59 protein-coding genes, 2 tRNA genes and 1 other RNA gene (1 of these 62 running past the window's edge) are annotated in these 54,740 nt (G+C 72.2%); 40 read left to right on the top strand and 22 right to left on the bottom strand.

The window, feature by feature from the left end:
• From ACZ4WV_RS21235 to ACZ4WV_RS21220, 4 genes are all read right to left on the bottom strand, one after another.
• Positions 1-714, bottom strand: the 5' portion of a protein-coding gene (locus ACZ4WV_RS21235; RefSeq protein ID WP_465748911.1) for a ThiF family adenylyltransferase. It extends 291 nt beyond the left edge of the window; only the first 714 of its 1,005 coding nucleotides appear in the window; it begins with the start codon at positions 712-714; its stop codon lies off the left edge, out of view.
• The gene (locus ACZ4WV_RS21230) at positions 711-1,589 is read right to left on the bottom strand and encodes a hypothetical protein (protein ID WP_465748909.1); all 879 of its coding nucleotides are present in this window, start codon (positions 1,587-1,589) and stop codon (positions 711-713) included. Before ACZ4WV_RS21230 ends, ACZ4WV_RS21235 begins: the two co-directional genes overlap by 4 nt.
• On the bottom strand, positions 1,586-2,797 hold the full coding sequence (locus tag ACZ4WV_RS21225) for an acyl-CoA dehydrogenase family protein (RefSeq protein ID WP_465748907.1): 1,212 nt from the start codon (positions 2,795-2,797) through the stop codon (positions 1,586-1,588). The genes ACZ4WV_RS21230 and ACZ4WV_RS21225 overlap by 4 nt, the downstream gene beginning before the upstream one ends.
• A 69-nt stretch (positions 2,798-2,866) precedes the next feature.
• Entirely contained in the window at positions 2,867-3,187 is a 321-nt protein-coding gene (locus tag ACZ4WV_RS21220) for a hypothetical protein (RefSeq protein ID WP_465748905.1), read from the bottom strand.
• A gap of 136 nt (positions 3,188-3,323) precedes the next feature.
• Between ACZ4WV_RS21220 and ACZ4WV_RS21215 the strand changes: the two genes are divergently transcribed.
• On the top strand, positions 3,324-3,680 hold the full coding sequence (locus ACZ4WV_RS21215) for a winged helix-turn-helix transcriptional regulator (RefSeq protein ID WP_465748903.1): 357 nt from the start codon (positions 3,324-3,326) through the stop codon (positions 3,678-3,680).
• A 927-nt stretch (positions 3,681-4,607) separates the two neighbouring features.
• Here the strand turns inward: ACZ4WV_RS21215 and ACZ4WV_RS21210 are convergent.
• Complete coding sequence (locus ACZ4WV_RS21210) at positions 4,608-4,814, bottom strand: hypothetical protein (protein ID WP_465748901.1); 207 nt, start codon at positions 4,812-4,814, stop codon at positions 4,608-4,610.
• A 53-nt stretch (positions 4,815-4,867) separates the two neighbouring features.
• Positions 4,868-5,644, bottom strand: coding sequence for a DUF72 domain-containing protein (locus tag ACZ4WV_RS21205; RefSeq protein ID WP_465748899.1), 777 nt, complete (start codon positions 5,642-5,644; stop codon positions 4,868-4,870).
• Positions 5,645-6,116: 472 nt separating this feature from the next.
• Here ACZ4WV_RS21205 and ACZ4WV_RS21200 point away from each other — a divergent pair, with 472 nt between their 5' ends.
• Positions 6,117-6,758, top strand: a complete 642-nt coding sequence (locus ACZ4WV_RS21200) for an HAD family hydrolase (RefSeq protein WP_465748898.1) — start codon at positions 6,117-6,119, stop codon at positions 6,756-6,758.
• The gene (locus ACZ4WV_RS21195; RefSeq protein WP_465748896.1) at positions 6,755-7,600 is read left to right on the top strand and encodes a DUF1932 domain-containing protein; all 846 of its coding nucleotides are present in this window, start codon (positions 6,755-6,757) and stop codon (positions 7,598-7,600) included. Before ACZ4WV_RS21200 ends, ACZ4WV_RS21195 begins: the two co-directional genes overlap by 4 nt.
• Before the next feature lie 13 nt (positions 7,601-7,613).
• On the opposite strand, the gene ACZ4WV_RS21190 is transcribed toward ACZ4WV_RS21195, so the two are convergent.
• The 3 genes from ACZ4WV_RS21190 to ACZ4WV_RS21180 all read right to left on the bottom strand — a co-directional run bounded on the left by ACZ4WV_RS21190 (position 7,614) and on the right by ACZ4WV_RS21180 (position 9,793).
• Positions 7,614-8,129, bottom strand: a complete 516-nt coding sequence (locus ACZ4WV_RS21190) for a phosphotransferase-like protein (RefSeq protein WP_465748894.1) — start codon at positions 8,127-8,129, stop codon at positions 7,614-7,616.
• A 50-nt stretch (positions 8,130-8,179) separates the two neighbouring features.
• Positions 8,180-9,181 carry a P-loop nucleotide/nucleoside kinase family protein gene (locus tag ACZ4WV_RS21185; RefSeq protein WP_465748892.1) on the bottom strand — a complete coding sequence of 334 codons (1,002 nt, stop codon included), beginning with the start codon at positions 9,179-9,181 and terminating at the stop codon, positions 8,180-8,182.
• Positions 9,182-9,445: 264 nt separating this feature from the next.
• Complete coding sequence (locus ACZ4WV_RS21180) at positions 9,446-9,793, bottom strand: GntR family transcriptional regulator (protein ID WP_465748890.1); 348 nt, start codon at positions 9,791-9,793, stop codon at positions 9,446-9,448.
• 446 nt (positions 9,794-10,239) lie between these two features.
• Here ACZ4WV_RS21180 and ACZ4WV_RS21175 point away from each other — a divergent pair, with 446 nt between their 5' ends.
• The 18 genes from ACZ4WV_RS21175 (at position 10,240) to ACZ4WV_RS21090 (ending at position 22,555) form a co-directional block, all read left to right on the top strand.
• Entirely contained in the window at positions 10,240-10,527 is a 288-nt protein-coding gene (locus ACZ4WV_RS21175; RefSeq protein ID WP_465748888.1) for a hypothetical protein, read from the top strand.
• Entirely contained in the window at positions 10,524-11,162 is a 639-nt protein-coding gene (locus tag ACZ4WV_RS21170; protein ID WP_465748886.1) for a hypothetical protein, read from the top strand. The genes ACZ4WV_RS21175 and ACZ4WV_RS21170 overlap by 4 nt, the downstream gene beginning before the upstream one ends.
• 121 nt (positions 11,163-11,283) lie before the next feature.
• On the top strand, positions 11,284-12,303 hold the full coding sequence (locus ACZ4WV_RS21165; protein ID WP_465749013.1) for a DUF2637 domain-containing protein: 1,020 nt from the start codon (positions 11,284-11,286) through the stop codon (positions 12,301-12,303).
• Complete coding sequence (locus ACZ4WV_RS21160) at positions 12,300-12,653, top strand: hypothetical protein (RefSeq protein ID WP_465748884.1); 354 nt, start codon at positions 12,300-12,302, stop codon at positions 12,651-12,653. Before ACZ4WV_RS21165 ends, ACZ4WV_RS21160 begins: the two co-directional genes overlap by 4 nt.
• Before the next feature lie 71 nt (positions 12,654-12,724).
• Entirely contained in the window at positions 12,725-13,036 is a 312-nt protein-coding gene (locus tag ACZ4WV_RS21155) for an RRQRL motif-containing zinc-binding protein (RefSeq protein ID WP_465749011.1), read from the top strand.
• 43 nt (positions 13,037-13,079) lie between these two features.
• On the top strand, positions 13,080-13,529 hold the full coding sequence (locus ACZ4WV_RS21150; protein WP_465748882.1) for a hypothetical protein: 450 nt from the start codon (positions 13,080-13,082) through the stop codon (positions 13,527-13,529).
• A 23-nt stretch (positions 13,530-13,552) separates the two neighbouring features.
• Positions 13,553-13,816, top strand: a complete 264-nt coding sequence (locus ACZ4WV_RS21145) for a hypothetical protein (RefSeq protein WP_465748880.1) — start codon at positions 13,553-13,555, stop codon at positions 13,814-13,816.
• Between the two features lie 97 nt (positions 13,817-13,913).
• Entirely contained in the window at positions 13,914-16,109 is a 2,196-nt protein-coding gene (locus tag ACZ4WV_RS21140; protein WP_465748878.1) for a cell division protein FtsK, read from the top strand.
• Between the two features lie 149 nt (positions 16,110-16,258).
• Positions 16,259-16,513: a hypothetical protein gene (locus ACZ4WV_RS21135; RefSeq protein ID WP_465748876.1), complete on the top strand. Its 255-nt coding sequence runs from the start codon at positions 16,259-16,261 to the stop codon at positions 16,511-16,513.
• Positions 16,514-16,551: 38 nt separating this feature from the next.
• Complete coding sequence (locus tag ACZ4WV_RS21130) at positions 16,552-16,740, top strand: hypothetical protein (RefSeq protein WP_465748874.1); 189 nt, start codon at positions 16,552-16,554, stop codon at positions 16,738-16,740.
• A 14-nt stretch (positions 16,741-16,754) separates the two neighbouring features.
• Complete coding sequence (locus tag ACZ4WV_RS21125) at positions 16,755-16,967, top strand: hypothetical protein (protein WP_465748872.1); 213 nt, start codon at positions 16,755-16,757, stop codon at positions 16,965-16,967.
• On the top strand, positions 16,964-17,245 hold the full coding sequence (locus tag ACZ4WV_RS21120; protein WP_465748870.1) for a hypothetical protein: 282 nt from the start codon (positions 16,964-16,966) through the stop codon (positions 17,243-17,245). Before ACZ4WV_RS21125 ends, ACZ4WV_RS21120 begins: the two co-directional genes overlap by 4 nt.
• Positions 17,246-17,260: 15 nt before the next feature.
• Complete coding sequence (locus ACZ4WV_RS21115; protein ID WP_465748868.1) at positions 17,261-17,452, top strand: hypothetical protein; 192 nt, start codon at positions 17,261-17,263, stop codon at positions 17,450-17,452.
• A gap of 87 nt (positions 17,453-17,539) precedes the next feature.
• Positions 17,540-18,178 (top strand): GGDEF domain-containing protein, encoded by a 639-nt coding sequence (locus tag ACZ4WV_RS21110; protein WP_465748867.1) that lies wholly within the window; start codon positions 17,540-17,542, stop codon positions 18,176-18,178.
• 101 nt (positions 18,179-18,279) lie between these two features.
• Positions 18,280-19,134, top strand: coding sequence for a bifunctional DNA primase/polymerase (locus ACZ4WV_RS21105; RefSeq protein ID WP_465748865.1), 855 nt, complete (start codon positions 18,280-18,282; stop codon positions 19,132-19,134).
• 2 nt (positions 19,135-19,136) lie between these two features.
• Entirely contained in the window at positions 19,137-20,612 is a 1,476-nt protein-coding gene (locus ACZ4WV_RS21100; RefSeq protein WP_465748863.1) for an ATP-binding protein, read from the top strand.
• 437 nt (positions 20,613-21,049) lie between these two features.
• Positions 21,050-21,283 (top strand): helix-turn-helix domain-containing protein, encoded by a 234-nt coding sequence (locus ACZ4WV_RS21095; RefSeq protein WP_465748861.1) that lies wholly within the window; start codon positions 21,050-21,052, stop codon positions 21,281-21,283.
• Positions 21,284-21,295: 12 nt separating this feature from the next.
• Positions 21,296-22,555 carry a tyrosine-type recombinase/integrase gene (locus ACZ4WV_RS21090; RefSeq protein WP_465748859.1) on the top strand — a complete coding sequence of 420 codons (1,260 nt, stop codon included), beginning with the start codon at positions 21,296-21,298 and terminating at the stop codon, positions 22,553-22,555.
• 80 nt (positions 22,556-22,635) lie between these two features.
• On the opposite strand, the gene ACZ4WV_RS21085 is transcribed toward ACZ4WV_RS21090, so the two are convergent.
• Positions 22,636-22,720, bottom strand: a tRNA-Ser gene (locus ACZ4WV_RS21085).
• Between the two features lie 108 nt (positions 22,721-22,828).
• Between ACZ4WV_RS21085 and ffs the strand changes: the two genes are divergently transcribed.
• From ffs to ACZ4WV_RS21035, 10 genes are all read left to right on the top strand, one after another.
• Positions 22,829-22,925, top strand: an RNA gene (gene ffs, locus ACZ4WV_RS21080) — signal recognition particle sRNA small type.
• Between the two features lie 78 nt (positions 22,926-23,003).
• Positions 23,004-25,193, top strand: a complete 2,190-nt coding sequence (locus ACZ4WV_RS21075; protein ID WP_465748857.1) for a DNA polymerase III subunit gamma and tau — start codon at positions 23,004-23,006, stop codon at positions 25,191-25,193.
• Between the two features lie 72 nt (positions 25,194-25,265).
• Complete coding sequence (locus tag ACZ4WV_RS21070; RefSeq protein ID WP_465748855.1) at positions 25,266-25,607, top strand: YbaB/EbfC family nucleoid-associated protein; 342 nt, start codon at positions 25,266-25,268, stop codon at positions 25,605-25,607.
• Positions 25,608-25,884: 277 nt separating this feature from the next.
• Positions 25,885-26,484, top strand: coding sequence for a recombination mediator RecR (gene recR, locus ACZ4WV_RS21065; RefSeq protein WP_350742436.1), 600 nt, complete (start codon positions 25,885-25,887; stop codon positions 26,482-26,484).
• Positions 26,477-27,193 carry a DUF5063 domain-containing protein gene (locus ACZ4WV_RS21060; RefSeq protein WP_465748852.1) on the top strand — a complete coding sequence of 239 codons (717 nt, stop codon included), beginning with the start codon at positions 26,477-26,479 and terminating at the stop codon, positions 27,191-27,193. Before recR ends, ACZ4WV_RS21060 begins: the two co-directional genes overlap by 8 nt.
• A 421-nt stretch (positions 27,194-27,614) precedes the next feature.
• Positions 27,615-28,895 (top strand): aspartate kinase, encoded by a 1,281-nt coding sequence (locus tag ACZ4WV_RS21055; RefSeq protein ID WP_465748850.1) that lies wholly within the window; start codon positions 27,615-27,617, stop codon positions 28,893-28,895.
• A 60-nt stretch (positions 28,896-28,955) separates the two neighbouring features.
• Positions 28,956-30,041, top strand: a complete 1,086-nt coding sequence (locus ACZ4WV_RS21050) for an aspartate-semialdehyde dehydrogenase (RefSeq protein ID WP_465748848.1) — start codon at positions 28,956-28,958, stop codon at positions 30,039-30,041.
• Between the two features lie 334 nt (positions 30,042-30,375).
• Positions 30,376-30,921, top strand: coding sequence for a SigE family RNA polymerase sigma factor (locus tag ACZ4WV_RS21045; RefSeq protein WP_465748846.1), 546 nt, complete (start codon positions 30,376-30,378; stop codon positions 30,919-30,921).
• Positions 30,914-32,077, top strand: a complete 1,164-nt coding sequence (locus ACZ4WV_RS21040) for a hypothetical protein (protein ID WP_465748844.1) — start codon at positions 30,914-30,916, stop codon at positions 32,075-32,077. Before ACZ4WV_RS21045 ends, ACZ4WV_RS21040 begins: the two co-directional genes overlap by 8 nt.
• Positions 32,078-32,207: 130 nt before the next feature.
• Positions 32,208-32,993, top strand: coding sequence for an SURF1 family protein (locus tag ACZ4WV_RS21035; RefSeq protein ID WP_465748842.1), 786 nt, complete (start codon positions 32,208-32,210; stop codon positions 32,991-32,993).
• Positions 32,994-33,005: 12 nt separating this feature from the next.
• Here ACZ4WV_RS21035 and ACZ4WV_RS21030 read toward each other — a convergent pair whose 3' ends face one another.
• The 4 genes from ACZ4WV_RS21030 to ACZ4WV_RS21015 form a co-directional block, all read right to left on the bottom strand.
• Positions 33,006-33,602, bottom strand: coding sequence for a hypothetical protein (locus ACZ4WV_RS21030; protein WP_465748840.1), 597 nt, complete (start codon positions 33,600-33,602; stop codon positions 33,006-33,008).
• Positions 33,599-35,455: a S9 family peptidase gene (locus ACZ4WV_RS21025; protein WP_465748838.1), complete on the bottom strand. Its 1,857-nt coding sequence runs from the start codon at positions 35,453-35,455 to the stop codon at positions 33,599-33,601. Before ACZ4WV_RS21025 ends, ACZ4WV_RS21030 begins: the two co-directional genes overlap by 4 nt.
• A gap of 133 nt (positions 35,456-35,588) precedes the next feature.
• Complete coding sequence (locus ACZ4WV_RS21020) at positions 35,589-37,082, bottom strand: MFS transporter (RefSeq protein WP_465748836.1); 1,494 nt, start codon at positions 37,080-37,082, stop codon at positions 35,589-35,591.
• A 169-nt stretch (positions 37,083-37,251) separates the two neighbouring features.
• Positions 37,252-37,629 carry a nuclear transport factor 2 family protein gene (locus ACZ4WV_RS21015; protein ID WP_465748834.1) on the bottom strand — a complete coding sequence of 126 codons (378 nt, stop codon included), beginning with the start codon at positions 37,627-37,629 and terminating at the stop codon, positions 37,252-37,254.
• Between the two features lie 158 nt (positions 37,630-37,787).
• Here ACZ4WV_RS21015 and ACZ4WV_RS21010 point away from each other — a divergent pair, with 158 nt between their 5' ends.
• Positions 37,788-40,508: a helix-turn-helix transcriptional regulator gene (locus ACZ4WV_RS21010; RefSeq protein ID WP_465748832.1), complete on the top strand. Its 2,721-nt coding sequence runs from the start codon at positions 37,788-37,790 to the stop codon at positions 40,506-40,508.
• Between the two features lie 194 nt (positions 40,509-40,702).
• Here ACZ4WV_RS21010 and ACZ4WV_RS21005 read toward each other — a convergent pair.
• The 3 genes from ACZ4WV_RS21005 to ACZ4WV_RS20995 form a co-directional block, all read right to left on the bottom strand.
• A tRNA-Pro gene (locus ACZ4WV_RS21005) sits at positions 40,703-40,776 on the bottom strand.
• Between the two features lie 100 nt (positions 40,777-40,876).
• Entirely contained in the window at positions 40,877-41,821 is a 945-nt protein-coding gene (locus ACZ4WV_RS21000; RefSeq protein WP_465748830.1) for a metallophosphoesterase, read from the bottom strand.
• Entirely contained in the window at positions 41,821-42,549 is a 729-nt protein-coding gene (locus ACZ4WV_RS20995) for a CGNR zinc finger domain-containing protein (protein ID WP_465748828.1), read from the bottom strand. Before ACZ4WV_RS20995 ends, ACZ4WV_RS21000 begins: the two co-directional genes overlap by 1 nt.
• Positions 42,550-42,700: 151 nt before the next feature.
• On the opposite strand from ACZ4WV_RS20995, the gene ACZ4WV_RS20990 reads away from it, so the two are divergent.
• A complete protein-coding gene (locus ACZ4WV_RS20990) occupies positions 42,701-43,153 on the top strand; it encodes a GatB/YqeY domain-containing protein (RefSeq protein WP_465748826.1) in 453 nt (150 codons plus the stop codon).
• Positions 43,154-43,344: 191 nt separating this feature from the next.
• Here ACZ4WV_RS20990 and ACZ4WV_RS20985 read toward each other — a convergent pair whose 3' ends face one another.
• Entirely contained in the window at positions 43,345-45,672 is a 2,328-nt protein-coding gene (locus ACZ4WV_RS20985) for a transglycosylase domain-containing protein (RefSeq protein ID WP_465748824.1), read from the bottom strand.
• Positions 45,673-46,096: 424 nt separating this feature from the next.
• Here ACZ4WV_RS20985 and ACZ4WV_RS20980 point away from each other — a divergent pair, with 424 nt between their 5' ends.
• Complete coding sequence (locus ACZ4WV_RS20980) at positions 46,097-46,420, top strand: WhiB family transcriptional regulator (RefSeq protein WP_030240986.1); 324 nt, start codon at positions 46,097-46,099, stop codon at positions 46,418-46,420.
• Positions 46,421-46,469: 49 nt separating this feature from the next.
• Here ACZ4WV_RS20980 and bagB read toward each other — a convergent pair whose 3' ends face one another.
• A complete protein-coding gene (gene bagB, locus ACZ4WV_RS20975; RefSeq protein ID WP_465748822.1) occupies positions 46,470-47,597 on the bottom strand; it encodes an ATPase BagB in 1,128 nt (375 codons plus the stop codon).
• A 44-nt stretch (positions 47,598-47,641) separates the two neighbouring features.
• A complete protein-coding gene (gene bagA, locus ACZ4WV_RS20970; RefSeq protein ID WP_465748820.1) occupies positions 47,642-48,715 on the bottom strand; it encodes an ATPase BagA in 1,074 nt (357 codons plus the stop codon).
• Positions 48,716-48,961: 246 nt separating this feature from the next.
• On the opposite strand from bagA, the gene ACZ4WV_RS20965 reads away from it, so the two are divergent.
• From ACZ4WV_RS20965 to ACZ4WV_RS20945, 5 genes are all read left to right on the top strand, one after another.
• On the top strand, positions 48,962-49,120 hold the full coding sequence (locus tag ACZ4WV_RS20965; protein ID WP_094743074.1) for a DUF4177 domain-containing protein: 159 nt from the start codon (positions 48,962-48,964) through the stop codon (positions 49,118-49,120).
• Positions 49,117-49,584: a RidA family protein gene (locus tag ACZ4WV_RS20960; RefSeq protein ID WP_465748818.1), complete on the top strand. Its 468-nt coding sequence runs from the start codon at positions 49,117-49,119 to the stop codon at positions 49,582-49,584. The genes ACZ4WV_RS20965 and ACZ4WV_RS20960 overlap by 4 nt, the downstream gene beginning before the upstream one ends.
• Positions 49,585-49,690: 106 nt before the next feature.
• Complete coding sequence (locus ACZ4WV_RS20955; protein ID WP_465748816.1) at positions 49,691-50,587, top strand: NUDIX hydrolase; 897 nt, start codon at positions 49,691-49,693, stop codon at positions 50,585-50,587.
• 154 nt (positions 50,588-50,741) lie between these two features.
• The gene (locus tag ACZ4WV_RS20950) at positions 50,742-50,915 is read left to right on the top strand and encodes a hypothetical protein (protein ID WP_465748814.1); all 174 of its coding nucleotides are present in this window, start codon (positions 50,742-50,744) and stop codon (positions 50,913-50,915) included.
• Positions 50,912-51,745: an MBL fold metallo-hydrolase gene (locus tag ACZ4WV_RS20945; protein ID WP_465748812.1), complete on the top strand. Its 834-nt coding sequence runs from the start codon at positions 50,912-50,914 to the stop codon at positions 51,743-51,745. The genes ACZ4WV_RS20950 and ACZ4WV_RS20945 overlap by 4 nt, the downstream gene beginning before the upstream one ends.
• Before the next feature lie 62 nt (positions 51,746-51,807).
• Here ACZ4WV_RS20945 and ACZ4WV_RS20940 read toward each other — a convergent pair whose 3' ends face one another.
• Both ACZ4WV_RS20940 and ACZ4WV_RS20935 read right to left on the bottom strand, forming a co-directional pair.
• On the bottom strand, positions 51,808-52,482 hold the full coding sequence (locus ACZ4WV_RS20940) for a Crp/Fnr family transcriptional regulator (protein ID WP_030288117.1): 675 nt from the start codon (positions 52,480-52,482) through the stop codon (positions 51,808-51,810).
• 173 nt (positions 52,483-52,655) lie between these two features.
• On the bottom strand, positions 52,656-53,693 hold the full coding sequence (locus tag ACZ4WV_RS20935; protein ID WP_465748810.1) for a winged helix-turn-helix domain-containing protein: 1,038 nt from the start codon (positions 53,691-53,693) through the stop codon (positions 52,656-52,658).
• A 111-nt stretch (positions 53,694-53,804) separates the two neighbouring features.
• Here ACZ4WV_RS20935 and ACZ4WV_RS20930 point away from each other — a divergent pair, with 111 nt between their 5' ends.
• Positions 53,805-54,623, top strand: a complete 819-nt coding sequence (locus ACZ4WV_RS20930) for an isocitrate lyase/PEP mutase family protein (protein WP_465748808.1) — start codon at positions 53,805-53,807, stop codon at positions 54,621-54,623.
• Positions 54,624-54,740: the final 117 nt, after the last annotated feature.

The raw sequence follows: 54,740 nt of genomic DNA, 5'->3' as shown, positions 1-54,740 counted from the left end.
GGCAAGTTGAGGGACGCTGTAGTCAGTCCTGGCCAGCCCGCGGCGCAGTTCGCGGTACATCTCGCCGGGAATGTGGCCCCGCGGCGCGATCCGGAAGATGACCTCCCACGTGTCCAGCCGCTGCTCGTCGCCCGGGAGCAGCTGACCGTCGAAGATCTCCCGGACCACCCGGTAGTCGAAGCACTGTGCGGCGAGCATCCCCGCCATGTCCCATGCCGTCACCAGTGGCTTGCGCTGCCGGCAGGCCTCCCGGTGCAGGCTGATCTTGGCCGCCAGACCCGAGGGAGTGGTGACGTCGACGCCGTCCACGATGACGTCCGCCTGCTCGACCAGGGCCCGGACGTTGGCCTCGGTGATACCGTCGGCCACCACCTCGGCGTCGACGTGCGGGTTGATCCCGCGCAGCAGCCGGGCGCCGACCGAGGCCTTGTTCAGGCCGAGGTCGTCCACGGTGGCGTTCTGCCGGTTCAGGTTGTTGAGCTCGTACTGGCCGACGTCGGCCAGTACGAAGTGCCGGTAGCCCATGCGGCCGAGCGGTTGCACGGTGGCTCCGCCGATCGAACCGCAGCCGGCGATCAGCAGGCGGGCGCGACCGATCCGCTCCTGCAGTTCGTCCGGGATCAGGCCCTGGTTGCGCTGGGTCAGGCAGGCGTAGAACTGCGACTCATCCAGCGCGCGGGCGTGCGCCGGGTCGTCCACGTCGATCGCGGTCATGCTCTGGCCTCCAGGAAGTTGACGAGTCGGGTGCGTACCGAGCCCTGGTGACCGGAGCCGAGCAGCTCCCGCAGGTACTCGAGCGTGGGCCTCAGCGCCCCCTCGTCCGTGAGGACGAACGGATACGAGCGCTCCTCCTGGTCCCACATCGGGGCGAACAGTTCGGCAGGGTCCGGCGGGACGGGGGTGGTGTCCAGCAGTGTCCGGGTGGCGAAGCCCAGCAACCGCAGCTGGTTGACGGCGCCCTCCAGCTTGCCGTCCCCCACGACGGCCCCGTTCGGGCCGCTGTCCAGCACTTCGAGGCAGCCCGCTGCCCAGGCGAGGTAGACCCACCAGGGGACGGTGACCGCGGCCTGCGAGCGCGGCATCGCGAAGTCGCGGACCAGCCGCTTGCCCTCCCACACCACGGCCGAGGAGGTCCCCGGGCCGAGGTGGTCGGCCAGGGAGAGGCCGTAGTCACGCTCGACCACGTACGGCCGGTGGCCGGGATCGCCCAGCGAGGTGGGGACGTGGTCGCGAGCGGCGGCCAGGGTGCCGTAGCCGCGAAGCAGACCGGTGGACCGCTCGACGACCAGGGTGTGGAAGTCCCGCAGCGCGAAGTCGTCGTACGGCTCGGTGTGCAGCCCCAGCGCGGCGACCACGGTCTCGTTGACCCACCCGCGCCGGAGGTACTGCAGCAGGCGGAACCGGTAGACCTGCTCCAGCATCCGGGTCGGCAGCTGAGCACCGGCCACGGTCAGGACCAGCAGCCCTTCGGGACTCTCCGCGTGGAACAGCGGATCGCCTGTCAGTACGTCTTCCAGGCCAGGCAGTTCGACCTCTGCACCCTCGCGCAGAAGCTGATCGCGATGGCTGTCGGTGAGGGCCGCGGTCATCGGATCTCCGGCACGCCGAACAGCTCACCGGTGATCACCAGGGCGAGAGCCTCGGGGGAGCCCTCGTAGATCCGCGGCCCGTAGGCGTCCCGCAGGACCCGGTCCATGCCGTCGCCGCGCTGGAAGGCCTGGGCGCCGATCAGGGCCATCGCGGCGTCGGCGTTGTCGATGGCGGCGCGGTCGGCGACCAGCTTGGCGACGGCCGGCTCGTAGGCCGGGGTCGGCAGGATGTTGTCGGCCTTGACCACGGCGTCCAAGTAGAGCGCTCGGGAGGCGGAGACCCGCGCGGCCATGTCGGCCAGCTTGCGCGCGGACATCTGGTGTTCGAACAGCATCCGCCCGCCCTGCCGACGGCTTCCGCTCCACGCGACGGCTCGCTCCAGGGCGTGCCGGGCGATGCCGGTGGACACCGACGCGCAGGTCACCCGGGTCACGTTGCCGATCGCCACGTTGAGGTCCCACCCGCCGCGCTCGCCGCCGAGGACGTTCTCCTCGGGCACCCGGGCGTCGGTGAAGACCAGCTCGCCCGCCGGCGCAGTCCGGTAGCCGACCTTGTCGTGGATCTCGCCGCGGGCGACACCGTCCTGTTCGAGATCCGTGACGAAGCAGGTCATGCCGGTCGAGCCGGGCTCGCCTTCGAGGTTGGCCATGACCGTCGCGTACGTGGCCACGGGGGCGTTGGTGATGTACCGCTTGGTGCCGTTCAGGAGGAACTCGCCGCCGGAGCGCTTCGCGCTGGTCATCTCCTGGGCGTATGGAGCGTTCTGCGGGAGTACCAGGTCGGTGCCGTTGCGCTCCTCGGCCACGGCGTTGCACGCCAGGACCGGGTCGGCACCGAGGAACTTCGGCAGGTAACGCTCCTGCAGGCGGGTGTCGCCGGAGATCAGGATCGGTGTCTGGAACAGATTGGTCGCGCCGAAGATCAGGGCCATGCCGGGGTCGGCGGCGGCCAGCTCCTCCAGGACGAGCGCGATGGCGATCTGGCTCAGCCCGAGGCCTCCCATCTCCCGCGGGATCGCCATCCGTAGCAGTCCCAGCTCGTGGCCGGCGCGGACGGTCTCCCAGTCCACCTGGCCCTTCTCGATGGCGTCGCGCTCGGCGGCGCCGGGTGCCACCTGATCCTTGGCGAAGGCCACCATGGTGCGCAGGACGTCGGCCTCATGGGCGGAGAGCAGCGGGTGGTCGGCGGGGGTGTGAGTGACAGGCATGGGTGCTCCTCGTCTGGGTGGTGTTCTTCTGGGTGACGACGTGGTTCCGGACAGTCGACGACCAGGTGGTCAGCGACCGAGGCCGAAGGTCTCCAGGGCCTGACCGAAGGCGAAGGTCTGCATCACCGGCCCGTGGGAGGACAGCCGGCGACCGGTGACCGAGCGCAGGAAGCTGCGGCGGCCGGCGGTGATGTCCAGCAGATCGGACCAGTTGATCCGCAGCACGTGGGTCGGGGCGGCGTCGGTTGCCTGCCCCTGGGGGTCGAGCGTCACCTCGGCGGCGGGCTCGGCGAGCACGAAGCGGACGGTGGCACCGGCCGTCTGCCACGCGGGAGCGGCCTGGGCGGCCGTGCTGAGGGCCGTAACGGTCTGGTCGGACGAAATCGGCATAAGGAACCCCCCGGGAAGTGGTGTTGGTGGACGGCCCCAGTTATAGATCACAAGCGTGATCCACTTCACCGTGACGACAGCACCTCGGGGAGTTATGGTTACCTTCAAGTAACAGGCGGCCCTGGGGGAGAGCCGAATGAATGTCGAGTGCCTTGCGCGACTGGTGATGGACCGTATTGGCGAGCGGTGGACGATGCTCGCATGCCAGCATATTGCCGCAGGTGCAAGAAGATTTTGCGATCTCAAATCCGGCATGGAGGGCGTTTCGGGCAAGGTTCTGTCCGAGACCCTGATGCGCCTGGAGCGGGACGGGTTCATCGAGCGGCGGGTCGTCGGCAGTAGGCCGCCGGCCGTAATCTACGAGCTCACGCCCATGGGGGAGAGCCTGCTGCAGATCGTCCAGGGCATCGTCGCCTGGTCGGAGCGGAACGGGCGGCACATCGAGAAGGCTCGTCAGTCGTATGCCGAGCTGGAATTAGCGGCGGCAGGATGATCGGCCCACTACTACCCGGATTGGTTTCGGTGCGGGCTCTTGGCGCCGGCGTCGAAACATTATGCAGTGTCCTTCTATATTCGACGAGTAGCTAGGGCTGCGGTTCGTCGAGCGCCGATCCGGGTCAATTCCGAGGCAGTCGGGGCACTCGGCACCCGGGGATAAATCGCCCGCTTTATCGCACCTGCGCGCTTTGCGTGCTCATGCTTCTTCCCCGGGGGTGGCAGTGCCGAATTGATGCTCGCCGGTAGCCGCCTAGTCGCCAGAGGGGATGACGCCTGCCCCGCCGGGGCGAGCGTTGGACGGGTCTGCTGTCGCTAGGGTCGCTGGAGGCGGTGCCGGTGCGACTGGCTCTGAGTCACTCGCGGAGACGTGTCTGGATCGCTGTCGACGGCACCAGCGCGCTCTCCTCTTGGCGTGGGCCGGGGGCCGGGGGCCGTGCTGTGCTCTCGGTCATGGCTCGACGGGCCGACAGGGCACAGTCCTGCCTCCGAAGGCTGCAACCACGAGACGACGAAGGCCCGGATCGCGTGGTGCGGTCCGGGCCTTCGACTGAGGCAGAGGATACGAGGTTCGAACTCGTGAGGGGTTGCCCCCACACGCCTTCCGATTCTCCCGGATCCCGTTCATCAACGTCCACGCCTGGTTCGAGCTGCGGCAGAGCGAGCCGCTGGGCAGCGGTTGAACCCAGTTGGACGGGGATGAATGAGACCAGAACTGAGACCAGGGGTTCTGCTCTCCTACGGGTTTCTGCGGCACCCCTCACCGCGCCTTCGAGCGCGTCGCCGCCCGTGCCGCGCCGACTTGGATTTGCAAGCCAGTCGGCTACTTGCGGCCCGGTGTCCACTTCATGCCGAGTCGGTAGGCCCGGGAAATCACGTCCTGGTGGTTCACCCCGCGGGGCCGCAACCGGGAAGGGCTGGAAGGTCAGACCCTCACCACCACGACGTGGTCCGGTAGCAGCCTCTCCAGATCCGCCGTGTACGAGGCGAAGACCGTCACCTGCCCTCGCTGCCGCAGCGCCACCACGGCGAGCACGGCGTCGATCGCGTACTTGTGCCCGTGCAGGCCGGCATCCGCGAGCAGCCGACGCGCCTGTCGCGCCTCGTCCTTGTCCAACTCGGCGACGTTCACCCGTGACAACACCCCGCTCTGGACTTCACCGGAGACGATCAGCCGATTGCGGATCAGGCCTGCCTCACTGTCAGGTCCTGCGGCGTGCGGCTCGCCGTCCGGCCGACCCTGGCGGCCGCTCGGGCGAAGGCGACGGCGTCGAGGGGAGCCGCACAGCCGAGGTCATTGTTGAAGTACGCGTACACGTCGGCCTGATCCGACCAGGCCTCGGCGACCCTCGCCACCCAGGTGGCCAGCGACTGCCGACCGTACCGGGGCGGCGGCTGCGCCAGGCCGGCGTGGAAGCGTAGGTAGCCCCAGCCGGCGGTTCGCCACAGCGGTGTGACCGGGCGTCCCCGGCGGTCCGCCCAGCAGAGGGCGGCGTCACGCCGTTCGAGCACCGCCCGGATCTCCGGCACCCACCATGAATCGTGGCGTGGTTCGACGGCCACCCTCACCCCGGCTGGGAAGCACCCCAGGCAGTTGTCGAGGAGGTCGACGTCCGCCCGCAGTGTGGGTGGGAGCTGGAGCAGAACCGGTCCGAGCCGCGAGCCCAGCCCCTCGGCGGCCGACAGCAGTCGCTGCACCGGTTCTTGGGGGTCGTGCAGGCGCTTGATGTGCGTGAGGTAGCGGCTCGCCTTGACCGCCATCACGAACCCCTCCGGGGTCCGCTCCCGCCAGGCGGCGAAGGTCGCTGTCGTGGGCAGGCGGTAGAAGGCGTTGTTGTTCTCCACCGTGGCGAACTGCTGGGCGTACTGCTCCAGCCAGAGCCGCCGTGGCGTTCCCGGCGCGTACAGGACGTCACGCCAGTCGTCGTACTGCCAGCCCGAGGTGCCGACATAAAGGACCACGCTTCCATGGAAGCACGGAGTGCACGCCTACCGGCGGAGGCCTTGAGACAGGTCGTCGCCGTTGGCGCAGGTGTCGTGGAAGGGCCAACTGCGCGCGAGACCGGCTGGCAACAGCCGGCTCCCCTTCGGACCGGCACGGTGGTCGAAGCGGGGTTCCGGCATGAGGGAACGACGAAGGCCCGGACTGGTAAACAGTCCGGGCCTTCGTGAAGGCGGAGGATACGAGATTCGAACTCGTGAGGGGTTGCCCCCAACACGCTTTCCAACTCTGCATGCCGACATCCGCCGGGGTCCGCCGACGTTCATCACGCTGGTTGCAGCGCCGTTGGGCGGTCGACTGAACGTCCGCGAACGGCGGCGGATGAGACTGTGGATGAGACTACGAGTACGGCCTTCTGCGCTGGTCAGGGCTGATGCTCAGATGCCGCCCCGCCCTCGCAGGTAGGGTCGCCGCATGGGCAGGCTCGTTCTCATGGACCTCGACAACACGTTGATCAACCGGAACGGCGCCGTGACGGGTTGGGTCACCGATTTCAGCGCGGCTCGGGGATTGTCGACGGAGGCCGCCCAGGCGGTGTCCGAGGCACTTCGAGAGCGCGCGACGCCGGAGACGTTCGAAGGCATCCGCAGCACCCTCGGTCTGGGGGAGTCCGCTGTGGAGCTGTGGGACAGCTACGTGGCCGGGCTGGCCGCGCGGGTGGTCTGCGCTCCGGCGACGTTGTCCCGGCTCGATCGGCTGCGTGCTGCTGGCTGGTCGGTGGGCGTGTTGACCAACGGGGCTGCCGACATCCAGCGGGCCAAGCTGACCGCTACAGGCGTCCTCGGCCGAATGGATGGGGTCTGCATCTCGGAGGAGGTTGGGGTCCGTAAGCCAGATCCCGAGGCGTTCCGGGTGGCGGTTGCGAGGTGCGAGGGAGAACTGCCAGGCGATGTCTGGATGGTCGGCGACAACCCGGTGACGGACATCGTTGGGGCCAGCGCGGCTGGCCTGCGGACCATCTGGATCTCGGCTGGGAATGATTGGTCTGCCCCGGGCCTGGCCCCCGACCACATCGCCGAGACCACCGTCGACGCCGCAGACTTCCTGCTCGGACTTCCGGAGATTGCACGATGACCATCAAGCCGACAGTCGGCATTCTCCACCCCGGGAACATGGGTGCCGCAGTGGCCGCGTGCGCCCGAGCGAACGCGGCGCGAGTGCTCTGGTGTCCAGCAGGCCGTAGCGCGGCCACGGCAGCACGGGCTGAGCGGGCCAGGCTGGAACCGGTTGCCGGATTGGATGAGCTGTTGGAACAGGCCCACATCGTCCTCAGCATCTGCCCGCCGGCCGCCGCCGAGGACATGGCCCGCGCCGTTGCGGAACGCCGATACACGGGTGTCTACGTGGAGGCCAACGCGATCAACCCGGAGCGGACACAGCGAATCGCCGCCGTGCTGGGCGGATGCGCTCACGCGGTGGTCGACGGCGCAGTGATCGGCTCACCACCGATCGGAGGCAAGCGGACCCGGCTGTACCTTTCGGGTGCGGCGGACGCCGTCGCGCTGCTGGGGGATCTGTTTGCCGGTAGCCCGGTGGAGACGCCTGTGCTGGGCAGTGACGTCGGCCAGGCGTCGGCCCTGAAACTGGCGTACAGCTCGTACCAGAAGGCATCCCGCGTGCTGGCTGCCGTGGCATTCGGCGCGGCACGAGCCCACGGCGTGAACGAGGCACTGTTGGACGTGGCTGGCAAACGCCAGGGTAGCTACCTGGTGGAGACCGGATATATCGCCAAGACCGCAGCGCGAGCGTGGCGTTGGGGGCCGGAGATGGAGGAGGCCGCCGACATGCTGTCCGCCGCTGGGCTGCCGGACGAGCTGCTGCGGGCTGCTGCCCAGACCCTGGTGCGTTGGGGGGACAGCAAAGACCTCGCCGGGCTGACGCCCGACGAGGCCCTTGACCGTCTGGCCCGCCCGTAAGGGCCGGACTCATCTACTGCGGGTGGTCGACCTCACCGCGCCGCGATAGCAGCGCATGGATGAGCTGGGCGGCCTCTGCCGGTTCGACGGTGGCGGTGTCCACCGAGAGGTCCCACACCTGCGCCGGGTGCGCGTCGACGTCGGCCTGGGTGGCGTCCCACGCAGTCAGCCGGGCCTCCGTGTCGCTATCGCCGCGGCTGACGGAGCGGGCCTCGGTCGTCCTGCGCGAGCACCAGAGCAGCACGGCTGACCAGTCCGCCGGATAGCCCGCGACCAGAGCGTCGATGCCCTCGATCTGGCCCAGATGCACGATCGGGACACCGGCGTTGAATGCGTCGTCCAGCCCGGGGCGATCGATGACGTAGGTGTTGCCGTACCGGCTGTTCTGGTACACGACGTCGCCAGCCTTCTCCAGTTCGGCGAGCTGGTCGGCGGTGCCCATTCGGTAACCGGCAGACTTCCCCGCTCCGACCTTCAACCGCGAGAACAGCCGGTAGTCCCCGCTGATCTCTTGGAGCGCCCTGGTCACGGTGTCCTTCCCGGCAGCTGGCGGTCCATAGAGGATGAGACCTCGGGTGGTCACAGCCCGCCCCCGCTCAACGCGTCGCGGGCCTGGTCGGCAGCAGCGACGGCCGCGCCGAGGCGGTTGTCCACGACGAAGTGGGGGCCAGCCGGCCTGAGCTTCAAGTCGACTGTGGCCAGGTAGTCCTCCCACGCCTCCATCTTCCACATGTCCCGCGCCGCGCCCCGAAACTCGATGTACTCCCTCATCGACTCGGGGTCGCATTCGACCCAGATCGCTGCCACGGCGACCCGCTTCGCCTTGCACCGGTTGTAGAAGCGCTGCATCCAGTCCGCTTGCGAGAACTCCGCAAGGAACGGTGCGTCGAGAATTACGGAAGTCCCACAATTCAGGTTGTCCCACGCGGCCTCCATGAGGCAGCGATATTCGAGCGGTCTTACCTTCTCGCGGTAGAGGTCGGAACTCCGGTCGTTTGCCTCGCCTCCAAGGGCTAGCAGAAGTTGGTCGACCAGCGGCCGGGTTAGCGAATCCTTGTCGAGAATTGGCCATCCAGTGAGGCGGCCAATGAATTTGGCATACTCGGACTTTCCGGAACCGGCGTATCCGCCAACCAGGAGAACGGCCGGCCCGGCGTCGTCGCCGCCTGTCCGGCGCTTCCACTCTTCCACGATGCGGCTGCGGAACGCCTCGGCGTCGACCCCGTCTACGCCCTCACGCAAACTGCCAAGGGCCTCACGGATGGTCTCGGCCAAGTCGGGAACGGACTCTGCTGAACGCTGGCTGGGCATCGAAGCGACCTCTCCGGGGAGAGCCCGGCGAAAGCCCAGTTCCGCCTCATTCAGGCGGTAGAGAATGCAGTAGGCCCGGCGATAGTCAGGGCGCGGGTACGAGGTTCCTCTCTCGTGCGCCCAGACCGTCTGAAAGTTGGCCGCAAGGCTGAACTTGTGCCGCTCGCCGATTTCCCGCAGCTTCTCGCCGGCTTCTTCAAGGGTCAGGCCGTGGGACTCCCTGACCTCTTTGAGAACTGCCGGATTCCAATCTGGGCGCTGCCGAGCCATATTCCCCTCCTAGGAAACTGCTCGTGCCGCGAGTGTAGCGGCTCGTTGAGTCACCTGAAAATCGCGATAGAAGTCGTGATACTACTCGTGTAAAGACGCGAAGCCGAATACCGGTAAGGCTCCGTGATACCGATTCCTTGGCGGCAGGTGTGAACTGAGATCAGTCCGCGCCACCAAGGAGGCAGCAATGGGGAGCCAACCGCCCCGATATGCAGAGAGGGGACCACGGCAAACCCGCGATCCCCTGATCCCCCCGCCTAGCCATCACTTGGCCTCAAGCTCCGCCACTCGGGCAACCAGCGCGCGAAGTTCTTCTCGAACCTCCGCCAGCTCCCGCCGCAGCCCCTCGGCATCCCCGGTCATCACACCGGCCCTGGTCGCAGCGTCCGGGGCCAGGAACGCCGCCTTGCCCTGGTGGCTCACCACCAGCCCGGCCTCTTTCAGGTGCGTCACAGCCGCCCGCGCGACGGTCTGCGTCACCTCGTACTGCGTTCGGATCGCCGTCAGTGACGGGATCCGCCCGCTGGAGGCGAACTCGCCGGCAGCGATTCGCGCGCAAAGGTCGTCCGCCACCTGCCGATAGGCGGACTTCTCTCCGGTCCACTCGACCATCAACTCTCCACATCCCTCTGCGTCTCTGCCTCATAGTGCCGCACGCCCCGGCCGGAACCAATGCTTCCGCATGTCACTCGGCCGATGGACTTGCCAACTCTGCCCTCTCTGCCTCACAGTTGAACTGTGCGACAGAGAGAGCAAAGCTCTCTGGCCTCGCTATTCCTGCATGTCCTGTGCAAATGCGACCCGCAGTTGTCGGGGGAAGGCGGCCCAGCCGCGCGCCCTGCGAGCTGCACGGATCGCAGTTCTTTGAGAACTCAACAGTGTGCTGATCAAGAACGAGTGTCTTTGGTCCCCGATCCGTGCCGCCCGCGGCGGGTCGGGGGTCATGGCTGCTCGTGATGTGACGAGTGGCTGGGCCCGAGGAACGGGCCGCCGCGCATTCCTTGGCCGGGCGCGCGGCGGCCCCGGGTCCACTCACCAACCAATGAAGAGGTGAACCCGTGAGTTCGATTGTTGCAGGTCAACGGGCCGGTTCGGCCCTGGAGTTCGTTGAGCTGGCGCTCGGCGTCGACAGCGACCCGTTCGGGGCGTTGTTCGGCGGCGTGGCCGGTGAGAGCGCGGACGGATACCGAGCCCGTACCGACGTGGCCCGTGAGGTGCTGGCGGAGCTGTGGGAGACGGACCCGGAGTCGGCGGCGGTGGCCACCGAGCTGCTGCGGACCGCCCCCGTCCCGCTGCACCGCAACCGCCCCGCCGGCCGCCGGACCCGTTCGGGGGTGGCGGCATGACCACGACCCTCCACACCACCTGGCACACGGATGCCGAGTCCGGGCTGACCACGCGCCAGCCTAAGCCGCTGCTGGACGGGCCGACGACCGCCTACCGCATCCTCAACCTGTCGGAGCCGCTGCTGCGGCATGGCATCGCGATGCACGAGGCCGGTCACGCGGTCCTGGCCCTCCGCCTCGGCATGCGGCTCACGTCCGTCTCCATCGCCATCGGCCACGGCCACGGGCCGGACAGCCCCGACGCCGCTGGCAGCACCACCTACGAGCCGGACTGCGCCGAGCCGGTGCGCGGGATCATGCTGGCCAGCGCCGCCGGGGAGCGTGCGCAGGACCGCTGGCTGCGCGAGACGGGCCTGTGGACCCAGGACCGCGCTTGGGTGGTCGAGTTCCTCGCCGCCCATGACCGGGCCATCATCGACCGGTATGTGCGCCCCGCTCGCCCCGACGGTCTGACCTACGGCGTCAGCTGCGACCCGACCGCCGACCTCGCGGCCCTGCACGACCACGTCGACATGTGGCTGCACGGCCTCTGGAGCCAGGTGACAGCCCTCGCCGCCGCCCTGAACCAGCGCGGAACGCTCACCGGAGCGCAGGCTGCCGCCATCACCGGACTCGCCCTGGGCGGGGGTGCGTGATGGGGATCCTCCGCAAGACCGTCGCCGTGACGTCGGGCTTGCTCGCGACGCTCACGATCGCTCACCAGTCGCTCACGGCGTGCTCACCGCGCATCGGGCGGTGGTCGCGGTGAAGGCGCCGATGAGCCCGGACCAGATCCGCTCGGCGGAGCGAGCGTTGGCCGTGGGCACGTGGACGATCACGCTGGGCGCGGTCCTCTACAGCGTGCTCACGGTGACCCCGCTCATGTCCGGACACACCCCGGACGGCTGGCAGTGGACGGCCCCGATCCTGCCGCTGGTCGTGGACGCGGCGGTGGTGATCGTGATCCGCATGGACAGCACGCTCGCCCGACTCGGCGGCGACGGGGGCCGCTGGCCAGTCGTGCTGCGCTGGATGACCGGCCTCATGACGGTGCTGCTCAACGTGGGTCTGTCCGCCCTGAACCGCGACGCGGTCGGGGTGTCGGTCCACGCGGTGGCGCCGCTGCTGCTGATCGTCACGGCGGAGACCTCACTCGCCTACCGGCGGGCGATCGCCGCCGCGCTAGCCGCCCGTGAAGCCCGTGAGCGCGATGAACGGGCCGAGCGTGAACGCCGCGCCGAAGAGCGACGTCGGCAGGAACGCGAGGACCGGTTGGCCGAGTACGAGCGGGCCGAGAAGGCCGAGCGTGAGCGCCGTGAGCACGACGCCCGGATGGCCCGCGAGCAGCGTGAGCACGCCGCGAGCATCGCCCGCGAGGAACGGGCCGAGCAGGCCCGCCGAGAGGACGCCGAACGCGCCGAACGCCAGCGCCGGCAGGAGGTCGAACGGGCCGAGCGTGAGCGCCGTGAGCGTGAGGCGAGCGAGCGTGAGCGCCGTGAGCGTGAACGTGAGCGCCGCGCCGAGCAGGAGGTCGAGCGGCTGCGGCAGGAACTCCTCTCCGCGCCCGCGGCGACCGAGCGCCTGCCCGAGGACCGGGCCCGGCTGACCGTCCAGACCGCCGTGACGCTCGGTATCCCGCAGCGTCGGGCGGTCGAGCTGACCGGCTGGTCGGCCGGATGGGTCGCCGCCCGCTACCGGGAGTTCGGCACGGCCGGCACGGAGCGCCCCGCCCTGCACGCCGTCCCGGCCGACACCGAAGAGACCACCACCCCGCACAACGAGGAGCAGGCATCGTGACCACCGACACCGACACCCTCCCCACCGCCGCCGACCAGATCAACGCGGCCGGCGTGCTGCTGTCCCTCCTGAGCGCCCACTCGACGCTCCCCGCCCCGACCGTCCAGCTCCAGTACCTGCGGGTGCCCGACACGCACGCCTTCCGGTGGGGCCTGGAAATCGCCCTGCACAACGGCCTCAACCACTTCGAGCAGTGGCGCCAGGCCCTCGGCATCGACCCGGGCGCCCTCGACCACGACACCGCCGTGTCCGGCACGCTCGCCTGGCTCACCGCCACCATCACCCACAGCGGCGTCCCGGTGAAACTCATCGGCTTCTACTACCGGCCCGACCCGGGCGAGGACGAGTAGCCGTGGCCCGGCCCCGCTTCTGGGACCCGCAGGGCGACCGGTTCGGGGGCATCCCCACCTACCCGTGGAGGATGGCCCCGGCCGGCCTGCTCACCCGCCGACAGCTCCGCGCCCGCGGCCTGCGCCCGAACGGGCAGCAGGTCGCCGCGCAGATCATGTGGCGCTCCCGCCGCTCGAAGTCGGGCCCCCGGGTCGCCTACCTCTACCGCCTCACCCTCGCCGCGCCCGTCCGCCCCATGACCGAGGGCAGGCTCCGGGCGCTGGCCGCCGCGAACACCGCCCGCCGCACCTGCCCGCAGTGCGGGCGCGATGCCGGCTACGTCCTGCCCGCGCACCTGGGCACCTGCCTGCCCTGCGCCGACGCCGTGCCCCTCGCGGCCTGAATACCCCCAACTCGCCTGCACCAAAGCCTCTTTGGAGACCATCGTGACCAGCGTCCGCGCTGCCCGTTTCGCCGCCTCCTACGCCCTGCTCCGCGCCGCCGCCGACGTGGCGGACCACTGGGTCCAGACCGACCACCAGGCCTCGACCAAGGGCCAGCACGACCACACCGACGGGCAGTCCAGCGCGGCCGGGCGCCGCGCCTGCGCTGCCCACGTCGCCGCCTACACCGCCACCCAGGGCGCCGTCCTGCTGGCCGGGACCCGCCTGCTCGGCGTCCGCCTGCGCCCCGGCCCGATCGCCGCCGCGCTCGCCCTCTCCGCGGTCACGCATTACATCGCCGACCGGCGCGAACCGCTGCGGCGCCTGGCCGACGCCACCGGCAAGGGCAAGTTCGTGCGCCTGGCCGACCACGGCATGAACGGCGCCTACGCCCTCGACCAGGCCTGGCACCACACCTTCGAGACCGTCGCCGCCCTCATCGTCTCCGCCTGACCGACACCCCGGGAGCAACCGCCATGTCCGAGCAGATCATCCACAAGGACCCCACCACCAGCCTGCCGGTCGGCACGGTCGCCGCGTTCCTCAACCTCAGCGCCGCCATGGTCGCCCTCTACACCGACGGCACCGACCAGTACGGCGACCCCAAGGCCGCCTGGATCTGCCTGGGCTGCGGCAACCACAGCCACATCGCCCGGCAGCTCGCCACCAGCCGCACCGAGGCCAACAACCACGCCGCCGAGTGCCGCGCCATCCCGTGGCCCCAGCCCAACCTGATCTGACCTTTCATCACCCCGGGGTGGCCGCTCAGCCTGGCAGCGTCCGGCCGCCCCGGGGCCCCCTTTCCGCACCACAAAGCAGTGAGAAAGGAAGCCCCCAGTGAACCACCACACCCCCGGCGACGACGCCGAGAACGAGCTGTTCGCGCGCCTGGCCGCCGAGATGGCCGAGGACGGCGTGGTCGACCTCGACAAAGCGCGCGCCGAACGCCGCCCCGCCACCACCACGGCCGTGGACGACCCCGACGACGAGGACGGCGGAAGCGTCTACGTCGACCAGCCCGTCACCGTGCCGCTGCCGGTGCGGGAGGGCACCCGCCGCCCGATCCTCCCCGCGTGGCTGCTGTCCACGGCCGAACTCAAGACCCAACTCGCCTACGCCGCCGGGCAGGCGGGCCACACGGTCGCCTACCACGCGATCCGCACCCCGCTCTACGCCGGGCGCCTGGCGATGCGCGCCCCGCGCGGCGCCGCCCGGACCCTGACGTTCCTGGGCCGGTGGGCCTCCGACGCCGAGGGCCAGCCCCTGCGGGCGGCGGCGGCCCGGCGCGAGGACGCCGAGCTGTACTTGAAGCTCACCCGCCAGCGCGACAACCGGGTGCGACTCCGGAGCCTGATCTCCCTGCTCGGCTCCGTGTTTGGGCTCACGGCCGTGATCGTGCTGTGGGTGCTCACCAGCACCGCCACCCTGCTCGCCCTCGCCTCGGCCGTGGTGCTGGCGCTCGGCGTCGCCGGGGCACCTGCGGATGAGCCGCTCATCGGCCGCGCCGTGGTCAAGGCCAAGGCACCCAAGCTCACCTCCGACATGGTGGTGCGGGCGCTGGAGTCGCTGGGGATCGGCGGGATCACCTCCGCGAAGTCCAAGGGCTCCGGCATCACCTTCCCGGCGCCGATCATGCGCGACGGCCCGGGCTGGCGCGCCGATGTCGAGCTGCCCCACGGCGTCGAGGTCGCGGACGTGATGGGCAAGCGCGGGCAGCTCGCCTCGGGTCTTCGCCGCCCGCTGGGCACGGTGTGGCCGGAGCAGGCACCGGGTGAGCACCCCGGCCGCATGGTGCTGTGGGTCGGTGACCAGGACATGGCCACCGCCAAGCAGCCCGCCTGGCCGCTCGCGAAGAAGGGCACCGTCGACCTGTTCGACCCGGTCGCGTTTGCCACCGACCAGCGCGGCGCCTGGGTGAACGTCACCCTGATGTTCATCGCAGGCGTCATCGGCGCCGTCCCGCGCATGGGCAAGACGTTCCTGCTCCGCCTGCTGCTGCTGATCGCCGCCCTCGACCCCAGGGCCGAGCTGCACACCTACGACCTCAAGGGCACCGGCGACCTCGACCCGGTCGGCGACAAGGTGAGCTACCGCCACCGCGCCGGCGACGACGAGGAGGACATCGAGTACGCCATCGCCGACCTGCGGGAACTGCGCGCCGAGCTGCGGCGCCGCACCAAGGTGATCCGCTCCCTGCCCCGGGACGTGTGCCCGGAGTCGAAGGTCACCAGCAAGCTCGCCGACAACAAGTCCCTCAAGCTGCACCCGATCGTGGTCGGGGCGGACGAGTGCCAGGTGTGGTTCGAACACCCCAAGTACGGGGCGGAGTTCGAGGAGATCTGCACCGACCTCGTCAAGCGCGGCCCGGCCACCGGCATCGTGCTGCTGCTGGCCACCCAGCGCCCCGACGCCAAGTCCCTGCCGACCGGCATCAGCGCCAACGCCATCCTGCGGCTCTGCCTCAAGGTGATGGGACAGACGGAGAACGACATGGTGCTCGGCACCTCCGCCTACAAGCGCGGCGTCCGCGCCACCACCTTCACCCGCTCCGACCGCGGCATCGCCTACTACATCGGCGGTGAGGGCGCCGACGCCCAGATCGTCCGCAGCGTGTTCGTGGACGCCCCCGCGGCCGAGGCCATCGCCCAGCGCGGCCGCGAGGCCCGCGAGCAGGCCGGGCTGCTGACCGGCCACGCCGCCGGCGGCACCGACGCCGCCCCCGCCGCGGCGCCGGCCTACGACCTGCTCGCCGACGTCCTCGCCGTCATGGGCCCCGACGAGTCGAAGCTCTGGTCGGAGGTGATCGCGACCCGCCTCGCCGAACTCCGCCCCGACGCGTACGGGCCGTGGGGCGAGCTGGCGGGCCGCGCCAAGGCCGACCAGGTCGCCACCGCGCTCAAGCCCTACGGCATCACCACCGGGCAGGTGTGGGGCACCACCGAGGACGGTAAGGGCGCCAACCGGCGCGGCGTCGAGCGCGCCGACGTCCTCAAGGTCGTCACCGGGCGTGACAAGAAGCGCGACGCCGGATAGCCCCGAGCAGCACCGGAACGGTCGCTAGGCCTAGCGAGCACCCTCGCTAGACCTAGCGACCCCGCTAGCGACCCAAACATGCCCTGATCAGGAACCTAGCGCCTAGCAAAGGCCCAGCTAGAACCCTGGAAACCGTCTCGGAGGCACCCATGACCCCCCTGATACTCGCGACGATAGCCGCCGCCCTGCTCGCCGCGCTCTGTTACGCAGCGTTGTGCGCCGCCAGCCCGTTCGGCGACTGCCGCAAGTGCGGCGGCCTCGGCTTCAAGCTCGCCACCGACCGCAAGGGCAAGCCCAAGCGCGGCAAGCACTGCCGCCGCTGCCGGGGCGTCGGCAAGCGCATCCGGGTGGGCCGCCACCTCTACAACGTCGCCCACCGCACCTGGTCCGCCGGCACCAACTAGCCCACCGCCCGCCCACCACCGCCCCAGGAGACACGTCCATGAACGTCACCATCTCGGTCGCCGCCGTGACCGGCGTCGTCACCATCGTCCTCGTGTGGACCAAGCGCGTCGGTGTCGGCACCGCCCTGATCGTGTGGCTGTCCGGCCTCACCGCCGCCTCCACCGGCCTGGCCGGGCCCGTCAACGACATGCTCGGCGCGCTCGTGACCGCCGTCAGCAGCCACTGACCCGGCCGCCCGCGATGACCGCCCCCGCCGCAATCCGGCCGCTCGCCGCCGTCCACCTGCGCGAAGCCCTGGCCGCCGCCGCCGACCACCGGCCCGCCGCCGCCCTCGCCGCGCTCATGCACATCGACCCCCAGTCCTGGGGCGCCATCGAGCAGCGCGCCTCGCTGCTCGGCGCCGACCTGGTCGACCTGCTCGCCCACGCTGCCCGTACCGGAGGTACCCCGTGAGCACCACCACCGACGCCATCACCGCCGCCGTCCTCTTCGGCCCCGGCGCCCTGCTCGGCGCCGCCGCCCTCATCTCGCAGCGCGGCGCCAAGGCCGATTCCGCCGCCGTGATGCAGGTGCTGGCCGAGTCCGCCGCCGAACGCGCCGCCCGCACGACCACCACGGACACGGCCCCGCCGGACGGCGGCGAGGGCGCCCCGGCCCCGGCCGCCGAGCAGCCCGTCCACCTCGCCACCGTCCACCAGTTCCCCGCCACCCGCGCGCGCCGCGCCGCCTGACCGGAAGGCACGCCCGTGTACGACTACGACGACTACGACCCCGACGAGTACGCCAACGAGGACATCGAGGACTGGGCCCCGGGCGAGTGCGACCGCTGCACCGGCGGTGCCCCCATCGAGACCACGCTCGGGTTCGTGTACTGCGCCTGCCAGATCGGTCAGGGCGCCGCCCCCGAGAACTGCGTCTGCGGCCCCGACGAGGACTGACAACAGCAAAAGCCCGGGGCGGCCCGCCTGCAAGCTTCGGCCGCCCCGGGTCCCTGAACCGGCACAACCGAATCAGGAGTCACCAGCATGGACCCCAACCGCCTCGCTCCGCAGCGCCTTCGCACGATCGCCGCCGCCGTGCTCCCGCTGGCCGCGTGGGGCGCGCACGCCACCCTCATGCGCCGCCGCCTGGAGCGCGCTCGCCGCGACCCGCTCACCAGCCTGCTCACCCGCGACGGCTTCACCACCGCCGCCACCCGACTGCTCCACCGGCCCGACACCGCCGTCGTCGTCATCGACCTCGACGGCTTCAAGCAGATCAACGACACCCACGGCCACGCCGCGGGCGACGCCGTTCTCACACACGCCGCCCGCACCCTCACCGAGTGGGCCGGGGACTACGGCGTCGCCGCCCGCCTCGGCGGCGACGAGTTCGCCATCGTCCGCCCCCTCGAACCCGCCTGGATCACGGTGCGGATGGGCCACCTCGCCGACGCGTTCGCCCGCCCCGCCCACTGGCACGGCCACACCCTGCACTACGGCGCCTCCGCCGGTCTCGCCCGCGTCGCCGACCTGCCCGACCGCTCCCTCGAAACCGCCCTCACCGCCGCCGACACCGCCATGTACCAGGCCAAGCGCGCAGGTGGCGGATGGCAGCAGCACACCCCCGACACCGACCTCGCCACCGCCGACCGTCGCTGGCGCCGCACCCGCACCGCCGCCTGACCCAACAGGATCAACCGCCCTGCCCGGAGCGGCCGGCACATCCCGCCAAGGCTTCCGGCCGCTCCGGTCCCCGCCCGATCGAGACGAGGAGACCACCCAGCATGACCCAACCCACCCACGTTCGGGGGGAGCACCTGCCCACCGCTCTCTCCCTGGCGGCCGACGGCGTGCCCGTGCTGCCGCTGCGAGCCGGAAAGGTGCCGTTCGGCAACTGCCGGCGCTGCATTGGCAACGCGTGCGGCGGCCGGCCGAACATGAAGCACCCCGGCCCCTGTGACTGCCCGGCGCCCTGCCACGGCTGGGCCGCCGCCACCACCGACCCCGCCGTCATCAACGCGCCCGCGTGGGCGTCGGCGTGGCGCCAGGCGGCTGCGGTGGCCTACCACCCCGGCGGCGCCGACCTGACCGTCGTGGACTTCGACAATGCCGAGGCCATCGCGTGGGCACACGCCAACCTGCCCGCAACCCGGAGCGTGCGCACCACCCGGGGTGAGCACTGGCTCTACCAGGGCGTCATGCCCTCGGCCAACGCTGTGCGGCCCGGCGTGGACATCAAGTCGTCCATGTCCTACGCCCGCTGGCTCGGCCCCGGCACCGGCCCCCTCACCACCCTGCCGGATGCTGTCCGTGCCCTGATCGTGAAAGCGCCCGCCCCGGTCCGGCCGGCGGCCGCAGCCGTGCCCGCACCGGCCGGGGGCGGGCGGTGCCCCCACCGCACCCCGACCTACCTGAACCGCGGAATCGCCATGGCCGAGCAGCGCATCACCGAAGCCACCTGCGCCGTACACAACACGGTGTTCGCGACGTTCCTCGCGGTGCTCTCGACCCACGGCCGGTGCGGGTGTCTGACCGAGGCGCACGCCGCGCGGCTGTTCGCCGCCGCGCAGGCCAAGGGTGAATCCGCCCGGCACTGCGCCGACGCGTGGGCCAACGCTGTCCACAGGCTGGGGATGTAGCCGTGGCCGAGGACGAGAAGAACCCCGCCCGCGAGATCATCGCCGACTACGCCCAAGCGCACTTCCGGTACTTCCGCACCGCCGACGGCACCGTGTACGCGCAGCGCACCGGCCACCCCGTGGCCCGCCCGATCCGTTCCCAGGGCACGACGGGCAGCCACCGCCAGGAACTCATCGTCGGCCTGTACCGGGACGGAGTCGGCGTGTTCAACGGGACTGCCATGAAGGAAGCGCTCGACCTGATCGAAGCGCTGGCGCTGACCGAGGACGTGCAGCCCGTCCACATCCGGGTGGCCCCCGGGTTCGACGGGGCGACGTGGCTCGACCTGGGCCGCGCCGACGGCCTGTCCGTGCGCATCCACCCCACCGGGTGGGACATCACCGTCCCCGACCCGCGTGAGGTCTGCTGGAGGCGCACCCAGCTCACCGGAGAGCTGCCCCTGCCGGCCAAGGACACCGACGGCAAGGGCATCGACCTGCTGCTGCGGCTGACGAACTTCACCGACGCCCAGACCGAATGCCTGGCCCTCGCGTGGCTGATCGGCTGCCTGGGGCCCGGCGTTCCCGTGCCTGCCCCGTTCCTCACCGGCCCTCAGGGCGCGGGCAAGTCCACGGCCGGCCGGATGCTCGTGCGGATCATCGAGGGCATGAGCGGTGACCTGCGCCGGGCCCCGAAGGACGAAGACAACCTGATCGCCGCCGTCGCGGCCGGATGGGTCACCGCCCTGGACAACCTCTCCCACATGACCCCGGACCTGTCCGACACCATGTGCTGCATCGTGACCGGTGTCGAGTCCGTCAAACGCGCCCTGTTCACCGACGGGGACGTGCACCGCTCCGCCTACCGCCGCCCCCTGCTCCTGACCGGCATCGACGTCGGCGTCATCCGCCCCGACCTCGCCGAACGCCTCCTGCCCCTGCGCTTGGAGCGGCCCCGCGTCCGCCGCACCGAGGCGGAGCTGTGGGCCGAGTACGCGGACGTCCTGCCGATCGTCCTCGGGTCCCTGCTCGACCTCACGGTCAAGGTCCGCGCGGCCCAGGCGGAGACGCCCACCGACCTGCGGATGGCGGACTTCGCCCACCTGTGCGCGCAGCTCGACGCGGCAACCGGCTTCCGGGCGCTCGCCACCTACCGGGCCAGCCTGAATGACCTGAACGACGACGTCATCGAGGGCGACCTGCTCGCGCAGACCGTCCTCAAGCACGCCGAGACCATCGACAAGGGCACGGCGCAGCGCATGACCTCCACCGAGTGGCTGCAGGTGCTCAGCCGCCTCTACAGCGGCGATGACCTGCGCTCGCTGCCCAAGGGCTGGCCGACCACCGGCAAGGTCCTCTCCGACCGGCTCAAGCGCCTTCAGCCGACGCTGGCGGCCCGGGGTGTCCTCATCGACACGGGTCGCACGTTCGAGGGCCGTTACCTCGAAATGGGCCGCCCGGCCCCCGCGCCCACGCACGCACAGCCACGGCTGCACTGATCCGCCCCGCCCGGACAGGCAAGAAGAGCACCTGGCTCCGCCCCGCCCGGGTGCTCCTCTTGCTGTTCGGCGAAGCCGCCAAAGGTCGCGCCGCGCAGCGGCTCCTTCCTCACGCTGTAAGGCACGCCTAACTACAACAACAGCCCCTTCTTTTTCCTAAGTAGGAAGACGCTGCGTCATGTGCGTCATGCAGGACGGAAAACGGCTCGTGGCCTGCGCCGATACCCATGACGCAGACGACGGACGCTGCGTCATCCTGCGTCATCTGCGTCATGCGATGACGCAGCCCATGTCGCAGCCGTGACGCAACCCCCGAGCGCTGCGTCATGCAAAGCCCCAGGTCAGAGGCTCGCATGACGCTGATGGCGCAATGACGCAGAAATCCGAACCTCGGACACGAACCCACCGCCCGCTCCCTTCGCCAAGGAGTTGCCGCAGTGACCGTCACCATTCCCGGGGGCCACCCCGACTACGACCCCACCCTTATCGCCCTCACAGTCGAGGAGGCCGCCCGCCGGCTCAGCATCGGCCGCACCACCATGTACGCCCTGATCAAGGGCGGAGAGATCGAGACCATCCCGATCGGCCGGGCCCGGCGCGTGCCGGCCGAGGCCGTTGTCGAGTTCACCCGCAGCCGCATGCGGAAGATCGCCAACCCCATCGCAGCCTGAGGAGAAGTGTCTGTGACGAAGCGCGCCAAGCGCCCTGACGGAACGTCGTCCATCTACTTCGGCAAGGACGGCTACTGGCACGGTCGTGTGACCGTCGGAGTTCGCGACGACGGCAAGCCCGACCGTCGCCACGTGATGAGTAAGGTGAGTGAGGCCGAAGTCATCCGCAAAGTCCGCGAGTTGGAGAAGCAGCGCGACGCGGGGAAGGTTCGCAAGCCCGGGAAGCCCTGGACGTTGAAGGCGTGGCTCCTGCACTGGGTTGAGGAGATCGCCAAGCCGTCTGTTCGGGACACCACCTACAGCGGCTACGAGGTGGCTGTCCGGGTCCACCTGATCCCCGGGGTCGGCGCGCACCGACTCGACAAGCTGGAACCGGAGCACCTGGAACGCTTCTACACGAAGATGCGGTCCAAGGGCAGCAAGCCTGCCACCGTCCACCAGGTCCATCGCACGGTTCACACCGCGCTCAACCACGCGCTCCGGCGCGGCCACGTCACCCGGAACGTGGCGTCCCTTGCCGTGCCGCCTCGGATCGAGGAAGAGGAGGTGGAGCCCTACGACATTGAGGAGGTGCAGCGACTGCTTGCCGCGGCTACCAAGCTGCCCAACAGCACCCGGTGGTCCATCGCCCTCGCCCTCGGGCTCCGGCAGGGGGAGGCCCTGGGCCTGCGCTGGGTGGACGTGGACCTCACCACCGGCACTTTGCGCGTCCGGAAGAACCGTCTCCGGCCGAAGTACAAGCACGGCTGTGGAGGCGATTGCGGTCGGAAGCCCGGCTACTGCAAGCAGCGGCTGCGGCGGAATGAGGACACCGCGAACACCAAGTCGAAGGCAGGCCGCCGGGTCATCGGTTTGCCGGACGAACTGATCCGGCTGCTGGAGCTGCACCGGGAGGAGCAGGAGCGCGACCGCCGCCGGGCCGGGCAGGAGTGGAACGACAGCGGATACGTCTTCACCTCCCCCTTCGGATGGCCGTTGGTGCCGAGCACCGACTACGACACGTGGAAGCGCCTGCTCTCCGACGCCAAGGTTCGGGACGGTCGACTGCACGACGCCCGGCACACCGCCGCCACGGTGCTGCTGATTCTCGGCGTCCCGGAGCGCGTGGTCATGCAGATCATGGGGTGGTCGTCCACGGCGATGGCCGCGCGCTACCAGCACGTGACGAGCGGCATCCTCAAGGACGTCGCCAAGCGCGTGGGCGGACTCATCTGGCAGGTGGCCAAGGGTGCGAACGAAGGTAGCCCGGAGTCTCCTGAACAGGAGCGTTGAGACTGCAGACGAGACTGCGAACAACGAAGGCCCCGACCGGAACCCGGTCGGGGCCTTTCGTTTGCCCTGGTGGGCGAAGGCGGAGGATACGAGATTCGAACTCGTGAGGGGTTGCCCCCAACACGCTTTCCAAGCGTGCGCCCTAGGCCTCTAGGCGAATCCTCCGTGGGAGAGCTTAGTACATGTTTCGGGGTGCTCGCGACCAGCTATCCCGCAGGCGGGAGGGTGGGGGTGGCCTGTGGATCGTTGGGGCTGGGATCCGGTAGTGTGGGGGTCAGCCCCTCGTGTGGCGTTATCTCTCTGAACCCCCCCAGGGCCGGAAGGCAGCAAGGGTAGGAGGGCTCTGGCGGGTGCACGGGGGGTCTTTGCGTTCCTGGGAAGGGGTGCGGCGGGGACGGGGAGTGAAGGGGCGACGCGTTTGTCGGTCCGTCCCGATATCGTCGGTGGTGTGTCCCTAGCCCTGTACCGCCGCTATCGCCCCGAGACCTTCGTGGAGGTCATCGGTCAGGAGCACGTGACCGCTCCGCTCCAGCAGGCCCTGCGCAACAACAGGGTCAACCACGCGTACCTGTTCAGCGGGCCGCGCGGTTGTGGCAAGACGACGAGCGCGCGCATCCTGGCCCGCTGTCTGAACTGTGAACAGGGGCCGACGCCGACGCCCTGCGGGGAGTGCCAGTCCTGTCGGGACCTCGCGACCGGCGGGCCCGGATCGATCGACGTGATCGAGATCGACGCGGCCTCGCACGGTGGTGTGGACGACGCGCGTGAGCTGCGTGAGCGGGCGTTCTTCGCGCCGGTGCACAGCCGGTACAAGATCTTCATCCTGGACGAGGCCCACATGGTGACCTCGGCCGGGTTCAACGCGCTGCTCAAGGTGGTCGAGGAGCCGCCGGAGCACCTCAAGTTCATCTTCGCGACGACCGAGCCGGAGAAGGTGATCGGGACGATCCGGTCCCGTACCCACCACTATCCGTTCCGGCTGGTCCCGCCCGGCACGCTGCGCGACTACCTGGCGGACGTCTGCCGCCGCGAGGACATCCAGGTCGAGGACTCGGTGTTCCCGCTGGTGGTTCGGGCCGGGGCGGGCTCGGTGCGTGACTCGATGTCGGTCATGGACCAGCTGCTGGCCGGCGCCGGGGCGGAGGGCGTCACGTACCAGATGGCGACCGCGCTGCTCGGGTACACGGACTCCGCGCTGCTGGACGAGGTGGTGGACGCCTTCGCCGCGCACGACGGGGCCACGGTGTTCCAGGTGATCGACCGGGTGGTCGAGGGCGGCCACGACCCGCGGCGCTTCGTCACAGACCTGCTGGAGCGGCTGCGCGACCTGGTGATCCTCGCCACGGTGCCGGACGCCGGTGAGAAGGGGCTGATCGACGCCCCGGCGGACCGGGTCGCGGTGATGCAGGCGCAGGCGGACGCGTTCGGCGCGGCCGAGCTGAGCCGGGCGGCGGACATCGTCAACACCGGGCTGACCGAGATGCGCGGCAATGCGGCGCCCCGGCTGCAGCTGGAGCTGATCTGTGCCCGGGTGATGCTGCCGGGCGCGTACAGCGACGAGCTGTCGCTGCAGGCGCGGCTGGACAAGTTGGAGCGGCGGGCGGCGGCGGGCGGGTTCGCCGCGAGTGCGGGGGCGGCGCCGATGGCTGCCCCGATCGCTCCGGCTGCTCCGGCGGGAGCGCTGACCCCGTCGGCCCCGAGCCCGGCGCCGGCCCCCGCTCCGGAGTCGGTGCCTCAAGCAGCCCCGGCACAGGCCACGCCCGTGCCGCCGGCTCCGCAGCCTGCGGCTCCCGCCGGCCCCACGCCGGGCGCCTGGCCGATCCCGCGCAGCTTCCAGCCCGCCGGGGCCGCTCCGGCTCCTGCCGCGCCCCCCGCACCGCAGCCGCCGGCGGCCGCGGCTCCGGCTCCGACGTCTGCCCCGGCGCCGGCACCCCCGCCCGTCGCGGCACCGGCACCGGCACCCGCGCCCGCCGCCGGCGGGCAGCCGTCCCCGGCCGCGCAGCAGGGCGCCGCGCAGGTTCGGCAGCTGTGGCCGCAGATCCTGGAGGCGGTGAAGAACCGCCGCCGCTTCACCTGGATCCTGCTCAGCCAGAACGGCCAGGTGGCCGGGTTCGACGGCAACGTGCTCCAGGTGTCCTTCATCAACGCCGGTGCCCGGGACAGCTTCGTCGGCAGCAACAGCGACGACGTGCTGCGCCAGGCGCTGGCGGACGCGCTGGGTGTGGACTGGCGGATCGAGTGCATCGTGGACCCGTCGGGCGGTGGCGGGGGTGCCGGCGGTGCCGGCGCGGCCCCGGGCGCTGCTCCGGCCGGTGGGGGGTGGGGGGCCCCGGCCCGTCCGGCCGCCGCGCCGCCGATGGCCGCCCCCGCCCCGGCACCGGTCCAGCAGGCCCCCACGGCTCCAGCGGCCCCCGCGCCGGTGCAGCCGCGGCCCCAGGCGCCGGCTCCCGCGCCGGTTCAGGCTCCGCCGTCCGCGGCGGTACCGCAGGCCCGTCCGGTGCAGTCGGTGGCCCCGGAGGACGACATCCCGGAGGAGGACGACCCCGACCTCAACGAGGAGGCGTTTTCCGGCCAGGAGTTGATCATTCGGGAGCTGGGCGCCACGGTGCTGGAGGAGATCCGCCACCGCGGCAACTGACCCCGGCCTCCGGGCGAGGACGTAGGCTCGGCGGCGACGAACGACGAACCGCGTGACAGCAAGGAGTGAGCCGTGTTCCCCGGTGGCGGTCAGCCCAACATGCAGCAGTTGCTCAAGCAGGCGCAGAAGATGCAGGAGGAGCTCGCCAAGGCCCAGCAGGAGCTGGCCGAGGCGAAGGTGAACGGCACGGCGGGCGGCGGTCTGGTCGAGGCCACGGTGACGGGCTCCGGCGAGCTGGTGGCACTGACCATCGCCCCGGACGCCGTCGACCCGGAGGACACCGAGACCCTGGCCGACCTGATCCTGGCGGCCGTCCGGGACGCCAACCAGGCTGCGCAAAAGATGCAGGCCGAGCGGATGGGCCCGCTCACCCAGGGGCTGGGCGGCGGCGGCATCCCCGGTCTTCCGTTCTGACGCGACCGACGCGACCGGAACGCCGGCGGGAGCGGCCGGTCCACCTGCCGGAGCGGCCCGGAACGTAGGTCGGGTCGCCGGAACGCAGGCCGGGCGGCGGAAGAAGCCGCAGGTCACGGCCCGCGTCAAGACCCGGTCTGTCAAGCAAACAGTCTGTAGTTCATACGACGGGCCCATGTGATTTCTGTGGGAGTCGGGCGTCGGGCGGTGTGTCCGGCGCCCGATTCGTTGGATGATGGCACCGGAGCACCATCGACCATCAGAGGGAAGGCGCGACGTGTACGAGGGCGTGGTTCAGGACCTGATCGACGAACTGGGCAGGCTGCCCGGCGTCGGGCCCAAGAGCGCCCAGCGGATCGCCTTCCACGTGCTGCAGGCCGACCCGACGGACGTGCGCCGCCTCGCGCACGCGCTGCTGGAGGTCAAGGACAAGGTCCGCTTCTGCGCGGTCTGCGGCAATGTCGCGGAGGCCGAGCAGTGCCGGGTCTGCCTGGACCCGCGCCGCGACCTCAGCGTCATCTGCGTGGTCGAGGAGCCGAAGGACGTCGTCGCCATCGAGCGCACCCGTGAGTTCCGCGGCCGCTACCACGTGCTGGGCGGCGCGATCAGCCCCATCGAGGGCGTCGGCCCGGACGACCTGCGCATCCGTGAGCTGCTCTCGCGCCTCGCGGACGGCACCGTCACCGAGCTGATCCTGGCCACCGACCCCAACCTGGAGGGGGAGGCGACCGCCACCTATCTGGCCCGGCTCTGCAAGCCGATGGGCCTGAAGGTGACCCGCCTGGCGAGCGGACTGCCCGTCGGCGGGGACCTGGAGTACGCGGACGAGGTGACCCTCGGCCGCGCCTTCGAAGGGAGACGACTGCTCGATGTCTGACCGGACCACCACCCAGCAGCCCCACGGGGAGCCCTCGAACCACGCCCCGCACGCCCCGCAGGCCCACGCCCCGCACGTCCACGGTCACGGCTCGGAGCCGGACGACTTCGCCGTGCAGATCGCCGACTCGGTGGAGAGCTTCGTGCTGGCCGTCACCGAGGTCGCCAAGGGTGACGAACCGGGCAGCGCGGTCTCGCTGCTGCTCCTGGAGGTCTCCCAGCTGCTGCTGACCGGTGGCCGGCTGGGCGCCATCGAGGACGTCGTCCCTGACGACCGCTTCGAGCCCGATACCGGGCCGGAGCCGGACGGCGAGCAGCTGCGCGAGCGCCTCGCCGAGCTGCTCGCGCCGATCGACGTCTACCACGAGGTCTTCGACCCATACGGGCCGCCGGAGAAGCCGAACGCCTTCCGGATCTCGGACGACCTGGCCGGCGTGGTCGGCGAACTCCAGCACGGCCTGACCCACTACCGCGAGGGCCGGGTCAGCGAGGCGCTGTGGTGGTGGCAGTTCTCGTACCTGTCCAACTGGGGCACGACCTGCACGGCGGTGCTGCGGGCGCTGCAGTCGCTGATCGCCCACGTCCGGCTGGACAGCCCGATCGGAGCCGCGCCGGACGGTGCGGACACCGACGACGACGGGCTCACCGACGAGCAGCTGGAGAAGCAGGCGGGCGACCTGATGGCGGCCGAGCTCGGTCTCGGGCGGTAGCGGTAGCGGTAGCGGTAGCGGTAGCGCGGTAGTGGTAGACGTTCAGCGGCGCACCCGGGGGTGCACGCTGGGCGGTGCGCCGGGCGGTGCTACGGCGGGCGGGCGCACCGGACGGCGGTGCCTCAAGCAGCCGTCCGTGAACGTGTGACGGAGAACTCAGCAGCCCGCCCCGGAAAAGAAATCCGGCCGAGGCGGCGTCCGTTCCTCCGGCGATTCTCCGCAATGGCGCCGAATACCCCGCAGACCTGCCGGTGACGGCCCCCGCGGCGCCGCTCACGTGCTGAAACGGGCGTCTCATCATATGGAAACCGGCAGTTGCGGGACCCCTCCTCGGTAGACTGACGCCGACCGCATCCCCCTTCCACCCCAGGGGGTACGGGGGCCTTCCGCCCCCGCAAACGACCCAAGTCGAGGAGCGCACGTGGGCCTTGTCGTGCAGAAGTACGGCGGCTCATCCGTTGCGGATGCCGAGGGCATCAAGCGCGTGGCCCGTCGAATCGTTGACGCCAAGAAGGCCGGCCATGAGGTCGTCGTCGTGGTGTCCGCGATGGGCGACACGACGGACGAGCTCATCGAACTCGCGGAGCAGGTGTCACCGCTTCCTGCCGGCCGTGAGTTCGACATGCTGCTGACGGCTGGAGAGCGCATCTCCATGGCGCTGCTGGCCATGGCGATCAAATCCCTGGGTCACGAGGCCCAGTCCTTCACGGGCAGCCAGGCCGGTGTCATCACCGACTCCGTCCACAACAAGGCGCGCATCATCGACGTCACGCCGGGGCGCATCCGCACCGCCCTGGACGAGGGCAACATCGCGATCGTGGCCGGCTTCCAGGGCGTGTCCCAGACCAGCAAGGACATCACCACGCTGGGCCGGGGCGGCTCGGACACCACCGCCGTCGCCCTCGCGGCGGCGCTCAAGGCCGAGGTCTGCGAGATCTACACCGACGTGGACGGCGTGTTCACCGCCGACCCGCGCGTGGTGAAGAAGGCCCGCAAGATCGACTGGATCGCGTACGAGGACATGCTGGAGCTGGCCTCGTCCGGTTCCAAGGTGCTGCTCGACCGCTGTGTGGAGTACGCGCGCCGCTACAACATCCCGATTCACGTACGCTCGTCCTTCTCGGGTCTCCCCGGGACGATCGTCAGCAACGACAACCCGAACAAGCCCGAAGGGGGCGAGATGGAGCAGGCCATCATCTCCGGAGTCGCCCACGACACCTCCGAGGCCAAGGTCACGGTCGTCGGCGTGCCCGACAAGCCGGGCGAGGCGGCGCGCATCTTCCGTGCCATCGCCGACGCCGAGGTCAACATCGACATGGTGGTGCAGAACGTCTCCGCCGCGTCGACCGGCCTGACCGACATCTCCTTCACCCTGCCCAAGGCGGAGGGCCAGAAGGCCATCGACGCGCTCGGCCGGGTCAAGGAGGGCATCGGCTACGAGTCGCTGCGCTACGACGACGCGATCGGCAAGATCTCGCTGGTCGGCGCCGGCATGCGCTCCAACCCGGGTGTCACCGCGACCTTCTTCGAGGCGCTCTCCGCCGCGGGCGTGAACATCGAGCTGATCTCCACCTCGGAGATCCGCATCTCGGTGGTCACCCGCGCCGAGGACGTCCCGGAGGCGGTCCGCGCCGTGCACAGCGCCTTCGGGCTGGACAGCGAGACGGACGAGGCGGTCGTCTACGGCGGCACCGGGCGATGACCCGGAAGCCGGACGGGGGTCGCGGGCGGTGACCCGGAAGCCGGACGAGGACACCGGGCGATGACCCGGCGTCCGAACCTGGCCGTCGTCGGCGCCACCGGCGCGGTCGGCGAGGTGCTGCTCGGCCTGCTCTCCCTCCGTCAGGACGTCTGGGGCGAGGTCCGGCTCGTCGCCTCTCCCCGCTCGGCCGGCCGTGCGCCGGTCGTCCGCGGGGAGGCGGTCGCGGTGGTCCCGCTGACGGAGGAGGCCTTCGCCGGGATAGACGTCGCCGTGTTCGCCGTCCCCGACCGGGTCTCCGCCCAGTGGGCGCCGATCGCGGCGGCCAAGGGCGTCGTGGTGGTCGACGACTCGGCCGCCTTCCGCACCACCGGGGACGTGCCGCTGGTCGTTCCCGAGGTCAACGCGGCCGCGCTGCGGATCCGTCCGCGCGGCATCGTGGCCAGCCCGGCCGGCACGACGCTCGCGCTGGTCGCGGCGGTCGGCGCGCTGCACGCCGAGTACGGGCTGGAGCAGCTGGTCGTCGCCACCTACCAGGCGGCCAGCGGTGAGGGCCGCGGAGGCGTCGCGGCGCTGCGCGAGCAGATCGCGCTGGTGGCCGGCACCGAGGTCGGCCGGCAGACCGGCGACCTGCGGGTGGTGATCGCCGACGACGGGCCGTTCGCCGCCCCGCTCGCCCTCAACGCGGTGCCCTGGACCGGCGGCCTGTGCGAGGGCGGTTGGGCCGCCCAGGAGCTCGGCCTGCGCGACGAGGCCCGCAAGATCCTCGGCCTGCCGGCCCTGAAGGTCTCCGCGACCTGCGTCCGCGTCCCGGTGGTCCGCACCCACGCGCTCGCCGTGCACGCGCGGTTCGAACGCGAGGTCAGCCAGGCGCATGCGCAGGACATCCTGCGTGAGACCCCCGGCGTGGTGCTCTACGACGACCCGGCGGCCGGGGAGTTCCCGACGCCGAACGACGTGGTCGGCACCGACCCGGTCTGGGTCGGCCGGGTGCGCCGGGCGCTGGACGAGCCGGACGCGCTGGACCTCTTCCTCTGCGGCGACAACCTGCGCAAGGGCGCCGCGCTGAACCTGCTGCAGATCGCCGAGCTGGTGGCCGCCGAGCTGGCGACCGGCGAGCCGTCGGCCGATGAGCCGGCCGACCAGTGAGTCGGCGACCGGCGAACCGGCGGCCGATGAGTGACGGCAGGGGCGGAACGGGCCCCGTGGCCCGGTGATCTGAGGGCCCCTTGTGCCCGTGGATGTCCGGACCTGTGTCCGCTCCTCGACACAATCCGTCCGGAATCCCGGGGGAATCCCCTGGAGGCCCCTTCCGCCGATGCGGAAGAATGGCCCCCGGGATGGGCAACCATGACAGGGGATCGAGTGTCCAACGGGCGTGGCGAACGTGATGGTGGGGGCAAGGACGGGCATTCCGGCGAGAGCCGCGGTGGCCTTCCCGTCGCGCGCCCCCTGGTCTTCGAGTAGGCCGGAAGACGACCAGATGACGGCGGCCGCACCCGGTGCGGCGGACTCCGGTGCCGGTACCGACGCGGGTACCAGCGAGGACCTGCTCACCGAGACCTACCAGGCGCACTACCGCTCGCTGCTGCGGCTTGCCGCGCTGCTCCTGGACGACCTCTCCACCTGCGAGGACGTCGTCCAGGAGGCCTTCATCCGGGTGCACGCCGCCCGGCGCCGGGTGCGCGAACCCGAGAAGACCCTGGCCTACCTGCGGCAGACGGTGGTGAACCTGTCGCGTTCCACGCTGCGACGCCGGATCCTCGGCCTGCGACTGCTGCCCAAGCCGATGCCTGACATGGCCAGTGCAGAAGAAGGTGCCTACGATGCCCTGGAGCGCGACCAGCTGAAGGCCGCGCTCCGTGGTCTGCAACGCCGTCAGCGGGAGGTTCTGGTGCTCCGTTACTTCGTGGACATGACGGAGGCGCAGGTCGCAGACACCCTGGGCATCTCGCTCGGTTCGGTGAAGGCCTACGGATCCCGCGGACTCGCCGCCCTCCGGATCCAGATGGAGGCCGGACATGGCTGACGGCGCCTGGCAGCGGCCCGGGGACGACGAGTTCCCGGGGCTCTCCGCCGAGGAACGGGCGGTGCGTGAGCTGATGCACCACGCCGTGTCCGGGATCCAACCCCAGGCCGCCGCCCTGCCCAGGATCCGCCGGGCCGTCCCCCGGCGCCGGGCCGCCCGGCGCGGGGCCTGGACCGGTGCGGCGGCGCTCGCGCTGGCCGTCGCGATCGCTCTGCCTCTCGTGCACGAGGGGGACCACCTCGGACTCTCCGGCGGGCCCGGCTCGGCCGAGGTGCAGAGCCCGGCCCCCACGGCCTCCGGCGGCAGGACGACCGGCGTGATCCCCGGCACCGGCGCTGCCGCGCGCACCGGCCAGAGCGGCTCCGGAGGCACCGCGCCCTCCCCGGGCACCACCTCCACGTCGTCCGTTCCCGGTACCGACACCACCAGGGCCGGCACCACCAACCCCACCGGGGCCGGCGGCACCGGCGACGGCGGGATCATCCCGCTGTGCACCCGGACGGACCTCGGACAGGGCACCGCACAAGTCGGCGCGACCGACGCGCAGGGCCGGATCTACGGCTCCTTCACGGTCTACAACGTCTCCGGACGCAGCTGCCGCCTCGGCGGCCCCGGCGCCGTGGCCGTCACCGAGGTCAGCGGCACCGACCGCAGCCGCGTCCGTACGGCCGACCACACCGCGGGCGATCCGGCGGGCAGCCTGCCCGCGATGGACACCGAGCCGCCGGTGCTGGCGCCGCAAGCCGGGTACCGGGTGTCGTTCGTGTGGATCCCCGACCAGGGCTGCGGCTCCGGCACCGGCGGCACCGCGACCAGCGCACCCACCTCCAACCAGGCGGGCCTGACCAGCCAGGCCCCCGCCGCGGCTTCGGGCGCCCCCGCCGCCGGCGCCTCGGTGGCACCCAGCGCCAACCCGAGGGCCAGCTCCACACCCACCTCCGGCGCCACCTCGGCGTCCAGCCCGACCGCCACCCCGACCGGCGACCCCACCACCGGCCCGGCCACCGCGACCATCGCCCACACCCCGGCCCCGGGCAGCCCGGCGGTCGCGACCGCCTCGCTGCCGGTCTCCTGCGGGGGCACGCTGTACCGGGGCGGGGTGCAGCCCGTGGGCGGACCGGCCGCCCAGCCGTCGGGGACGCCGACGGGGGGTTGAGCGGGGTGCTGGGGCGTCGGCGGCGCGAGCGTCGGTGAGGGCGGGCTGAAGGCGCGCCTCCGGCGATTCCGCCCGTCCCCGGACGACCCCTGCGGTCGGGGACGGTGTGAGGAATGGTTACCGTGGGGGTGTGTACCGGTTCCTCCTGACTCCGCGCTGGCTGGGCGGCACCGCACTGGCCGTGGCGGCCGTGGCGGTGTGCGTCTGGCTGGGCACCTGGCAGCTCGGCCGGTTCGAGGACCGCGTCACCACGCACCAGGAGACCAAGCAGTCCCTCACCGCTTCGAGTGACACCAAGCCGATCGACTCCCTGCTCTCCCCGGCCAGCCCGCAGGTGACCACGGAGACCGTCGGCAAGCCCGTCACGGTGACCGGCAGCTACGACGCCCAGCACCAACTCCTCGTCCCCGACCGGGTGGTGGACGGCAAGCAGGGCTACTACGTGCTCACCCCACTGCGCACCGCCGACGGACACGCCGTCGCCGTGGTGCGCGGCTGGGCGCCCGGCTCCCCGTCCGGGGCCGTCGCCGGGATGCCGCCGGCCGGGCAGGTGACGGTCACCGGACGGCTGCAGGCCAACGAGTCGGTCGGCAGCAACGGCGCGGTGGCGGGCGGCCTGCCCGCCGGGCAGCTCGGCATGATCAACCGGGCGTCGCTGCTGAACGTGCTGGACTACGACGGCTGGTACGACGGCTGGGTGGCCGCCGACCAGGTGCCCGCCGGGCTGACCGTCGTACCGACCGTCCAGCCGCAGGGCGGGGACGGGCTCACCCTGCGCGCCTTCCAGAACCTGGGCTACACCCTGGAGTGGTTCGTCTTCGCGGGCTTCGTGGTGTTCATGTGGTTCCGCCTGCTGCGCCGTGAGGCGGAGGCGGCGCAGGACCGGGCCCTCGGGCTGGACCCGGTCCTGGACTGACCCTCGGCGGCCCTACCGCGCGGGCTTGGCGGACGCGGATGCGGGCGCGGGCAGCGTCGGCTTGGCCGGTGTCGGCACCTGGCCCGGGGGCTGGCTCGGGGTCTGCGAAGGGACGGCCGACACGGCACCGCCGAACGGCGTCGACATGTCGTCGTCCTCCTTCGGGGCCGTGTCGCGGCAGTGGCTACGGCCGGTGCCGGTGCCGTTCGAGCCGTACTGGTCGATGTGGTGGTGCACCGTACGGCCCTTCGAGCCGCTGGACCCCTTGGAGCCAGACGAGCCCGAGGAGCCCGACGAGCCCTTGGAGCCGCTCGATCCCTTCGATCCCTTGGATCCCTTCGCCAGCTGGACCGTGCTGTCGCCCGGCCGGTACACCGCCGGGGCGGCGAACGGGCCGGCGCCCGTTCCCACTTCCCCGGCCTTCGTCGCCGTCGTCGCCGTCGGCATCGGCGTCGGCGCGGGCGCCGGGACGGTCGGCGGCGCCGTGCTCGGCAGCGCCGGGCCGGCCGGAGCCGGGCAGGCCGCGTCGGCGCCGTGCGAGCCCGAGCAGCCGCTGAGCACCAGCGCCCCGGCCACCGCCGCCCCCGCGAGCGTCAGCAGACGTCTCACTCAACCGCTCCGGCGACCCGGTCGGGCACGCCCAGGTGCCGCCGGACGAAGTCGATCTCCAGCCGCAGTTGCTTGATCCGCTCCTCCACCACCAGCGAGCCGTGCCCGGCGTCGAACCGGTACACCTCGTGCGGCTTGCCGAGCTGCTCCAGCCGCTCGACGTAGTTGTCGATCTGCCGGATCGGGCAGCGCGGGTCGTTCACCCCCGCGCTGATGTAGACCGGCACCCGCACCTGTTCGACGTAGGTCAGCGGCGAGGAGGCGGTGAAGCGCTCCGGGACCTCCTCCGGGGTGCCGCCGAAGAGCGTGCGGTCCAGCGACTTGAGCGCCTCCATCTCGTCGGCGTACGCGGTGTGGTAGTCCGCGACCGGCACGGCGGCGACGCCGAGCGACCAGCTGTCCGGCTGGACGCCGAGGCCCAGCAGGGTCAGGTAGCCGCCCCAGCTGCCGCCGGTCAGCACCAGGCGCCGCGGGTCGGCCAGGCCGCTGGAGACGGCCCACTCCCGGACGGCGGCGATGTCCTCCAGTTCGATCAGGCCGACCCGCTCGTGCAGCGCGTCCGTCCAGGCCTGTCCGTAGCCCGTCGAGCCGCGGTAGTTGACCCGGACGACCGCGAAGCCGTGGTCCAGCCAGGCGGCCGGGCCGGCCGCGAAGGAGTCGCTGTCGTGGTGGGTCGGGCCGCCGTGGATCTCGAAGACGGTCGGCAGCGGACCGTCGGCCGCGGCGCTGCCGGCCGGGCGCTGCACCAGGGCGTGCACCCGCCCGCCGGGGCCGTCCACCCAGACGTCCTCGACCGGAACGGACCCGGGCGGCACCGGGCCGGGCGCCCGCAGCACGACCGTCCCGGCGGTGGAGCGGACGGCGGAGGGCTCGGCGGCCGAGGACCACAGGTACTCCACGGTGCCGTCCGGACGGGCGGTGGCGCCGCCGACGGTGCCGCGCGGGGTCTCCAGGCGGGTGAGCCGGCCGTCCGCGAGCGAGTACGAGAACAGCTCGCTGCGCGCCTCGTACTCGTGCTCGACCAGCAGCGACTTCGCGCCGGGGCGCCACTGCGCGGAGACGTCGCCGGGCAGCTCGCGGCCCTGCTCGTCGCGCAGCGGGAGGGCCGTCTCGGCGCCGGTGGCGACGTCCCAGATCATCGGCTCGCAGCGGCCGGTGCGCTGGTGGGCGACCAGCATGCGGGTGTCGCCCTCGACCGGGGCGAAGCCCAGGCAGGCGACGCCGCGCGGCTCGTCCCGGCCGGTCACCTCGTCCAGCTCGGCGACGGTCTCCACGCCGTCCCCGCCGAGGCGGACCACCCGGAGCGCCGAGTGCATCGCGTCGCCGTGCTCGGTGTGGTCGATGGCGAGCAGGGTGCCGTCGTCACTGAGGTCGCCGACGCCGCCGTACTCCTCGTGCCGGTAGATCTCGACCGGCTCGGCGGCGCCCGGGCGGAGCAGGTGCAGGGTGGTGCCGTCCTCGTCGGTGGAACGGCCGACGACCACCGTGCCGTCGCGGCCGAGGGCCAGCCCGGCCGAGTAGGAGGGGGCGAGGCCGGGCACGGCCTCCTCGTCGGGGCCGCCGGCGAACGGCTGGCGGCGCCAGACGCCGAACTCGTCGCCGTCGTGGTCGTCGAACCACCAGATCCAGGCGCCGTCCGGGGACAGCTCGGCGTCGGTGGTGCCGTTCGGTCGGTCGGTGACCTGGCGGTGGGTTCCGGTGGCACGGTCCCAGGCGTAGACCTCGTAGGTGCCGGTCGCGTTGGACACGTACAGCGCTCGGTCGGGCGCGTCCTCGGCCCAGTCGGGCAGCGACACCCGTGCCGCCCTGAACCGCTGCTCCCACGCCGGTACGGCGCTCTTCTCCTCGCTCATCCGACCATCCAACCCGATCGGGGCGAGAGAACGGAACGGGCGGGTGGGGATCGCCCCACCCGCCCGGTGCCACCGGCCCCGTTCCCGGTGCCACCGGGCCCGGCGCCCCGTGTCGCCGGGCCCGGCTGCCGGGTTACGGATGCCGGGGCATCCGCGGCAGCAGCCGGACCACACCCACGAGCACCAGCTCCAGCACCGCGAGCGCCGTCACGCTGCGGCCGAAGGCGGCCGTCGCGTCGCCCGCGCCGTAGTAGACCAGGCCGATCAGTGCGACCCCGACGGCGCCGCCGACCTGCTGGACGGTGGACACCACCCCGGCCGCCGAACCGGCCAACTCCGGCTCGACGGCCGCCAGGGCGACGGTGGTGATCGGGGCGATCACCAGGCCCATCCCGAGGCCGTCGACGAACAGCCCGGGCGCCAGCCACCAGACGCTGCCGTCCGCCGCGCCGTAGGCGGCGAGGGCGAGCAGGCCCAGCCCGACGGCCATCAGCAGGCCGCCGACGGTGACCGTGCGCGGTTCGCCGATGCGGGCGGTGACCCGGTGGGTGGTGTTGGAGGTGATCAGGTAGCCGAGGCCGATCGCGGTGAACACCAGGCCGGCGCCCAGCGCGTCCAGGCCGCGGCCGAGCTGCAGGTGCAGGGCGAGCACCAGGAAGAACGAGGCCTGGCCGAGCCAGAAGGCGAGTTGGGCGAGCAGCCCGGCGCTGAAGGCGCGGCTGCGGAACAGCCGGGTGTCGACCAGCGGCGCCGCGCTGTCGGTGCCGGCGGTGGTACCCAGGGCGGTGGACCTGCGCGTGGCGCGGTGCAGGTGGACGGCGAAGCCGGCGAGCAGGACGAGCGAGGCGGTGAGGCAGAGCCCGGTCCACAGCGGCCAGTCGAGCCCGGGGCCCTGGATCAGCGGCAACACCAGGGCGGTCAGCCCGAGGGTGACCAGCAGCACGCCGACCGGGTCCAGCCCCGGCCGCTGCGGAGCGCGAGACTCCGGCAGGCAGCGGCGGACCAGGGCGAGCGCGGCCAGGCCGATCGGCAGGTTGATCAGGAAGCAGCTGCGCCAGCCGAGGCCGAGCAGGTCCGCGCGGATCAGCAGTCCGCCGATCAGCTGGCCGAACACCGCGCCGACGCCCATGGTCAGCCCGTACCGGGCGAAGGCCCGCGCCTGCGCCGCGCCGCTGAAGGCCGTCCGCAGGATCGCCAGCACCTGCGGACCCATCAGCGCCGCGGCCAACCCCTGGGCGACCCGGGCACCCACCAGGGCGCCGGCGGTGGGGGCGAGCCCGCAGGCCGCGGAGGCGAGGGTGAACAGGGCCAGGCCGAGCGCGAACACCCGGCGGCGGCCGTAGCGGTCGCCGAGCCGGCCGGCGGTGACCAGCCCGGCCGCCAGCGCCAGGCTGAACCCGGCCATCACCCACTGAACGGCGGCGGGGCCGGCGCCCAGGTCGGCCTGCAGGGAGGGGACGGCGACGTTGACGACGAAGATGTCCAGGGCGGTCATGAAGGTGGCGGTCAGGATGACCGGCAGCAGGCCCCGGGGGGCCGTTGTGGCCATGGCGGTCGTCGCGGCTCTTGCGGTCGGCGTGGCCGTCGTGGCCGCGGCGGACCGCCGGGCGTCCACGGAGGTGCTCATCTCGGACTCTCCTCAAGAGGGGTGGGGCTCGGGCGTCGGCGGCTGGGTTTCGGGTGCTCGGGTTCGCCGTGCGGGACCCGGGGGCCGGGGCCCCGGCTCAGGGCCGGGGAGGGGCGCCGTCCGGTGACTCGGCGGCGCCCCTCGGATGGGCCCGGGGCCCGGGCGCGGCTCAGGCGCCCGGGACGCGGTCCAGGAAGCCGTACACGGCGCCGATCCGCCCCTCAGGGGTGGCCGTGAGCACGTCGAAGCCGATCACCACCGGCTCGGCGCCGGCCGGCCCGAGGTTCCAGGTGAACCGGGCGATGTCGTGGTGCGCGTCCACCGGCCCGAGGGTGAACTCGAGCCCCGGGAACTGGGCCTGGGCGGCGCCGATCAGTGCGTCGATCGCGTCCCGGCCGACGACGGCGGCCAGCGGGTCGGTGTAGCGGCCGTCCTCGGCCCACACCTCGTCGATCAGCTTGCGGCGGGCCGCCGGGTCGCTCTCGTTCCACACCGCGAGGTAGCGCTCGGCGAGCTGCTGGAGGGCGGTGGCGGTGATCTCGGTCATGGCTGTCTCCCGTGTTCCGGTGGGTGGTCGGGCGGGTCGTTCCCGCTGCTCAACCAAGGTATGGACGGGGCGCGGCGGCCGAATCGGTCACGTATAGGCATGGCCGTACGTAGCTTCCGCGCTGGGGTGCCGACGACCGGCTGGGTAGGGTCGGGGGCATGCTGTACGGGAGGGAACACGAACAGGCCGCCGTGGACCGACTGTTGGCGGCGGCACGGGAAGGGCGCAGCGGCGTGCTGCTGCTGCGCGGCGAGGCGGGGATCGGCAAGACCGCACTGCTGGACGACGCGGTCGCCCGGGCCGGGGCCGGGTTCCGGGCGATCCGGGCGGCGGGCGTCGAGTACGAGGCCGAACTGCCCTTCGCCGGACTGAGCCTGCTGCTCGCCCCCGGACTGGACCGGCTGGACGCCCTGCCGGGGCCGCAACGGCGGGCCCTGGAGGCGGCGTTCGGGCTCGGCGACGCCTCGACCGCCACCGCGGACCGGCTGCTGGTCGGCCTCGCCACCCTCGGGCTGCTCGCCGAACTCGCCTCCGAGCAGCCGTTGTTGTGCGTGATCGACGACGTGCAGTGGCTGGACCGGGCCTCCCTGGACGCCCTGCTGCTGGCCGCCCGCCGACTCCAGGCCGAAGGGGTCGCCCTGCTGCTCGCCGCCCGCACCGAGGGCGGCACTTCGGCGGAGCGGCGCCTCGGACTCCCCGAACTGCCGGTGGCCGGCCTCGCCGAGGCCGACGCCACCCGGCTGCTGGCCGACCGGGCCGGCCCCGACCTGCCCGCCGCCGTCCGCGACCGGTTGCTCACCGAGGCCGCCGGGAACCCGCTCGCCCTCACCGAACTCCCGGTCGACGCCGGGCCGCAGGCGCACGCCGTCGGTGGCCTGCCGCTGACCAGCCGGCTGCTGATCGCCTTCCACGGCCAGGTCACCGGCCTGCCGTCGGCCACCCAGACGCTGCTGCTGGTCGCCGCCGCCGAGGAGAGCGGCGAGCTGGACGTCGTGCTGCCCGCCGCGGCCGCGCTCGGCGTCGGCGCCGAACACCTCACCCCCGCGGAGCAGTCGGGCCTGGTGGCGGTCACCGCCGACCGCCGGATCGCCTTCCGGCACCCGCTGCTGCGCTCCGCGATCCTGCAGCGCGCCCCGCACCACCAGCGGCTGACCGTCCACCGCGCCATCGCCGAGGTACTCCCGGAGGGCGACGGCCGCACCTGGCACCTCGCCCTGGCCGCCACCGCGCCCGACGCCGCCCTCGCCGACGCGCTGGAACGCACCGCCGTCCGCGCCGAGCGCCGCGGCGGCCGGGGCGGTGCCGCCGCGTACGAGCGCGCCGCCCGGCTCACCCCGGACCGCGACGGTGCCACCCGCCGGCTCGTCCTGGCGGCCGAAGCCGCCACCGAGGAAGGCGAGTTGGTCCGGGCCGAGGCGCTCGCGGACGAGGCCGGCGGCCGCACCGACAGCGTCCTCGCGCACGCCCTGCTGGACCAGGTCCGGGCCACCGCGCACTTCTGGCGCGGCTCCTACCCGACGGCGCACCGGCTGCTGCTCGACGCCGCCGGCACCGGCATCGAGCGCCCGCACGCCGCCCGGATGCTCTTCCAGGCCTTCCACGCCGCCTGGTACGCGGGCGAGGACGCGGTGGTCGCCGTGCTCGACCGGCTCGCCGCCCTCCCGCTGGCCGACGACGACCCGCTGGCCCCGCTCGCCCGCCACCTGCCCGCCGCCGTCCTCCCCGCCCTCGGCCGGTCCGTCCGGACGCCGCCGCCCGTCCGCGAGACCGCCGCGGCCGCCCGCAGGGCCGGCGCCGAGACCCCGGTCGACCTCGTCCAGCTCTGCGGCGCCACGCTCGTCCTCGGCCGCGACGACGAGACGGTCGAACTCGGCGGCGAACTGGTCGCCGAGGCCCGTGCCAAGGGCACCGTCGGGGTGATGCCCACCCTGCAGTTCTTCCTCGCCGAGGCCGAGCTGTTCCACGGCCGCCACGCCGACGCCGAAGTGACCGCCACCGAGGCGCTCGCCCTCGCCCGGGACACCGGACAGCACCAGTGGGTCAGCCAACTCAGCGCACTGCTCGCCCACCTGGCGGCCCTGGACGGCCGCGGCGAGCGCTGCACCGAACTGGCCGCCACCGCCCTCGCCACCACCGGCCCGCAGACCGCCGCCCCCGCCGCCGGCCGCCCCTGGGCCCTGTGGGCACTCGCCCTGCTCGACCTCGGCCAGGGCCGCGCCGCCGGCGCCGCGGACCGCCTCCAGGCCCTCGCCACCGGCTCCCACCGCCACCACGTCTGCGCGACCCGGGCCGTCCCGGACCTGGTCGAGGCCGCCGTCCGCCTCGGCACCCCGGACCGCGCCGCCGAACCCTACGAACGGTTCGCCCGTTGGACCGCCGCCGCCGACCGCTCCTGGGCCGAAGCGCTACGCCTGCGCTGCCAGGCCCTCCTCGGCCCCGACGAACTCGCCGAACCCGCCTACCGCGCCGCCCTCGACCTCCACGCCACCACTGACCGGCCCTTCGAACACGCCCGCACCGCCCTCCTCTACGGCGAGTGGCTCCGCCGAAGCCGCCGGCGCACCGACGCCCGCCCCCACCTCCACTTCGCCCTGGAGACCTTCGACCGTCTCGCCGCCCACCCCTGGTCCGCCCGCGCCCGCACCGAACTCTCCGCCACCGGCACTCCCGCCCCCGACACCCCCCTCGGCCCGCCGGCGCCCCTCAGCCCCCTGACCCCTCAGGAACTCCAGATCGCCCGCCTGGCCGCCCAGGGCCTCACCAACCGCGACATCGCCGCCCAACTCTTCCTGAGCCCCCGCACCGTCGCCCACCACCTCTACAAGGCCTACCCCAAGCTCGGCATCACCTCCCGAACCGACCTCGCAGCCGTCCTCTGACCACCCCGCCGAACGGGACGTCCGACCCCGGAACGGACGGCCCGTCACCTCGCCGGACACCCCGGCCTCGGCCGTTGCACGGCGGCTCGCGCACCGGGCCGCCCGGGCGGGCTTCGGCCGGGCCGACGGCTCCTCATATGTGCGGAAACGCCAGAGGGCCCATCGGATCTCTCCGATGGGCCCTCTGCACTGGGTCGGGGTGGCGGGATTTGAACCCACGGCCTCTTCGTCCCGAACGAAGCGCGCTACCAAGCTGCGCCACACCCCGGTCCTGCGGTTTGTCGCTCCGTCTCCGTCGCAACGAGTAGAACTCTACCGGACGCTCGCCGAGACACGAAATCCGGTTTCGGGCGGGCGTCCGGTGCTGGTCAGCGGGGGGCCGGGGTGAGGGTGAGGAGGGTGGCCTCGGGGGGGCAGGCGAAGCGGACCGGGGTGTAGCGGTTGGTGCCGCAGCCGGCCGAGACGTGGAGGTAGGAGCGGTGGCCGCCGGCCTGGTGGGTGGAGAGTCCCTTGACCCGGCGGGTGTCGAGGTCGCAGTTGGTGACCAGGGCGCCGTAGAAGGGGATGCAGAGCTGGCCGCCGTGGGTGTGGCCGGCCAGGATCAGCGGGTAGCGGTCGGCGGTGAAGGCGTCGAGGACGCGCAGGTAGGGCGCGTGGACGACGGCGAGCGAGAGGTCGGCGTCGGCGGAGGGGCCGCCGGAGACCTCGGAGTAGCGGTCGCGGCGGATGTGCGGGTCGTCGAGTCCGGTGAACTCCAGGTCGAGGCCGGAGACGGTGAGGCGGCCGCGGGTGTTGGTGAGGTCGAGCCAGCCGGCCGCGTCGAAGCCGTCGCGGAGCTTCTCCCACGGGTTGTGGACGGCGCCGGTGATGCCGCGGCGGGCGGTGCCGTCGGGGTTGTTCATCCCGTGGGCGCCGCTGCGCATGGCCTGGAGGTAGCGGGCCGGGTTCTTGCGGGCCGGGCCGTAGTAGTCGTTGGACCCGAAGACGTAGACGCCGGGGAACTCCATGAGCGGCCCGAGCGCGTCGAGGGTGGCCGGGACACCGAGGGGGTCGGAGAGGTTGTCGCCGGTGTTGACCACCAGGTCGGGGCGCAGGCCGGCCAGGCTCTTCAGCCAGCGCTGCTTCTTGCCCTGTCCGTTCACCATGTGGATGTCGGACACTTGCAGGACCCGGACGGGCTTGGCGCCGTGCGGGAGGACGGGGACCTCGACTCGGCGGAGGCGGAAGGCGCGCACCTCGTACCCGACGGAGTAGGCGAGGCAGGCGGCGCCGGCGGCGGCAACGCCGAGGGGAACGGAGTACAGCGGTCGCATCAGCCCATGCTCTCAGACGGTGGATCAGCTGGTGAACGTCCGGTGGCCCCGTGCGGGTACGGGTCCGGGGCCGGACGGGGGGACGGATCAGGGGACGGGGCCGGCGCCCGCGCCGGTTCCGCGGAGTCCCGCCGGGCGCGTAGGGCCCGGACCTTGTGGCGGTTGCCGCAGCGTTCCATCGAGCACCAGCGCCGCCGCCCGGGCCGCGAGGTGTCGACGAACAGCAGTTGGCAGTCGGATGCCCCGCACTCGCGGATCCGGTCCCCGTGCGGGCCGGTGAGCAGGGCGATCGCGTCGCGGGCGAGGGTGGAGACCAGCTGCGCCCCGTCGGCGGGCAGCGGGGCGGCCGGGGAGCCGTCGGGGCTGATCTGCGGGACGAGCGGCGGGTGGGCGGCGGCCCGGTTGAGCACGGCGTGGTCCTCGGCGGTTCCGGCCCGGCCCCGGGCGCGGGCGGTGGCCAGGCGCCACAGGGCGTCGCGGAGGATGCGGGCGGCGGTGAGCTGCTCGGCGGAGATCCGTACGGCGTCGGCGGGCAGGCGCAGCCGGGACCGGCGGAGCCAGTCGGCGAGGTCGGACGGGCGGTGCAGCACCTCGTACCGGGCGTGATCGCCGGGGCCGCCGGTGGGGAGCAGTTCGAGGCAGAGGGCGCCCGGGTCGAAGTGGAACCGGGCGCCGCCGGGCGTGGTGAGGACCAGGCCGGTCGCCGGCTCGTGCTCGCCATCGGTCATGTAACCAGGATAAGGAGTTACGCAGCGTTGCGTTGCGCGGTCGGGCGCGGCAGCCCAGCCGCGGCGGGCGCGGTTGATGGCCGGGCGCGGTTGATGGCCGGGCGCGGTTAATGGCAAGCGACCGAACCCCGCAGGTGGGAGACTCGTGCCCATGACCACGCTCAAGGAGCAGCTGCAGGAGGACCTCACGGCTGCCATCAAGGACCGGGACGAGCTGCGCTCGTCCACCATCCGGCTCACGCTGGCCGCCGTCACCGCCGAGGAGGTGGCGGGCAAGGAGAAGCGCGAGCTGTCCGACGCCGAGGTGCTGAAGGTGATCACCCGCGAGGCCAAGAAGCGCCGCGAGGCGTCCGAGGCCTTCGACAAGGGTGACCGGCCCGAGCAGGCCGAGCGCGAGCGTGCCGAGGGCGAGGTGCTAGCCGGGTACCTGCCCAAGCAGCTCTCCGACGAGGAGCTGGCCGCGATCGTGGCCGCCGCCGTGGCCGAGAGCGGGGCGAGCGGGCCGCAGGCGATGGGCGCCGTGATGAAGCTGGTCAAGCCGAAGGTGGAGGGCCTGGCCGAGGGCGGCCGGGTGGCCGCCGCCGTGAAGGCCGCCCTGGCCTGACCCGGCACCGCACACTGCAGCACCGCGAAGGGGCGCCCCCGGAATCACCGGGGGCGCCCCTTCGCCCTGTCCTGCTGCGGTGCTCGGCCGTCGTCTTCCTCGGCCGTTGCGGTGCTCCGTCGCGGCTCTCCGTCGCGCTGCTCCGCCGCGGTGTGCGACGCGGTCACCCGCGCCGCACCGCCGACGGCCCGTCAGCCGTTGCCGCCGCCGTGCTTGCCGCCGTTGCCGCCGCCGTTGCCGCCCCCGCCGATGAAGCCGGGCGGGAAGGTGAACCCGCCTCCTATCACCCCACCGGGGTTGCCGTTGGCCGGGGGCGGCGGCGGGTTCCCGGCCGGCTGCTGCGGCTGGGTGTTGGGGTCGGCCGGCGGGGCGGTGTTCGCCGGGGGCGTGGCCGGCTGCGGGTCCGGGATGTTGGTGGTCTGGATCGGCTCCAGCGGGGTGCCCCTGAGCGCCTGGTTCATCGCCATCTGCCAGATCGGGCCGGGGCCGGTGGCGCCGAAGACGTCGTCGAAGTGCTTGCCACCGATGTTGATGTTCTTCATCTTGACGCCGCCGGCCGGGCCGCCGAGCCAGACCGCGGTGGCCAGCGACGGGGTGTAGCCGTCGAACCAGGCGGCCTTCTTCTCGTCGGTGGTGCCGGTCTTGCCGGCGATCTTGCGGCCGTCGTCCAGGCCGAGCGCAGCCGCGGTGCCCTTCTCGGTCACGTTGAGCAGGACGGTGTTGAGCGAGTCCGCGGTCTGCTCGGAGAAGGCCTGGCTGCACTGGGACTGCGGGACCTTGATGTCCTTGCCGTCCACCGTGGTGATCTTGTTGATCGCGATCGGGGTGCAGTACTTGCCGCGGGCGGCGAAGGTCGCGTAGACGTTCGCCATGGTCAGCGGGGAGAGCTCCATGGTGCCGAGGACCATCGAGGGGACCTCCTGGAACGGGTCGCCCTTCGCGGACTGGGTGATGCCCAGCTTGTTCGCCATCTGCTTCATCGCGCAGAGGCCGACCTGCTGCTCCATCTGCACGAAGTAGGTGTTGACGGAGCGGGCCATGGCCTCCTTGAGCTCGTACGGCCCGACCTCGCTGTCCTGCTCGTTCTTCACCGTGGCCTTGGGCTTGTCGGTGTTCTTCCAGGTGCCCGAGCAGGTGGACATCTGGGGGTACTCGATCTTGTTCTGGGACGGGAACGACTGGGTGTTCGACATGCCCGCCTCCAGCGCCGCCGCGGCGAGGATCGGCTTGAAGGTCGAACCGGTCTGGAAGCCGTTGCCGCCGCCCATCGCGGCGTCGACGTTCAGGTTGACGACGGTCTGGTTCTTGTTCGGGTCCAGGCCGTACGGGCGGGTCTGGGCCATGGCGAGGATCTTGCCGGTGCCCGGCTCCATCATGGTCGCCGCGGCCGACACCTGGTCCGTCACGTTGACGTTCTTGGTGACGGCGTTCTGGGCGGCGGCCTGCTTGTCCGGGTCCAGCGTGGTGTAGATGTTCAGACCGCCGGTGTCCCAGAGCTTCTTGCGCTCCTCGGCGGACTTGCCGAACGCCGGGTCCTGCTTGACCACGTGGCGCACGTAGTCGCAGAAGAAGCCCATGCCGGCCTGGGCGGTGATGCAGCCGTTCTGCGGGTCCTTGTACTTCAGGCCCAGCGGGGCTGCCTTCGCCTCCTTCGCCTGGTCGGCGGTGATGTGCTTGTTCTCGAGCATCTTGTCGATCACGACGTTGCGGCGCTTGAGCGTGTTGTCGGGGTAGCGCACCGGGTCGTAGGACGACGGGTTCTGCACTATCCCGGCGAGGGTGGCGGCCTCCGCGATGGTGAGGTCCTTGTTGCTCTTGCTGAAGTAGCGCTGGGACGCGGACTCGACCCCGTAGGCCTGGTGGCCGTAGAAGGTGATGTTGAGGTAGTTGGTGAGGATCTGGTCCTTGGTCAGGTCCTCCTCCAGCTTGATCGCGACCTTGAGCTCCTGGATCTTGCGGCCCAGGGTCTTGCGCTGGGCCTCCAGGACGGCCGCCTGGTCGTCGCCGGCCTTCTCCACGTTGACGTTCTTCACGTACTGCTGGGTGAGCGTGGAGGCGCCCTGGGAGGCGGTGCCGCTCTCCGCGTTCTTGCTGAGCGCGCGCAGCACGCCCTTGAGGTCGACGGCGCCGTGCTCGTAGAAGCGGGCGTCCTCGATGTCGACCTGGGCCTGCCGCATGTACGGGGACATCTGGTCGGCGCTCAGGACGGTGCGGTCGCGCTCGTAGACCTTGGCGATCAGGCCGCCCTTGGCGTCGAAGATCTGGGTGGCCTGGGTGAGCGGCGGGGTCCTGAAGTCGTCGGGGATGTTGTCGAAGCTCTCCGCCGTGTCCTTGGCGGTCAGCCCCATGGCGCCGACGGCGGGCAGGGCGAGGCCTGCCAGCAGGACTCCGGAGAGCACGCTGACGCCCAGGAACTTCACGCCGTTGCCGACGTGGTCGAACGGTGATCCGCTGCTCTTGCGGCGCGGAGCTCCGGCGTTGCCTGGGGGCTGGGATGCCTGTGGGCGCTTCGGTGCCATGAGGAGAACCCTACGTCGCCGATTCCCGCACATAGGGGCAGGTGTTCGCCTAGGCTTGTCACAAGCTTGCGACAGCTTCGGTGCGTCAACATCGTTCACTCTTGTGAGTGCGGAGAGTTGCCCGAATTGCCCGCTATCGACCGGGTTTTGAGGCGGCTGTGGCGCGCCGTGTCCGGGTGGGTGGTAGCGCTCCGTGACGGTGCCTGCGGCGAGAGTGGATCCGCCGAACGTGGCAAGGCTTGCGACCTGCGATCACTCCAACGAGTGAGATGACCGATACCCATAGTCCGATCGGGTCATTCGAGATTGAGCCCGAAGGGGCTGTTGCGCGCTGTCGTTCTTCCGTAACGTCCTCAACTGGCAACGGTGAATATGCCGTTGCCGCCGTGGGGGAGCCTCGAATACGGGAGAGGACGGCGCCGGCATGGGCTGGGTTGACGACTGGAGTGCGCAGGCCGCCTGCCGCACGAGTGATCCGGACGAACTGTTCGTCCAGGGGGCGGCGCAGAACCGCGCGAAGGCGGTGTGCAGCGGTTGCCCCGTCCGTACGGAATGCCTCGCGGACGCCCTGGACAACCGGGTGGAGTTCGGGGTGTGGGGCGGGATGACGGAGCGCGAGCGGCGGGCGCTGCTGCGCCGTCGCCCGACGGTCATCTCGTGGCGCAGGCTGCTGGAGACGGCCCGCACCGAGTACGAGGAGTCCCTCGCGACCGGCGTGATACTGACGGACTACGCCCAGGCGGGCTGAGGCCCACGCCCGGGCGGCCTGAAACCCACGCCCGGACGGGCTGAGGTGTCTACGCCGCGCCGCTCAGCCGGTCCCCGATGGCGCGCAGCCCGTCCAGGTCGTGCACGTCGCCCGGCAGCGCCGGGACCTCCACGATCGGGACGTCGGGGTACACCGACACGAAGCGGTCGCGGGTGCGGCGCTCCCGCCCCATGATCTGCATCCGCTCGGCGTGCAGCCGCAGCAACCCGGCCGCGAGCAGCTCCGCCTCGGGCGACGAGTGCTCCGAGCCGTTCTCCTCCAGGGCCTCGGCGGCCGCCAGCGCCCGTTCCGCGGTGAGCTGCGGCGCGCCCGTGCTGTGCACCCGATTGAGCACCAGACCGGCCAGCGGCATCCGGTCCGCGGCGAGCCGGTCCACGAAGTAGGCGGCCTCGCGCAGCGCGTCCCGCTCCGGCGCGGCCACCACCAGGAAGGCGGTGCCCGGCGCCTTGAGCAGCTGGTAGGTGCGGTCCGCGCGCTCGCGGAAGCCGCCGAACATCGAGTCCATCGCGGTGACGAAGGTCTGCACGTCGGTGAGCAGCTGGGCACCGAAGATCCTGCCCAGGGTGCCGGTGAGCAGGCCCATTCCGGCGTTGAGGAACTTCATCGCGCTGCGGCCGCCGACCTTGGCGGGTGCGGTCAGGATGCGGATCACCCGGCCGTCCAGGAAGGACCCGAGCCGGTTGGGCGCGTCCAGGAAGTCCAGCGCCGAGCGGGACGGCGGGGTGTCCACGACGATCAGGTCCCACTCCTCGGCGGAGCGCAGCTGACCGAGCTTCTCCATCGCCATGTACTCCTGGGTGCCCGCGAAGCCGGCCGACAGGGACTGGTAGAACGGGTTCGCCATGATCGTCCGGGCCCGCTCGGGGTCGGCGTGGGCCAGCACGACTTCGTCGAAGGTCCGCTTCATGTCGAGCATCATGGCCTGGAGCTCCCCATCACCGGTGACGCCCTTGACCACCCGGGGGGTGTTGTCGAGTTCGGTCAGGCCCATCGACTGGGCCAGCCGCCGGGCCGGGTCGATGGTCAGCACCACGACCTTGCGGCCGCGCTCGGCGGCCCGCAGGCCGATCGCCGCCGCGGTGGTGGTCTTGCCGACGCCGCCGGAGCCGCAGCAGACGATGATCCTGGTCTTGGGGTTGTCGATCAGCTCGTCCATTCCGAGCCGCCTTCCGGTACCGCGCACGCCGTCCGATGGGTTCGTCACGCCGCCCCCTGCCGCTTCAGTTCGCCCGCCAGCCGGTACAGCCCGCCGAGGTCCACGCCCTCGCCGAGCAGGGGGAGTTCGTACGTCGGGAGCCGCAGCTGCTGGAGGTCGGCGCGCTGCTCGCGCTCGAGCTCGACCCGCTCGGCGTGCTCGCGGGCCTGTTCCAGCAGCGGGCCGATCAGCGGGTCCACGGCCGCCCGGACCGTCTCCGCCTTGCGTGAGCGGCCGCCCAGCCCGGCCTCGCCGAGGGCCACCGCGACGTCCTCCCGGTGGTCCCCGTCCACCGCCGACACCGCCGCCGCGTCCAGCAGCGGCGGCCGGACCATGTTGACCATCACCCCGCCCACCGGGAGCTTCGCCTCCCGCAGCTCCGCGATGCCGTCGACCGTCTCCTGCACCGGCATCTCCTCCAGCAGGGTGACCAGGTGCACGGCGGTCTCCGGCGACCTCAGCACCCGCATCACGGCCTGCGCCTGGGTGTGTATCGGGCCGATCCGGGCCAGCCCGGCGACCTCGGAGTTGACGTTCAGGAACCGGGTGATCCGCCCGGTCGGCGGGGCGTCCATGACCACCGCGTCGTACCGGCGCCGGCCGTCCGGGCCCTTGCGGCGGGCCGCTTCGCAGGCCTTGCCGGTGAGCAGCACGTCCCGGACGCCGGGGGCGATGGTGGTGGCGAAGTCGACGAAGCCGACCTTCTGCAGCGCCTTGCCGGCCCGGCCGAGCTTGTAGAACATCTCCAGGTACTCGAGCAGCGCCTGCTCGGTGTCGATGGCCAGCGCGAAGACCTCGCCGGGCGCGCCCCGCCCGGCGGCCAGCCCGAGCTGGGGGCGGGCGACGGAGGCGATCCGGCGTTCCTCGTACGGCAGGGCGGCGATGCCGAACAGCTCGGCGATGCCCTGCCGCCCCTCGACCTCGATCAGCAGCACCCGCCCGCCCTCGGCGGCCAGCGCCAGCGCCAGCGCGGCGGCCAGCGTGGTCTTCCCGGTGCCGCCCTTGCCGCTGACCACGTGCAGCCGGACACCCTCCCAGTCGGGGTCGCGCCGGGCCGCCTGGTCGGGGGTGCGTGCCACGCTCCGTCTCCGTCCGTCTCCGTCCTACGGGCGTCCCCTCCGCGGAGGATGCCCCTGTGACGAGGGTGCCCCCACCGACGGGGGTGTCCCTCACGAGGGTGCCTCTCGCGAGGGTAACCAGGGAGCGCGTCCGATGCCCGGAGCACCTGGGGTGCCGGGACTGAATCATGCCCCCTTTGTGCTCCACCTCACACGCCGGTCGCCGGGCGGCGGCGGTCGCCGGGACGGCTCGTCTAGAGTCTGGCCATGACCAAGTGGGAATACATGACGGCGCCCCTGCTCGTGCACGCCACCAAGCAGATCCTGGACAACTTCGGCGAGGACGGCTGGGAGCTCGTCCAGGTCGTGCCCGGCCCCAACCCGGAGCAGTTGGTGGCCTACTTCAAGCGGGAGAAGAACGCGTGAACACCGTCGAGTCGAAGCTCGCGGAGCTGGGCCTGAGCCTGCCGCCGGTGGCCGCCCCGGTCGCTGCCTACGTGCCGGCCGTGCGGTCGGGCGAGTTCGTGTTCACCTCCGGCCAGCTGCCGGTCGTCGACGGCAAGCTGCCGAGCACCGGCAAGGTCGGTGCCGAGGTGTCCCCGGAGGAGGCGAAGGAGCTCGCGCAGATCTGCGCCCTGAACGCGCTGGCCGCCGTCAAGTCGGTGATCGGCGACCTGGACCGGATCGAGCGGGTCGTGAAGGTCGTTGGCTTCGTCGCCTCCGCCGCCGACTTCACCGGCCAGCCCGGTGTGATCAACGGCGCCAGCGAGCTGCTCGGCAAGGTGCTGGGCGACGCGGGTGTGCACGCCCGCAGCGCGGTCGGTGTCGCGGTGCTGCCGCTGGACGCCCCGGTCGAGGTCGAGCTCCAGGTGCGCGTCAAGAACGACTGATTGCGGTCACGGAGGCGGGGCCGGAACTTTCCGACCCCGTCGAATGCGGTCCCGGAGGCGGGGTTGGGCCTGTCCAACCCCGCCTTCGTGCGCTTAGCATCCGGGCATGGACCATCGAGCAACGACGCTCCCGATGCCGCCCGGCTGGCCCGCCCGGATCCGGGCGGTCGACTCCGGCGCGCTGACCCCGCCGGTGCCCAGGCTCGCCGCGACCGTCGTACTGCTGCGCGACTCCGCCGCCGGGCCGGAGGCCTACCTGCTGCGCCGACGCACCTCGATGGCCTTCGCGGGCGGGATGTACGCCTACCCGGGCGGCGGGGTGGACCCGCGGGACGCCGAGGTCGAGACGGGCTGGGCGGGTCCGACGCCGGAGGCGTGGGCGCGGCGGCTCGGGGTGGACGCCCGGACGGCGCGGGCAGTGGTCTGCGCGGCGGTGCGCGAGACCTTCGAGGAGGCCGGCGTGCTGCTGGCCGGCCCGGACGCCGACGGCGTCGCCGCGCCGCGCGACTGGTCCGCCGAGCGGGCCGCGATGGAGGCGCACGAGCTGTCCTTCGCCGAGTTCCTCCGCGACCACGGCCTGGTGCTGCGCAGCGACCTGCTGGGCGGCTGGGCCCGCTGGATCACCCCGGAGTTCGAGGAACGGCGCTACGACACCTGGTTCTTCGTCGCCGCCCTGCCGGCCGGCCAGCTCGCGGCCCTGGAGGTCGGCGAGGCCGACCGGGTCGCCTGGTTGACGCCGACCGAGGCGGTTCGGGGGTACCAGGAGGGCCGGTTCGGCATGCTGCCGCCCACCGTGACGGTGCTGCGCGAGTTGTCGCCGGTGCGGACCGCCGCGGAGGCGGTGGCCGCGGCCGCCGACCGGGTGCTGGCGCCGGTGCTGGGCCGGGCCGAGGTCCGGGGCGACCGGATGACGGTCCGCTGGCCCGGGTATGACGAGCTGACCATCGACGGGGAGTTCCCCGTGGAACCACCGGTCGGGGAGCCCCGGCCGGAGGCCTCCTGACCGTTCCGACCCGATGGCCGAGGACACCGGGATCGCCGACTGCCGAGAGGACTCCGGGACTCCTGATGGCCGAGGACTCCGGAATTCCCGATAGCCGGGGGCTCCGGGACTCCCGACCGCACGAGAGACGCCGACGAGAAAGGACCGACACCCGATGGACCACGACGACGTGGCTCGCCGGACGGCCCCCGAGCTGCCCGCCCGCCGACTGATCCCCCGCTCCACCGGCTGCGACAGCCAGGTCCCGTTCGTCGAGGTCGCCCAGCGCGCCCTCGTCCGGGCCCTGCCGCTGCGGGCCCTGCACCGTGACGGCGAGCGCGGCCGGTGAGCGGACTCCTGCCGGGTGACCCCGCCGCCGCGACCGGCGGTGAGGCCACCCCACGAGCGCTGTGCGTGCTGGCGCCGAACCCGTCGCCGATGACGCTGGACGGCACCAACACCTGGTTGCTCTCCGAACCCGGCTCGGACCTCGCGGTGGTGATCGACCCCGGTCCGCTGCACGAGGAGCACCTGCGGCGGGTGGTCGAGCTCGCCGAGGAGCGGGGCAAGCGGATCGCGCTCACCCTGCTCACCCACGGCCACGCCGACCACTCCGAGGGCGCGGCCCGCTTCGCCGAGCTGACCGGCACCGAGGTGCGGGCCCTGGACCCGGCGCGCCGGCTCGGCTCGGAGGGCCTGGTCGGCGGTCAGCGCCTCGACGTCGGCGGCCTCGACCTCCGGGTGGTCGCCACCCCCGGGCACACCTCGGACTCGCTGACCTTCCACCTGCCGGACGACGGCGCGATCCTCACCGGTGACACCGTGCTCGGCCGCGGCACCACGATGGTCGCCCACCCCGACGGCCGGCTCGGCGACTACCTGGACTCGCTGCGCCGCCTGCACACGATGGCCTCCCACCACGGCGTACGGACGGTGCTGCCCGGCCACGGCCCGGTGCTCGCGGACGCGCTCGGCGCCGTCGACTACTACCTGGCGCACCGCGCCACCCGGCTCGCCCAGGTGGAAACCGCGGTGGAGGCGGGCTGCCGGACGGCCGCCGACGTGGTCGCCCGGGTCTACGCCGACGTCGACCGGGCGCTCTGGCCGGCCGCCGAGCTCTCGGTGCGGGCCCAGCTGGAGTACCTGGAGGAGCACGGGCTCATCCCGGGACAGGACTGATCCGGGCCGGAACGACACGAAGGCCCGTCCGGACCGGACGGGCCTTCGCGGTGCTCGGAGCGTCAGCGCGAGCGGCGCGACAGCCGCTCGACGTCGAGCAGGACCACCGCGCGCGCCTCCAGCTTCAGCCAGCCGCGGCCGGCGAAGTCGGCGAGCGCCTTGTTGACCGTCTCGCGGGAGGCGCCGACCAGCTGGGCCAGCTCCTCCTGGGTGAGGTCGTGGGCGACGTGGATGCCCTCCTCGGACTGCACGCCGAAGCGGCGGGAGAGGTCCAGCAGGGCCTTGGCGACGCGGCCGGGCACGTCGGAGAAGACCAGGTCGGACATCACGTCGTTGGTCCGGCGCAGTCGGCGGGCGATGGCCCGCAGCAGCGCGATGGAGACCTCGGGGCGGGCGTGCAGCCAGGGCTGCAGGTCGCCGTGGCCGAGACCCAGCAGCTTGACCTCGGTCAGCGCGCTGGCGGTGGCGGTGCGCGGGCCCGGGTCGAACAGCGACAGCTCGCCGATCATCTCGCTGGGGCCGAGCACGGCCAGCATGTTCTCGCGGCCGTCCGGGGAGGCACGGTGCAGCTTGACCTTGCCCTCCGCGACGACGTACAGCCGGTCGCCCGGGTCGCCCTCGTGGAACAGCGACTCACCACGGGCGAGGGTGACCTCGGTCATGGAAGCGCGCAGCTCGCCGGCCTGTTCGTCGTCGAGTGCCGCGAAGAGTGCGGCGCGCCGCAGAACGTCGTCCACGTGCTTCCTCCTTCTCGGCCGTCCGGCGGTGGGCCGCCGTCCGGCGCAAGTTCCGTTCAGTGTTCTGCATCACCAAGCATGGCGCATGTCGCTCCGATCATATGAGGAGGGGGTGTATCCGGGTGCGCCGTGCGGGGCCATTCGTACCGGCGGATCACGGGTGCACCGGCGGATCATCGGGCCGGGCGCCCGGCGGGCACCGGGGCGTCGAACGCCTGCCCGTCGGGGTCGAACAGCGAGTCGCCCACCGCCGTACGGGCGGAGAGGACGGTGTGCCCGGCCCGGTGCGCGCTGGTCAGGCCCGCCGTGCGCAGGGCGCTGAGGTGCTGGGAGACGGCGGCCGCGGACAGCCCGGTGCGGCGGGCCAGCTCGGTGGTCGAGGCGGGGGAGTCCAGCTCGGCCAGCAGCCGGGCCCGGGAGCGGCCGAGTACGGCGGCCAGCGCGTCGGTGCGCGCAGAGGTGTCGGAGCGGTCCTCCCACAGGGTGGCCGTGCCGCGCGCCGGGTACATCAGCTGCGGCGGGTCCGGCGGCAGCACCCGGGTGAGCACCCGGGGCCAGGCGAAGGCCGACGGCAGGAGCAGCAGCCCGGCTCCGGCGTTCAGCCGGGTCACGGCGCAGTGCCGGCGCTCCAGCCGCAGGGCGGTGCCGTCCCAGCGGACCGTCTCGTGCAGCTCGTCCAGCATCCGGGCGGTGCCGTGCTCGGCGGCCTGGCGGGAGCGGTGGAAGACGTCCGCGGCCAGCAGCGCGCGGATCCGCGCCCAGTACGGGGCGAGCGCCAGCTCCCAGTACGCCGCGATCTCGGCGGCCAGCCCGGGCAGCCGGGCGGCCGGGTCCCGGTGGAGCGGCTCCAGGCAGGCCGGCAGCCGCCCGCCCGCCTCGCCGGCCAGGATGTCGAGGTCGGCCCGGACCTGCCCCGCGCCGGTCGCGGTGATCGCGGCGAGCTCCTCGGCGAGCGTGGGGGAGAAGCCGGCCGGAGTCGGGTTGAGGAAGTCCGGCAGGTGGCCGTCGGGCGGGACCATCGCGGCCAGCCGCCCCCAGTCCAGCCCGGAGGCGGCCAGCCGCTCGCGCACCTGCCCGGCCCAGCGGCGGTGCAGCGCGGGAGCGGGCGAGTGCGCGAGGGCCCGCAGGCTGGTCACCACCTCCTGCATCGGGCTGACGGCGAACCTGGTCAGCGCCAAGTCCTGGGCCGAGAAGTGGAGTTCCGTCCGCATGCGCGGCCCCCTTCGGAAGATTCGGCCCCAGCTTAAACACTGGTGACCCGCCCGGCGGTGAGCGCAGGATGCCTGCGTCCCCACCGATCCGTACGAAAGCCGGTGCCCCTCATGTCCACCACCACCCGGGCCCGCGAGCGGGCACTGCGACTGCGCGGGCTCGTCGAGGAGGGCGTGCTCGTCCTGCCCAATGCATGGGACGCCGGCAGCGCCGCGGTGATCGCCTCGGCCGGCGCGCAGGCGATCGCCACCACCAGCGGCGGCGCCTCGTGGTCGCTCGGCCTCGGTGACGGCCAGCGGATGGACCGGGCGACGGCGGTCGAGACGGCCCATCGGGTCGTCGCGGCGGTGGACCTGCCGGTCACCATCGACGCCGAGGGCGGGTACGGGCCGCTGCCCTCCGATGTGGCGGCCACCGTGGCCGGGCTGGTCGGGGTGGGCGCGGCCGGGGTCAACCTGGAGGACTCGACGGCCGTCGGCGGGCCGCTGTTCACGGTGGCCGAGCAGGCCGAACGGCTGCGCGCGGCCCGGACCGCGGCGGTCACCGCCGGCCTGCCCGAGCTGCTGGTCAACGCCCGCACCGACGTGTTCCTGTTCGGGCTGGGCGGGCTGGACGACGTGCTGGTCCGGGCCGCGGCCTACGCCGAAGCGGGCGCGGACGGCCTGTTCGTCCCCGGACTCCTGGACCTCGACGCCCTCGCCGAGCTGTGCAAGCGGACCCCGCTGCCGGTGAACGTCATGGCCGCCGCGGGTGGCCCGACCGTCACCGAACTCGCCGCCACGGGGGTGCGGCGAATCAGCGTCGGCACGGGCCTCGCCCAGCTCGCGTACACGGCGGCCCGCCGCGCCGCCGTCGAACTGCTCGACGCCGGGACGCTGACGGAGCTCGACGGGGCGCTCGGCTTCGGAGAGCTCAACGGGCTGTACTGACCGGGAGCTCGGCTGGACAGGCCTAGGTCCTTTCTTTTGGATCAGCGGGCGGACCAGATGAAGATCCCCGCGATGTGGAGGCCGGCCTGGAAGACGGTGGCGGTCTTCTCGTAGCGG

It is taken from the genome of Kitasatospora sp. NPDC029312 (genome assembly GCF_055569215.1).
The sequence above is the reverse complement of the archived record's forward strand: the minus strand, read 5'-3'. Positions and strand labels throughout refer to the sequence as shown.

Bases quoted from the DNA above. Each gene is read 5' to 3' on its own strand.
- ACZ4WV_RS21230 (WP_465748909.1), bottom strand. From the start codon at position 1,589: ATGACCGCGGCCCTCACCGACAGCCATCGCGATCAGCTTCTGCGCGAG.
- ACZ4WV_RS21225 (WP_465748907.1), bottom strand. From the start codon at position 2,797: ATGCCTGTCACTCACACCCCCGCCGACCACCCGCTGCTCTCCGCCCAT.
- ACZ4WV_RS21220 (WP_465748905.1), bottom strand. From the start codon at position 3,187: ATGCCGATTTCGTCCGACCAGACCGTTACGGCCCTCAGCACGGCCGCC.
- ACZ4WV_RS21215 (WP_465748903.1), top strand. From the start codon at position 3,324: ATGAATGTCGAGTGCCTTGCGCGACTGGTGATGGACCGTATTGGCGAG.
- ACZ4WV_RS21200 (WP_465748898.1), top strand. From the start codon at position 6,117: ATGGACCTCGACAACACGTTGATCAACCGGAACGGCGCCGTGACGGGT.
- ACZ4WV_RS21195 (WP_465748896.1), top strand. From the start codon at position 6,755: ATGACCATCAAGCCGACAGTCGGCATTCTCCACCCCGGGAACATGGGT.
- ACZ4WV_RS21185 (WP_465748892.1), bottom strand. From the start codon at position 9,181: ATGGCTCGGCAGCGCCCAGATTGGAATCCGGCAGTTCTCAAAGAGGTC.
- ACZ4WV_RS21180 (WP_465748890.1), bottom strand. From the start codon at position 9,793: ATGGTCGAGTGGACCGGAGAGAAGTCCGCCTATCGGCAGGTGGCGGAC.
- ACZ4WV_RS21170 (WP_465748886.1), top strand. From the start codon at position 10,524: ATGACCACGACCCTCCACACCACCTGGCACACGGATGCCGAGTCCGGG.
- ACZ4WV_RS21165 (WP_465749013.1), top strand. From the start codon at position 11,284: ATGAGCCCGGACCAGATCCGCTCGGCGGAGCGAGCGTTGGCCGTGGGC.
- ACZ4WV_RS21155 (WP_465749011.1), top strand. From the start codon at position 12,725: ATGGCCCCGGCCGGCCTGCTCACCCGCCGACAGCTCCGCGCCCGCGGC.
- ACZ4WV_RS21145 (WP_465748880.1), top strand. From the start codon at position 13,553: ATGTCCGAGCAGATCATCCACAAGGACCCCACCACCAGCCTGCCGGTC.
- ACZ4WV_RS21135 (WP_465748876.1), top strand. From the start codon at position 16,259: ATGACCCCCCTGATACTCGCGACGATAGCCGCCGCCCTGCTCGCCGCG.
- ACZ4WV_RS21130 (WP_465748874.1), top strand. From the start codon at position 16,552: ATGAACGTCACCATCTCGGTCGCCGCCGTGACCGGCGTCGTCACCATC.
- ACZ4WV_RS21125 (WP_465748872.1), top strand. From the start codon at position 16,755: ATGACCGCCCCCGCCGCAATCCGGCCGCTCGCCGCCGTCCACCTGCGC.
- ACZ4WV_RS21110 (WP_465748867.1), top strand. From the start codon at position 17,540: ATGGACCCCAACCGCCTCGCTCCGCAGCGCCTTCGCACGATCGCCGCC.
- ACZ4WV_RS21105 (WP_465748865.1), top strand. From the start codon at position 18,280: ATGACCCAACCCACCCACGTTCGGGGGGAGCACCTGCCCACCGCTCTC.
- ACZ4WV_RS21060 (WP_465748852.1), top strand. From the start codon at position 26,477: ATGTCTGACCGGACCACCACCCAGCAGCCCCACGGGGAGCCCTCGAAC.
- ACZ4WV_RS21050 (WP_465748848.1), top strand. From the start codon at position 28,956: ATGACCCGGCGTCCGAACCTGGCCGTCGTCGGCGCCACCGGCGCGGTC.
- ACZ4WV_RS21045 (WP_465748846.1), top strand. From the start codon at position 30,376: ATGACGGCGGCCGCACCCGGTGCGGCGGACTCCGGTGCCGGTACCGAC.
- ACZ4WV_RS21040 (WP_465748844.1), top strand. From the start codon at position 30,914: ATGGCTGACGGCGCCTGGCAGCGGCCCGGGGACGACGAGTTCCCGGGG.
- ACZ4WV_RS21025 (WP_465748838.1), bottom strand. From the start codon at position 35,455: ATGAGCGAGGAGAAGAGCGCCGTACCGGCGTGGGAGCAGCGGTTCAGG.
- ACZ4WV_RS21020 (WP_465748836.1), bottom strand. From the start codon at position 37,082: ATGAGCACCTCCGTGGACGCCCGGCGGTCCGCCGCGGCCACGACGGCC.
- ACZ4WV_RS21015 (WP_465748834.1), bottom strand. From the start codon at position 37,629: ATGACCGAGATCACCGCCACCGCCCTCCAGCAGCTCGCCGAGCGCTAC.
- ACZ4WV_RS21010 (WP_465748832.1), top strand. From the start codon at position 37,788: ATGCTGTACGGGAGGGAACACGAACAGGCCGCCGTGGACCGACTGTTG.
- ACZ4WV_RS21000 (WP_465748830.1), bottom strand. From the start codon at position 41,821: ATGCGACCGCTGTACTCCGTTCCCCTCGGCGTTGCCGCCGCCGGCGCC.
- ACZ4WV_RS20995 (WP_465748828.1), bottom strand. From the start codon at position 42,549: ATGACCGATGGCGAGCACGAGCCGGCGACCGGCCTGGTCCTCACCACG.
- ACZ4WV_RS20990 (WP_465748826.1), top strand. From the start codon at position 42,701: ATGACCACGCTCAAGGAGCAGCTGCAGGAGGACCTCACGGCTGCCATC.
- ACZ4WV_RS20985 (WP_465748824.1), bottom strand. From the start codon at position 45,672: ATGGCACCGAAGCGCCCACAGGCATCCCAGCCCCCAGGCAACGCCGGA.
- ACZ4WV_RS20980 (WP_030240986.1), top strand. From the start codon at position 46,097: ATGGGCTGGGTTGACGACTGGAGTGCGCAGGCCGCCTGCCGCACGAGT.
- bagB (WP_465748822.1), bottom strand. From the start codon at position 47,597: ATGGACGAGCTGATCGACAACCCCAAGACCAGGATCATCGTCTGCTGC.
- ACZ4WV_RS20965 (WP_094743074.1), top strand. From the start codon at position 48,962: ATGACCAAGTGGGAATACATGACGGCGCCCCTGCTCGTGCACGCCACC.
- ACZ4WV_RS20955 (WP_465748816.1), top strand. From the start codon at position 49,691: ATGGACCATCGAGCAACGACGCTCCCGATGCCGCCCGGCTGGCCCGCC.
- ACZ4WV_RS20950 (WP_465748814.1), top strand. From the start codon at position 50,742: ATGGACCACGACGACGTGGCTCGCCGGACGGCCCCCGAGCTGCCCGCC.
- ACZ4WV_RS20935 (WP_465748810.1), bottom strand. From the start codon at position 53,693: ATGCGGACGGAACTCCACTTCTCGGCCCAGGACTTGGCGCTGACCAGG.
- ACZ4WV_RS20930 (WP_465748808.1), top strand. From the start codon at position 53,805: ATGTCCACCACCACCCGGGCCCGCGAGCGGGCACTGCGACTGCGCGGG.